The 53,318-nt window shown below is 63.7% G+C and carries 65 protein-coding genes (2 of these 65 running past the window's edge); 29 read left to right on the forward strand and 36 right to left on the reverse strand.

Annotated features, from left to right (window positions below; all coding sequences use genetic code 11):
• Together pdxH and Q0X18_RS15395 are read right to left on the reverse strand one after the other, a co-directional pair.
• Positions 1 to 5 carry the 5' end (the start) of a pyridoxamine 5'-phosphate oxidase gene (gene pdxH / locus Q0X18_RS15390; protein ID WP_297563855.1) on the reverse strand. Its footprint begins 628 nt before the window's first position, so only the first 5 of its 633 coding nucleotides appear in the window; its start codon is at positions 3 to 5; the stop codon falls past the left edge of the window.
• A gap of 41 nt (positions 6 to 46) precedes the next feature.
• Positions 47 to 850: an NYN domain-containing protein gene (locus Q0X18_RS15395; protein ID WP_297563856.1), complete on the reverse strand. Its 804-nt coding sequence runs from the start codon at positions 848 to 850 to the stop codon at positions 47 to 49.
• Positions 851 to 974: 124 nt separating this feature from the next.
• Between Q0X18_RS15395 and Q0X18_RS15400 the strand changes: the two genes are divergently transcribed.
• From Q0X18_RS15400 to mgtA, 6 genes are read left to right on the forward strand one after another with little or no spacing between them, the layout of a single operon-like run.
• A complete protein-coding gene (locus tag Q0X18_RS15400) occupies positions 975 to 1,664 on the forward strand; it encodes a dienelactone hydrolase family protein (protein ID WP_297563857.1) in 690 nt (229 codons plus the stop codon).
• Complete coding sequence (locus Q0X18_RS15405; protein WP_297563858.1) at positions 1,657 to 4,092, forward strand: AAA family ATPase; 2,436 nt, start codon at positions 1,657 to 1,659, stop codon at positions 4,090 to 4,092. Before Q0X18_RS15400 ends, Q0X18_RS15405 begins: the two co-directional genes overlap by 8 nt.
• Positions 4,089 to 4,895 carry a hypothetical protein gene (locus tag Q0X18_RS15410; protein ID WP_297563862.1) on the forward strand — a complete coding sequence of 269 codons (807 nt, stop codon included), beginning with the start codon at positions 4,089 to 4,091 and terminating at the stop codon, positions 4,893 to 4,895. Before Q0X18_RS15405 ends, Q0X18_RS15410 begins: the two co-directional genes overlap by 4 nt.
• Complete coding sequence (polX, locus tag Q0X18_RS15415) at positions 4,892 to 6,619, forward strand: DNA polymerase/3'-5' exonuclease PolX (RefSeq protein WP_297563864.1); 1,728 nt, start codon at positions 4,892 to 4,894, stop codon at positions 6,617 to 6,619. Before Q0X18_RS15410 ends, polX begins: the two co-directional genes overlap by 4 nt.
• Before the next feature lie 33 nt (positions 6,620 to 6,652).
• Positions 6,653 to 7,633 (forward strand): CapA family protein, encoded by a 981-nt coding sequence (locus tag Q0X18_RS15420; protein ID WP_297563865.1) that lies wholly within the window; start codon positions 6,653 to 6,655, stop codon positions 7,631 to 7,633.
• Positions 7,634 to 7,635: 2 nt separating this feature from the next.
• Entirely contained in the window at positions 7,636 to 10,236 is a 2,601-nt protein-coding gene (gene mgtA, locus Q0X18_RS15425) for a magnesium-translocating P-type ATPase (RefSeq protein WP_297563866.1), read from the forward strand.
• Positions 10,237 to 10,430: 194 nt separating this feature from the next.
• Here the strand turns inward: mgtA and Q0X18_RS15430 are convergent, their stop codons facing one another.
• The 3 genes from Q0X18_RS15430 to Q0X18_RS15440 form a co-directional block, all read right to left on the reverse strand.
• Positions 10,431 to 10,661, reverse strand: a complete 231-nt coding sequence (locus tag Q0X18_RS15430) for a hypothetical protein (protein ID WP_297563867.1) — start codon at positions 10,659 to 10,661, stop codon at positions 10,431 to 10,433.
• A 91-nt stretch (positions 10,662 to 10,752) separates the two neighbouring features.
• A complete protein-coding gene (locus Q0X18_RS15435) occupies positions 10,753 to 11,028 on the reverse strand; it encodes a hypothetical protein (protein ID WP_297563869.1) in 276 nt (91 codons plus the stop codon).
• Positions 11,016 to 11,333, reverse strand: coding sequence for a YqjD family protein (locus Q0X18_RS15440; protein ID WP_297563870.1), 318 nt, complete (start codon positions 11,331 to 11,333; stop codon positions 11,016 to 11,018). The genes Q0X18_RS15435 and Q0X18_RS15440 overlap by 13 nt, the downstream gene beginning before the upstream one ends.
• A gap of 502 nt (positions 11,334 to 11,835) precedes the next feature.
• Here Q0X18_RS15440 and Q0X18_RS15445 point away from each other — a divergent pair.
• From Q0X18_RS15445 to Q0X18_RS15455, 3 genes are all read left to right on the forward strand, one after another.
• The gene (locus Q0X18_RS15445) at positions 11,836 to 12,342 is read left to right on the forward strand and encodes a flavodoxin domain-containing protein (RefSeq protein ID WP_297563872.1); all 507 of its coding nucleotides are present in this window, start codon (positions 11,836 to 11,838) and stop codon (positions 12,340 to 12,342) included.
• A 296-nt stretch (positions 12,343 to 12,638) separates the two neighbouring features.
• A complete protein-coding gene (locus tag Q0X18_RS15450) occupies positions 12,639 to 13,616 on the forward strand; it encodes a universal stress protein (protein WP_297563873.1) in 978 nt (325 codons plus the stop codon).
• Between the two features lie 14 nt (positions 13,617 to 13,630).
• Complete coding sequence (locus tag Q0X18_RS15455) at positions 13,631 to 14,077, forward strand: universal stress protein (protein WP_297563875.1); 447 nt, start codon at positions 13,631 to 13,633, stop codon at positions 14,075 to 14,077.
• Between the two features lie 315 nt (positions 14,078 to 14,392).
• On the opposite strand, the gene Q0X18_RS15460 is transcribed toward Q0X18_RS15455, so the two are convergent.
• The 5 genes from Q0X18_RS15460 to Q0X18_RS15480 form a co-directional block, all read right to left on the reverse strand.
• The gene (locus Q0X18_RS15460; protein WP_297563876.1) at positions 14,393 to 14,668 is read right to left on the reverse strand and encodes a metal-sensitive transcriptional regulator; all 276 of its coding nucleotides are present in this window, start codon (positions 14,666 to 14,668) and stop codon (positions 14,393 to 14,395) included.
• A 67-nt stretch (positions 14,669 to 14,735) separates the two neighbouring features.
• Positions 14,736 to 15,548, reverse strand: a complete 813-nt coding sequence (locus tag Q0X18_RS15465) for a TlpA family protein disulfide reductase (RefSeq protein WP_297563877.1) — start codon at positions 15,546 to 15,548, stop codon at positions 14,736 to 14,738.
• Entirely contained in the window at positions 15,545 to 15,679 is a 135-nt protein-coding gene (locus Q0X18_RS15470) for a hypothetical protein (protein ID WP_297563879.1), read from the reverse strand. Before Q0X18_RS15470 ends, Q0X18_RS15465 begins: the two co-directional genes overlap by 4 nt.
• A 91-nt stretch (positions 15,680 to 15,770) precedes the next feature.
• Positions 15,771 to 16,199: a copper chaperone PCu(A)C gene (locus Q0X18_RS15475; RefSeq protein ID WP_297563880.1), complete on the reverse strand. Its 429-nt coding sequence runs from the start codon at positions 16,197 to 16,199 to the stop codon at positions 15,771 to 15,773.
• Between the two features lie 110 nt (positions 16,200 to 16,309).
• Positions 16,310 to 16,693, reverse strand: a complete 384-nt coding sequence (locus Q0X18_RS15480; RefSeq protein ID WP_297563882.1) for a hypothetical protein — start codon at positions 16,691 to 16,693, stop codon at positions 16,310 to 16,312.
• Positions 16,694 to 16,816: 123 nt separating this feature from the next.
• Between Q0X18_RS15480 and trxB the strand changes: the two genes are divergently transcribed.
• The 10 genes from trxB (at position 16,817) to Q0X18_RS15530 (ending at position 25,895) form a co-directional block, all read left to right on the forward strand.
• Positions 16,817 to 17,755, forward strand: a complete 939-nt coding sequence (gene trxB, locus Q0X18_RS15485; protein WP_297563883.1) for a thioredoxin-disulfide reductase — start codon at positions 16,817 to 16,819, stop codon at positions 17,753 to 17,755.
• 9 nt (positions 17,756 to 17,764) lie between these two features.
• Positions 17,765 to 18,832: a C4-dicarboxylate transporter gene (locus Q0X18_RS15490; protein WP_297563885.1), complete on the forward strand. Its 1,068-nt coding sequence runs from the start codon at positions 17,765 to 17,767 to the stop codon at positions 18,830 to 18,832.
• Between the two features lie 366 nt (positions 18,833 to 19,198).
• Positions 19,199 to 21,178 carry a transketolase gene (gene tkt, locus Q0X18_RS15495; protein WP_297563886.1) on the forward strand — a complete coding sequence of 660 codons (1,980 nt, stop codon included), beginning with the start codon at positions 19,199 to 19,201 and terminating at the stop codon, positions 21,176 to 21,178.
• Positions 21,175 to 21,876 carry a 2-phosphosulfolactate phosphatase gene (locus Q0X18_RS15500; protein ID WP_297563887.1) on the forward strand — a complete coding sequence of 234 codons (702 nt, stop codon included), beginning with the start codon at positions 21,175 to 21,177 and terminating at the stop codon, positions 21,874 to 21,876. Before tkt ends, Q0X18_RS15500 begins: the two co-directional genes overlap by 4 nt.
• Before the next feature lie 30 nt (positions 21,877 to 21,906).
• A complete protein-coding gene (locus tag Q0X18_RS15505) occupies positions 21,907 to 22,659 on the forward strand; it encodes an HAD family hydrolase (RefSeq protein ID WP_297563888.1) in 753 nt (250 codons plus the stop codon).
• A gap of 8 nt (positions 22,660 to 22,667) precedes the next feature.
• Complete coding sequence (locus Q0X18_RS15510) at positions 22,668 to 22,970, forward strand: Dabb family protein (RefSeq protein ID WP_297563889.1); 303 nt, start codon at positions 22,668 to 22,670, stop codon at positions 22,968 to 22,970.
• Entirely contained in the window at positions 22,967 to 23,251 is a 285-nt protein-coding gene (locus tag Q0X18_RS15515) for an annexin VII (RefSeq protein WP_297563891.1), read from the forward strand. Before Q0X18_RS15510 ends, Q0X18_RS15515 begins: the two co-directional genes overlap by 4 nt.
• 8 nt (positions 23,252 to 23,259) lie before the next feature.
• Complete coding sequence (locus Q0X18_RS15520; RefSeq protein ID WP_297563892.1) at positions 23,260 to 23,541, forward strand: hypothetical protein; 282 nt, start codon at positions 23,260 to 23,262, stop codon at positions 23,539 to 23,541.
• Between the two features lie 153 nt (positions 23,542 to 23,694).
• Positions 23,695 to 24,522, forward strand: a complete 828-nt coding sequence (locus tag Q0X18_RS15525; protein ID WP_297563894.1) for a class I fructose-bisphosphate aldolase — start codon at positions 23,695 to 23,697, stop codon at positions 24,520 to 24,522.
• Positions 24,523 to 24,533: 11 nt separating this feature from the next.
• Entirely contained in the window at positions 24,534 to 25,895 is a 1,362-nt protein-coding gene (locus Q0X18_RS15530; protein ID WP_297563895.1) for a DUF3422 family protein, read from the forward strand.
• A gap of 8 nt (positions 25,896 to 25,903) precedes the next feature.
• Here the strand turns inward: Q0X18_RS15530 and Q0X18_RS15535 are convergent, their stop codons facing one another.
• Positions 25,904 to 26,797 (reverse strand): LysR family transcriptional regulator, encoded by an 894-nt coding sequence (locus tag Q0X18_RS15535; RefSeq protein WP_297563897.1) that lies wholly within the window; start codon positions 26,795 to 26,797, stop codon positions 25,904 to 25,906.
• Positions 26,798 to 26,880: 83 nt separating this feature from the next.
• Between Q0X18_RS15535 and glpX the strand changes: the two genes are divergently transcribed.
• The 9 genes from glpX (at position 26,881) to Q0X18_RS15580 (ending at position 34,235) form a co-directional block, all read left to right on the forward strand.
• Complete coding sequence (gene glpX / locus Q0X18_RS15540) at positions 26,881 to 27,870, forward strand: class II fructose-bisphosphatase (protein ID WP_297563899.1); 990 nt, start codon at positions 26,881 to 26,883, stop codon at positions 27,868 to 27,870.
• Positions 27,871 to 27,882: 12 nt separating this feature from the next.
• A complete protein-coding gene (locus Q0X18_RS15545) occupies positions 27,883 to 29,325 on the forward strand; it encodes a form I ribulose bisphosphate carboxylase large subunit (RefSeq protein ID WP_297563900.1) in 1,443 nt (480 codons plus the stop codon).
• Positions 29,326 to 29,334: 9 nt separating this feature from the next.
• A complete protein-coding gene (locus Q0X18_RS15550; protein ID WP_297563903.1) occupies positions 29,335 to 29,757 on the forward strand; it encodes a ribulose bisphosphate carboxylase small subunit in 423 nt (140 codons plus the stop codon).
• Positions 29,758 to 29,768: 11 nt separating this feature from the next.
• Complete coding sequence (gene cbbX, locus Q0X18_RS15555) at positions 29,769 to 30,680, forward strand: CbbX protein (RefSeq protein WP_297563904.1); 912 nt, start codon at positions 29,769 to 29,771, stop codon at positions 30,678 to 30,680.
• The gene (locus tag Q0X18_RS15560; RefSeq protein ID WP_297563906.1) at positions 30,670 to 31,638 is read left to right on the forward strand and encodes a phosphoribulokinase; all 969 of its coding nucleotides are present in this window, start codon (positions 30,670 to 30,672) and stop codon (positions 31,636 to 31,638) included. Before cbbX ends, Q0X18_RS15560 begins: the two co-directional genes overlap by 11 nt.
• Positions 31,631 to 32,305 (forward strand): ribulose-phosphate 3-epimerase, encoded by a 675-nt coding sequence (gene rpe, locus Q0X18_RS15565; RefSeq protein WP_297563907.1) that lies wholly within the window; start codon positions 31,631 to 31,633, stop codon positions 32,303 to 32,305. The genes Q0X18_RS15560 and rpe overlap by 8 nt, the downstream gene beginning before the upstream one ends.
• Positions 32,286 to 33,209, forward strand: a complete 924-nt coding sequence (gene fba / locus Q0X18_RS15570) for a class II fructose-1,6-bisphosphate aldolase (RefSeq protein ID WP_297563909.1) — start codon at positions 32,286 to 32,288, stop codon at positions 33,207 to 33,209. Before rpe ends, fba begins: the two co-directional genes overlap by 20 nt.
• Positions 33,206 to 33,685 carry a YqhA family protein gene (locus tag Q0X18_RS15575; protein WP_297563911.1) on the forward strand — a complete coding sequence of 160 codons (480 nt, stop codon included), beginning with the start codon at positions 33,206 to 33,208 and terminating at the stop codon, positions 33,683 to 33,685. Before fba ends, Q0X18_RS15575 begins: the two co-directional genes overlap by 4 nt.
• An 82-nt stretch (positions 33,686 to 33,767) precedes the next feature.
• A complete protein-coding gene (locus tag Q0X18_RS15580) occupies positions 33,768 to 34,235 on the forward strand; it encodes a cytochrome c (RefSeq protein WP_374707538.1) in 468 nt (155 codons plus the stop codon).
• A gap of 85 nt (positions 34,236 to 34,320) precedes the next feature.
• Here Q0X18_RS15580 and Q0X18_RS15585 read toward each other — a convergent pair whose 3' ends face one another.
• From Q0X18_RS15585 to Q0X18_RS15660, 16 genes are all read right to left on the reverse strand, one after another.
• On the reverse strand, positions 34,321 to 34,617 hold the full coding sequence (locus Q0X18_RS15585) for a metal-sensitive transcriptional regulator (RefSeq protein WP_297563913.1): 297 nt from the start codon (positions 34,615 to 34,617) through the stop codon (positions 34,321 to 34,323).
• Positions 34,618 to 34,629: 12 nt separating this feature from the next.
• The gene (locus Q0X18_RS15590) at positions 34,630 to 35,298 is read right to left on the reverse strand and encodes a cytochrome c biogenesis CcdA family protein (RefSeq protein ID WP_297563916.1); all 669 of its coding nucleotides are present in this window, start codon (positions 35,296 to 35,298) and stop codon (positions 34,630 to 34,632) included.
• 16 nt (positions 35,299 to 35,314) lie between these two features.
• On the reverse strand, positions 35,315 to 36,040 hold the full coding sequence (locus tag Q0X18_RS15595) for a Rieske 2Fe-2S domain-containing protein (RefSeq protein ID WP_297563919.1): 726 nt from the start codon (positions 36,038 to 36,040) through the stop codon (positions 35,315 to 35,317).
• Between the two features lie 9 nt (positions 36,041 to 36,049).
• Positions 36,050 to 36,613, reverse strand: a complete 564-nt coding sequence (locus Q0X18_RS15600; protein ID WP_297564016.1) for a c-type cytochrome — start codon at positions 36,611 to 36,613, stop codon at positions 36,050 to 36,052.
• Complete coding sequence (soxC, locus tag Q0X18_RS15605; RefSeq protein WP_297563920.1) at positions 36,613 to 37,908, reverse strand: sulfite dehydrogenase; 1,296 nt, start codon at positions 37,906 to 37,908, stop codon at positions 36,613 to 36,615. The genes Q0X18_RS15600 and soxC overlap by 1 nt, the downstream gene beginning before the upstream one ends.
• A 59-nt stretch (positions 37,909 to 37,967) precedes the next feature.
• Entirely contained in the window at positions 37,968 to 39,260 is a 1,293-nt protein-coding gene (locus Q0X18_RS15610; RefSeq protein WP_297563922.1) for an FAD-dependent oxidoreductase, read from the reverse strand.
• A gap of 127 nt (positions 39,261 to 39,387) precedes the next feature.
• Positions 39,388 to 40,254, reverse strand: a complete 867-nt coding sequence (locus tag Q0X18_RS15615; RefSeq protein ID WP_297563923.1) for a translation initiation factor 2 — start codon at positions 40,252 to 40,254, stop codon at positions 39,388 to 39,390.
• Positions 40,255 to 40,263: 9 nt separating this feature from the next.
• Positions 40,264 to 40,695: a rhodanese-like domain-containing protein gene (locus tag Q0X18_RS15620; RefSeq protein WP_297563924.1), complete on the reverse strand. Its 432-nt coding sequence runs from the start codon at positions 40,693 to 40,695 to the stop codon at positions 40,264 to 40,266.
• An 11-nt stretch (positions 40,696 to 40,706) separates the two neighbouring features.
• Positions 40,707 to 41,504, reverse strand: a complete 798-nt coding sequence (soxA, locus tag Q0X18_RS15625) for a sulfur oxidation c-type cytochrome SoxA (protein WP_297563926.1) — start codon at positions 41,502 to 41,504, stop codon at positions 40,707 to 40,709.
• Positions 41,505 to 41,508: 4 nt separating this feature from the next.
• Positions 41,509 to 42,072, reverse strand: a complete 564-nt coding sequence (gene soxX, locus Q0X18_RS15630) for a sulfur oxidation c-type cytochrome SoxX (RefSeq protein WP_297563927.1) — start codon at positions 42,070 to 42,072, stop codon at positions 41,509 to 41,511.
• A 19-nt stretch (positions 42,073 to 42,091) separates the two neighbouring features.
• Positions 42,092 to 43,798 carry a thiosulfohydrolase SoxB gene (gene soxB, locus Q0X18_RS15635; protein ID WP_297563928.1) on the reverse strand — a complete coding sequence of 569 codons (1,707 nt, stop codon included), beginning with the start codon at positions 43,796 to 43,798 and terminating at the stop codon, positions 42,092 to 42,094.
• A 58-nt stretch (positions 43,799 to 43,856) separates the two neighbouring features.
• On the reverse strand, positions 43,857 to 44,432 hold the full coding sequence (gene soxX / locus Q0X18_RS15640; RefSeq protein WP_297563930.1) for a sulfur oxidation c-type cytochrome SoxX: 576 nt from the start codon (positions 44,430 to 44,432) through the stop codon (positions 43,857 to 43,859).
• Between the two features lie 9 nt (positions 44,433 to 44,441).
• Positions 44,442 to 45,233 carry a sulfur oxidation c-type cytochrome SoxA gene (soxA, locus tag Q0X18_RS15645; RefSeq protein ID WP_297563931.1) on the reverse strand — a complete coding sequence of 264 codons (792 nt, stop codon included), beginning with the start codon at positions 45,231 to 45,233 and terminating at the stop codon, positions 44,442 to 44,444.
• 9 nt (positions 45,234 to 45,242) lie between these two features.
• Positions 45,243 to 45,569, reverse strand: coding sequence for a thiosulfate oxidation carrier complex protein SoxZ (gene soxZ / locus Q0X18_RS15650; RefSeq protein WP_297563933.1), 327 nt, complete (start codon positions 45,567 to 45,569; stop codon positions 45,243 to 45,245).
• An 11-nt stretch (positions 45,570 to 45,580) separates the two neighbouring features.
• Positions 45,581 to 46,042: a thiosulfate oxidation carrier protein SoxY gene (soxY, locus tag Q0X18_RS15655; protein WP_297563935.1), complete on the reverse strand. Its 462-nt coding sequence runs from the start codon at positions 46,040 to 46,042 to the stop codon at positions 45,581 to 45,583.
• The gene (locus Q0X18_RS15660; protein WP_297563937.1) at positions 46,035 to 46,469 is read right to left on the reverse strand and encodes a thioredoxin fold domain-containing protein; all 435 of its coding nucleotides are present in this window, start codon (positions 46,467 to 46,469) and stop codon (positions 46,035 to 46,037) included. The genes soxY and Q0X18_RS15660 overlap by 8 nt, the downstream gene beginning before the upstream one ends.
• Before the next feature lie 382 nt (positions 46,470 to 46,851).
• Here Q0X18_RS15660 and Q0X18_RS15665 point away from each other — a divergent pair, with 382 nt between their 5' ends.
• Positions 46,852 to 47,331, forward strand: a complete 480-nt coding sequence (locus Q0X18_RS15665) for a TlpA disulfide reductase family protein (RefSeq protein WP_297563939.1) — start codon at positions 46,852 to 46,854, stop codon at positions 47,329 to 47,331.
• Positions 47,332 to 47,415: 84 nt separating this feature from the next.
• Here Q0X18_RS15665 and Q0X18_RS15670 read toward each other — a convergent pair whose 3' ends face one another.
• From Q0X18_RS15670 to Q0X18_RS15710, 9 genes are all read right to left on the reverse strand, one after another.
• Positions 47,416 to 47,868 carry a CZB domain-containing protein gene (locus tag Q0X18_RS15670; RefSeq protein WP_297563941.1) on the reverse strand — a complete coding sequence of 151 codons (453 nt, stop codon included), beginning with the start codon at positions 47,866 to 47,868 and terminating at the stop codon, positions 47,416 to 47,418.
• A gap of 238 nt (positions 47,869 to 48,106) precedes the next feature.
• Positions 48,107 to 48,871 carry a sulfite exporter TauE/SafE family protein gene (locus Q0X18_RS15675; protein WP_297563942.1) on the reverse strand — a complete coding sequence of 255 codons (765 nt, stop codon included), beginning with the start codon at positions 48,869 to 48,871 and terminating at the stop codon, positions 48,107 to 48,109.
• A complete protein-coding gene (locus tag Q0X18_RS15680; protein WP_297563943.1) occupies positions 48,862 to 49,212 on the reverse strand; it encodes a rhodanese-like domain-containing protein in 351 nt (116 codons plus the stop codon). The genes Q0X18_RS15675 and Q0X18_RS15680 overlap by 10 nt, the downstream gene beginning before the upstream one ends.
• Positions 49,212 to 49,553 carry a rhodanese-like domain-containing protein gene (locus Q0X18_RS15685; RefSeq protein ID WP_297563945.1) on the reverse strand — a complete coding sequence of 114 codons (342 nt, stop codon included), beginning with the start codon at positions 49,551 to 49,553 and terminating at the stop codon, positions 49,212 to 49,214. Before Q0X18_RS15685 ends, Q0X18_RS15680 begins: the two co-directional genes overlap by 1 nt.
• Positions 49,550 to 50,212 (reverse strand): rhodanese-like domain-containing protein, encoded by a 663-nt coding sequence (locus Q0X18_RS15690; protein WP_297563946.1) that lies wholly within the window; start codon positions 50,210 to 50,212, stop codon positions 49,550 to 49,552. Before Q0X18_RS15690 ends, Q0X18_RS15685 begins: the two co-directional genes overlap by 4 nt.
• Positions 50,213 to 50,228: 16 nt before the next feature.
• Positions 50,229 to 50,543, reverse strand: a complete 315-nt coding sequence (locus tag Q0X18_RS15695) for a rhodanese-like domain-containing protein (protein WP_036197007.1) — start codon at positions 50,541 to 50,543, stop codon at positions 50,229 to 50,231.
• Between the two features lie 58 nt (positions 50,544 to 50,601).
• Positions 50,602 to 52,044 carry a rhodanese-like domain-containing protein gene (locus Q0X18_RS15700; protein WP_027887985.1) on the reverse strand — a complete coding sequence of 481 codons (1,443 nt, stop codon included), beginning with the start codon at positions 52,042 to 52,044 and terminating at the stop codon, positions 50,602 to 50,604.
• Positions 52,045 to 52,262: 218 nt separating this feature from the next.
• Positions 52,263 to 52,565, reverse strand: a complete 303-nt coding sequence (locus Q0X18_RS15705) for a metal-sensitive transcriptional regulator (protein ID WP_223299566.1) — start codon at positions 52,563 to 52,565, stop codon at positions 52,263 to 52,265.
• Between the two features lie 78 nt (positions 52,566 to 52,643).
• Positions 52,644 to 53,318, reverse strand: the 3' portion of a protein-coding gene (locus Q0X18_RS15710; RefSeq protein ID WP_027887987.1) for a TlpA disulfide reductase family protein. Its footprint extends 138 nt past the window's final position; 675 of the gene's 813 nt are visible here — the last part of the coding sequence; its start codon lies beyond the right edge, outside the window; the stop codon is at positions 52,644 to 52,646.

The following is a 53,318-nucleotide window of genomic DNA, read 5'->3' on the forward strand; positions in this document are numbered from 1 at the left end:
AGCATGGCCCTATTATGCGCTTTTGCGCAGGGCCCAATTTGGAGCCCTACTCCCCTCGAGGGTACACAATATAGCCCCCCGAGCGCTCGTCGCGCTCCAGGCGCAACAGCCCCCGGCGCTGGGCTTCCTCCAACAGGGCACTAAACGAGCGGAAGCCGTAAGAGGCTTCGTTAAAGCCCGGTTTGCGGCGCTTAAGGGTTTGTTTGACCAGCGAACTCAGAATGCGCTCCTCGCCACCGCGCTCGGCTTGCAGGGCCAAAAGCGTCTCGAGCACGAGCTCGAGGGCCTCCTGCTGCTTGTCCTGTGGCTTATCGGCAGCTTTGCTTTTGGGGGCTGACTTTCCGGGTTTGGTGGCGCGCTTTTGAGCCAGCTCCTCTTGCACGAGGTCGTCGTAGAAGATGAACTCGTCGCAGGCCGCGGTCAGCAAGTCCGAGGTTGACTTCCTGACCCCTACCCCTATCACCAGCCGGTTGTTTTCCCGCAGCTTGGAGACCAAGGGGGAGAAGTCGGAGTCGCCGCTGATGATGACAAAGGTATCCACGTGCGACTTGGTGTAGCAAAGGTCGAGGGCATCCACCACCAGCCGTATGTCGGCGGAGTTTTTGCCCGACAGGCGGGTGTGGGGAATTTCAATGAGTTCGAAGCCCGCCTCGTGCATGGAGGCTTTGAACTCCTTGTAGCGTTCCCAGTCGCAATAGGCCTTGCGCACCACAATGCTGCCCTTGAGCAAGAGCCGCTCGAGGATTTTCTGAATGTCGAACTGGGGATACCTGGCTTCCCGAACCCCCAGGGCAATGTTCTCAAAATCGCAAAACAGCGCCATGTTTTTGATCTCGGAGCGGCCTGCCATCTTGCTCCAGTATAGGTGCTACGCTATATTTCGCTCGAAGAACCCGAAAAGCCATTTGGTAACGCCCTGGTAATTGCGCTGGCTCATTCTTGAGGAAGACGCGGAGACCCTAACGAGGCCGACCATGACAAAACCACAAAACTTCCCGTGCGAACCCGTTTTTATTCCCCTTGGCCAGGGCGCTCAACTGGCGGGCGATCTCTGTATCCCTCCTGGGGCCCTGGGGGTGGTGGTATTTGCCCATGGCAGCGGCAGCAGCCGGTACAGTCCGCGCAACCGCTATGTTGCCGGGGAATTGCTGCGCGCCGGGCTGGCTACCCTGCTTTTGGATCTGCTTACCGAGGCCGAAGAGCAACTGGACACCTACACCCGGCAGTACCGCTTCGACATCGGCCTGCTGGCCGAACGCCTGGTGGCCTCGAGCGAGTGGTTGGCCCAGCAGCCCCCAACCCAGGGGCTCGAGCAAGCCTATTTTGGGGCCAGCACCGGGGCTGCGGCGGCCCTGGTGGCGGCAGCGCGGCTTCCTAACCGGATTCGGGCGGTGGTTTCCCGTGGGGGGCGGCCCGACCTGGCGGGCAGTGCGCTGCACAAGGTCAGGGCCCCCACCCTGCTGGTTGTGGGGGGCTGGGACGAGGGGGTGCTAGAGCTCAACCAGTGGGCCTTCGAGCAGCTCACCTGTGAGAAAAAGCTGGTGGTGGTGCCGGAGGCTACGCACCTCTTCGAGGAGCCGGGGAAGCTCGAGGAAGTAGCCCGGCTGGCACGGGACTGGTTTGTCCGGTACCTGACCCCTGCAAAGGAGGCGGGCCATGCCTGAACAAAGGAGCCTCGAGGCCAACCTGCTACCGGTAGACGCGCTGCGCAACACCTGCGATCCCCGACGCTTTGCCTTTCGCACCACCACTGAACTGGAGCCCCTGCAGGCCTTCCCCGGCCAGGAGCGGGCCATCCAGGCGGTGCAGTTTGGACTGGCCATCCGCCACGAGGGCTACAACCTGTTTGCCCTGGGGCCCATGGGGGTGGGCAAACTCAGTCTGGTGCGCCACTTTACCCAGGCCCAGGCCCAGCAAGAGCCCCCCGCCCAGGACTGGGTCTACGTGCATAATTTCCTCGAGCCCCACAAGCCCCAGGCCCTGCGGCTTCCCGCCGGGCGGGGTACCCAGCTCAAAGCGAGCATGGATCGCCTGGTAGAGGAATTGCGGGTAGCCATCCCGGCGGCTTTCGAAAGCGAAGACTACCGCACCCGGCGGCAGATTATCGAAGAGGAGCTCAAGCAAAAACAGCAAGCCAGCTTCGATGCCCTCCAGGCCGAGGCCAACCAGCAGGGCATCGCCATCATTCGCACCCCTATGGGCATGGGGCTGGCCCCGGTGCGCGACCGCGAAATCATCACCCCCGAGGAGTTCGAGAAGCTGCCCGAGGAGGAGCAAAGGCGCATCCAGGCCGCCATGGAGACCCTGCACCAGAAGCTCGAGGCCATCCTGCAGCAAGCCCCGCAGTGGGAGAGCGAGCGGCGGGCCAAAATCCGCGAACTCAACCGCGAGGTGACCCGCCATGCCATCGCCCATCTGCTGGGCGGGGTGCGGGCCTCCTACCTCGACCTGCCCGAGGTGCTGGGGTATCTGGAAGTGGTCGAGCAAGACCTGATCGAGAACGCCGGGCAGTTCCTGGCGAACCCCAGCGACTCGGAGAACCCCCTCGAGGCCGCCCTGGGCAAGATGCTCGCCGACAGCCGCAGCTTCGACCGCTACCGGGTGAACCTGCTGGTGGACAACGCCGGCAGCCAGGGGGCCCCGGTGGTGGAGGAGGACTACCCCTCGCTGGCCAACCTGCTGGGGCGCATCGAGTACCGCGCCCAGTTCGGCAACCTGGTCACCGACTTTACCCTGATTCGTCCGGGGGCCCTGCACCGCGCCAACGGGGGCTATCTGATTCTGGATGCCCGGCGGGTGTTGTTGCAGCCGTATGCCTGGGAGGAGCTCAAGCGGGCCCTGCGGGCCAAAGAAATCCAGATTCGCTCGGTGAGCGATGTGCTGGGCCTGACCAGCACCGTTACCTTGCAACCGACCCCCATTCCCCTGCAGGTCAAGGTGATTCTGGTGGGGGATCGGCTGCTGTATTACCTGCTTTCGGCCTACGACCCCGACTTCCTCGAGCTGTTCAAGGTGGCCGCCGACTTCGAGGACGCCCAGGATCGCACCCCCCAGGGGGAGGAGGCCTATGCGCGACTGATTGCTTCGCTGGCCCAGCGCGAGCAGTTGCGGCCCCTGGAAAGAGAGGCGGTGGCGCGGGTGGTCGAGCACGGTTCACGCCTGGCTTCCGATGCCCACAAGCTCTCGACCGCGCTCGAGGCCCTCCTCGACCTGCTGCGCGAGGCCGACCACTGGGCCGCCCAGGCCGGACGCCCGGTCATTGCGGCCCAGGATGTGCAGCAAGCCATAGACCAGCAGGTCTACCGGGCCAGCCGCCTCAAGGAGCGCCTGCAGGAGTCGGTGCGGCGCGGCATCCTGCTGGTGGACACCCGCGGGGCCAGGGTGGGGCAGATTAACGGGCTGAGCGTGCTTAACCTGGGGGGTTATAGCTTTGGGCACCCCACCCGCATCACCGCACGGGTGCGGCTGGGCAAGGGCGAGGTGGTGGATATCGAGCGCGAGGTGGCCTTGGGTGGCCCCCTGCACTCCAAGGGGGTGCTGATACTGGCCGGGTTTTTGGGTGAGCGCTATGCCCGCGAGCGGCCCTTCTCGCTCTCGGCCAGCCTGGTCTTCGAACAGTCGTACAGTGGGGTGGAGGGCGACAGCGCCTCCATGGCCGAGCTATGCGCGATTCTGTCAGCCCTGGCCCAGGTGCCCATCCGCCAGGGGATTGCCATTACCGGCTCGGTCAACCAGCACGGCCAGGCCCAGCCCATCGGGGGGGTCAACGAGAAAATCGAGGGCTTCTTCGAGGTTTGCCGCGAGGCGGGCCTGACCGGTGAGCAAGGGGTGATTATCCCCAGGGCCAACGTCCAGCACCTGATGCTCAACCCCGGGGTGGTGGCGGCCGTGGCGCAGGGGCAGTTCAAAGTCTGGGCGGTGGATACGGTAGATGCAGCCCTGGAAATTCTGACCGGCCTCGAGGCCGGGGAACGGGGGAAAGACGGGCGCTTCCCCGAGGGCAGCCTGAATGCCCGGGTAGAGGCGCAACTGATGGCCTTTGCCGAGCAGATACGGGCTTTTGCTGCACCCACGATGGGAGGGAGCACATGAACCGGATTCGCCGGGTCATCCTGGCCCTGGATGTGGCGGCCCGTGACGCCCAGAGCATCGCAGCGGCGGTGGAACTGGCCGCCCGGCTGGGGGCCGAGGTGCAGGGGCTGTTCCTGGAAGACCCCCGCCTGCTGCGCTGGGCCCGCCTGCCGGTGGCCCGCCAGGTAAGCCCCTGGGGCGGCGGGGTAGACCCGGCGCGGCTGGAAGCCCAGCTCCAGGCCCTCGCGGCCCAGGCCCAGGCCGATCTCGAGCAGGCCGCCCGGCGGCTGGGGGTGGCCTGGCAGGCCCAGGTGTTGCGGGGGGAGCTCGAGCGGGCCCTGAACGAGTGGGCAGCCCAGGAGGATTTGTGGGTGATTGGTACGGCGGGCCGGGTGATGGGCCTGGCTGTACCGACCCCCGCCGCGCTGCGGCTGGTGCTGCCCCAGGGGGCGCGCTGGGTCTTGTTGCAGCCGCGGGGGGCGCCGTTTCGGCATCCGATGGTGGTACTGCACCCCCAGGCCCACAACCCCGAAGCCCTGCTGGAAGCAGCCTGGGCCTTCATGGAAAACCCCTCCCAACCCCTGACGGTGGTGGTGCTGGGTGAAAACAGCCTGGCCTCCACACTGCAGGCCTGGCAGGTGCGGCGGGGGGCCCTGGTTCAGCCCGTGCACCTGCGGGAGGTTGGCCTGGAACAACTGCTACAGATCTTTACCCGCACCGGCTGCGATGGGCTGGTGGTGGGGGCCAGCCTGCCCCTGCTGGCCGGGGAGGGGCTGGAACGCCTGCTGGCCCGCCTGCCGGCGCCGCTGCTGGTGGTGCGATGAAAAACGCCGAGATTGCCCAACTGTTTCAGGAGATGGCCGAGATGCTGGCCTTCCTGGGCGAGAACCCTTTCCGGGTGCGGGCCTACACCCAGGCTGCCCGCACCCTGGCCGACCTCGAGACCCCCATCGAGACCATTGCCGCCCAGGGAGAAGAAGCCCTGCAGGCCCTTCCCTCCATCGGCCCCGACCTGGCCGCCAAGATTCAGGAGTACCTGCGTACGGGCACCCTTCAGGCCCATAGCAAGCTGGCCCAGCAGGTGCCTGCGGGGGTACTGGAGGTGCTGCGGGTGCCGGGGGTGGGGCCCAAAACCGCCCGGCTCCTGTGGGAGCGGCTGGGGGTAGACTCGCTAGAAAAACTTCAGGCCGCGCTGGCCTCCAAGCAGGTGCTGGGTCTGCCCGGCTTCGGCGAGAAAAAGCGCCAGCGTTTGCTGGAAAACCTGGCCTTGGCCGAGACCGCCACCCAGCGAAGACCCCTGGGGGCGGTGCTTGGACAGGCTCGAGCCCTGCTCGAGCAGGTGCGCGCCCAGCCGGGGGTGCTGCAAGCCGAGATATGCGGCTCATTCCGCCGCTACCGCGAGACGGTGGGCGACCTGGACTTCCTGATTGCCACCCTGACTCCAGCCCAGGTGCTCGAGGCCCTGGTGCGGCTGCCGGGCATTGTCGATGTGGAAGCAGTGGGCGAGAACCGGGCCACGGTCTTTTTGCAGGGGGGCCTGCAGGTGGACTTCAAGACCGTACCCCCTGCGGCGTGGGGCAGCGGCCTGCAGTACCTGACCGGCTCCAAAGCCCACAGCATCAAGCTGCGCACCCTGGCCCAGAAGCAGGGCCTCAAGCTCAATGAGTATGGGGTCTGGCGGGGAGAGACGCGCCTGGCAGGTGAGGACGAGGCCGGGGTCTACCGAGCTTTGGGCCTGCCCTGGATTCCGCCTCCCCTGCGGGAGGACAATGGCGAAATTGAAGCCGCCCAGGCCGGACAGCTACCCCGGCTGGTGCAGCTCGAGGAGGTTCGGGGCGACCTTCAGGTGCATTCGCGCTGGTCGGATGGCAAAACCACCCTGCTCGAGCTGGCCCAGGCCGCCCAGAAGCTGGGCTATGCCTACCTGGCCGTAACCGACCATTCCCAGAGCCTCAAGGTGGCCCACGGGGTGCCGCTGGAGAAGGTGCAGGCCCGCCTGAGGGAAATTCGCAAGGTAAACGAAAAAACCGGCGGCAAGCCCTACCTGCTGGCCGGGGCCGAGGTGGAGGTGGCCGCCGATGGCTCCCTGGACTACCCGGAGCCGGTGTTGCGGGAGCTCGAGGTGGTACTGGTGGCGGTTCACTCCCACTTCAACCTGAGCCGTGCCCAGCAGACCCGGCGCCTCCTGCGGGCGCTGGAGCACCCCTGTGTGCACATCCTGGCCCACCCCACCGCTCGGATGCTGGGGGTACGCAAGGGCCTGGAGGCCGACTGGGAGAAGATTTTTCACCGGGCCAAAGCCCTGGGAAAGGCCCTCGAGATTGACGGCTACTACGACCGCATGGACCTGCCCGACACCCTGGCCCGGCAGGCCGGGGGGATGGGCGTGCTTTTTGCCCTCTCCACCGATGCCCACCAGCTCGACCACATGCGCTTTATGGAGCTGGCCGTGGGCACCGCCCAGCGGGCCTGGCTGGGGCCGGCCCAGGTTCTCAACACCCGCCCGCTGGCGGCCCTCCTGGACTGGCTTCGGGAGGTGCGGGGGTAATGCCGCTTGCTGGGCAGGGTTAGGAGGAAGCGCATGGTTTCCCTTTGCCTGACCGGTGACCTGATGCTGGGCCGCCTGGTGAACGAGGCCCTGCTGCGCTATGGGCCAGCCTACCCCTTCGGAAACGTGCTGGACGAGCTGCACCAAGCCGACCTGCGGGTGGTGAACCTCGAGTGCGTGATCTCCGATAAGGGCGAGCCCTTTAGCCGCTGGGAGAAGGTCTTCCACTTCCGTGCCCACCCCCGCGCCATCGAGACCCTCAAACGGGCCCGCATCAACTGCGTGGTGCTGGCCAACAACCATGTGCTCGACTACGAAGAAGAAGCCTTCTTGCAGATGCTGGAGCTGCTCGAGCAGGCCCAAATTCCCTATGTGGGTGCGGGCAGGAACCTCGAGGAGGCCCGCCGCCCAGCCATTTTGCAGGCAGCGAACCTGAAGGTGGGTGTGGTGGCCTTCACCGACAACGAACCCGGCTGGCAAGCAGGCCAAAACACGCCGGGCACCAACTACCTGCCGGTTGTCCCCGCCTCGGTGGCGGTGTTGCGCGAGCAGATACATCAGGCCCGGTTGCGGGGCGCCGGGCTGGTGATCGTATCGGCGCACTGGGGGCCCAATATGCGCCTGCGCCCTCCACCCCCGTTTTGCGCCTTTGCCAGGGCGGTGGTGGAGGCCGGGGCCGACGTCTTTCACGGCCACAGCGCCCACGTCTTTCAAGGGGTTGAGATTTACCACGGAAAGCCCATCCTCTACGACTGCGGCGAGTTGGTGGACGACTACGCCGTAGACCCGGTTTTGCGCAACGACTGGGGCCTGCTGTACCGGCTTTACATCCAAAACCAGCACGTCCAAAAAATGGAACTGCTGCCCTTGCTCATTGATAACTGCCAGGTCAACCTGGCCACCGGCCCCGACCGGGCGGCCATCCTCGAGCGGCAGCAGATGCTATCGGCGGAACTGAACAGCACCGTCTCGCGCGAAGGTGACCGGCTGTGGATTTCTTGCGGAAGGAGTTAACCATGCGCCAGCGCCCACGCCCATCTGTGCCCCCCACCCCCTACTGGGCAGAAGAGCTGGAGGGGCTCTGGACCCGGCTGGAAAGCCAGCCATCCGGGCTCAGCCCTACCGAGGCGCTCCGCCGCTTGCAACAGTGGGGGGCCAACACCCTCCAAACCCGTCGGCGTTCTACCGCCCTGTCGGTTTTTCTGAACCAGTTCAAGAGCCCGCTGGTGCTGATTCTGGTCTTTGCGGCCTCTATCTCAGCGCTGGTGCAGGAGTGGGTGGATGCCTGGATTGTGCTGCTGATCGTGCTGGGCAGCGCTCTGATCTCTTTCGTGCAGGAGTACAGCGCCAGCCGGGCGGTGCAGCGCCTGCTGGCCAGGGTTCAGGTCAGGGTTTCGGTGTTGCGCGGAGGCCAGATTCAGCGCATCCCTGCCGAAGAAGTGGTGCCCGGCGACGTGGTGCTGCTCTCGGCGGGCACCCTGATCCCTGCCGATGGCCGGGTACTCGAGGCCAAGGACTTTTTCGTCAGCCAGTCAGCCCTTACCGGCGAGACCTTTCCAGTGGAGAAACGCCCTGGGGTGGTGTTGCCCGAAGCCAGCCTGGGCGAACGCAACAACTGTGTTTTCATGGGAACCAACGTGCGCAGCGGTACTGCGCGCATGCTGGTGGTCGAGACCGGGGTTCGTACTGCTTTCGGGCAGATTGCCGACCGGCTGGCGCTGCGCCCCCCCGAGACCGAATTCGAGCGGGGCATACGGCAGTTTGGTTTCCTGCTGACCCAGGTGATGCTCCTGATGGTGCTTCTGGTGTTCGCGGTCAACGTGTTTGGCGAGAAACCGCCCGTTGACTCCCTGCTTTTCGCCATCGCACTGGCGGTGGGCCTGACCCCCGAACTGCTGCCGGCCATCATCGGGGTCAACCTGGCCAAGGGGGCCCAGCGCATGGCCCGCCAAGGTGTGATTGTGCGCCGGCTGAGCGCCATCGAGAACCTAGGCAGCATGGATGTGCTCTGTACCGACAAAACCGGCACCCTGACCAAAGGGGTGGTACGGCTGGACGCGGCGCTGGATGCTTGGGGTCAGTCCTCGCCCCAGACCCTGCGCTATGCGTTCTGGAACGCCTACTTCCAGACCGGCCTGACCAACCCGCTGGATCAGGCCGTGATAGAGGCAGCCGCACAGGCGGGTTTGGATGCCGCAGGTGTGCAAAAGATTGACGAGATACCCTACGATTTTAGCCGCAAGCGCCTGAGCGTGGTGGTAGAGCAGGCTGGGGAGCGATACCTGGTAACCAAAGGAGCTTTGGAGCAGTTGCTCGAGGTCTCTAGCCAGCTCGAGGAGAACGGCCGGGTTCGGCCTCTGGAAGATTCCGACCAAGAGCACCTCGAAGCCCTCTACAGCCGCTACAGCGAGCAAGGCTACCGGGTTTTGGGATTGGCCTATAAGCCGGCTGCCGCTCAGCAAGCGGTCTTTGGGCACAATGACGAACAGGGCCTTGTTTTTGTGGGCTTTTTGCTTTTCTTCGACCCACCCAAACCCGGCGTGCAGGACACCCTGGCCCGCCTGGCCCACCTGGGCATAGACCTCAAGATCATCACCGGAGACAACCGCAAGGTGGCCGTCCACCTGGCTACACAGATTGGGATGCAGGTGCAGGGCCTGCTTACCGGACGCGAACTTGCCACCCTGCCCGACGAAGCCCTGTGGCACCAGGCCGAGCGCTGCAACCTGTTTGTGGAGGTAGACCCCAGCCAGAAAGAACGCCTGATTCTGGCCCTGCAAAAGACAGGACACGTGGTGGGTTATATGGGCGATGGCATCAACGATGCCCCGGCCCTTCACGCGGCCGATGTGGGCATCTCGGTAGACCAGGCGGTAGACGTAGCCAAGGAGGCTGCCGACCTGGTATTGCTCGAGCCCAACCTAGATGTTCTGCGGGAAGGCATCGAGGAGGGGCGAAAAACTTTTGCCAACACCCTCAAATACATCTTCACGACCACCAGCGCCAACTTCGGCAATATGTTCAGTATGGCCGGGGCCTCGGCTTTTCTCCCTTTCCTGCCTCTTTTGGCCAAGCAAATTCTGCTCAACAACTTTCTATCCGATCTCCCGGCAGTGGGCCTCGCCACCGATAATGTAGACCGGGAATGGCTGGAAAAGCCCCACCGCCTGGATATGCGCTTCATACGCAATTTTATGGTGGTGTTTGGTCTGATCAGTTCGATATTTGACTACCTGACGTTCGGCCTGCTGCTGTGGGTTTTTCGTGCCACCCCCGAGGTGTTCCGCACCGGCTGGTTCATGGAGTCACTGCTCACTGAGCTTCTGGTCGCGCTGGTGATACGCACCCGCCGCCCCTTCTTTCAGAGCCAGCCGGGCCGACTTTTGCTCGGGTCTACGCTGCTGCTGACCGTGCTGGCCGTGCTATTGCCCTATCTCCCCTTCAGTGCTGCTTTTGGCTTTGTGCCCCTATCCCCGGCGTTGCTGCTGGGGTTATTGGGCCTGACCCTGCTGTATGTTTTTTTGGTGGAGCTGGCTAAGCACGTTTTCTATCGGCGTTTCTCGAGCCAGCTCGGCCCTCTCAAAAACACCGGTCAAGGTGAAGAGGGCACAAGATAAGTGCCGGCAACTTGGTCGCGCCAGATATAGTTACCGGAAAGCAAAGTTATACTGGTTCCGCTTGAACCCTTCGCCCTTGGGTGTCATCAAAGGCGAGGGGTTCGAGCCGACCAAAGGGAGTAGGAGTGCATGCCGGAAGTATCGTTTAGGCTTTCAAAAGCGAACGATCCTGCCGGAATGCGTATTGTACGGTTCTATCGCGAAAGGGTTTCCACCAACAGCCGCTCCAACACCCGGCGTAGGCGGGGATAGCGGGCCAGCAGCCAGCCTACCAACAAGGCCAGGCCCAGTGTCTCGTTGGGATGCCGCTCGACCCAGTCCAGGCTTTCCTGGTCAAAACGCTGGGCAGCCTGGCGCAGCCGGGCCCTGGCCGCCTGGCGATCCGGGGAATTATCCTTGGGCGGGGGGCGGTTGGCGTCGCTCATACCCACTCCTGCTACCTCGAGCAGCCTTCAGAAAAACCTAGCCGCACCCGGCAGTCAAACTTCCTCTACCGCTAGCATCGGCAACGTCAAACTAGCGCATCATCCTTCGAGCTTGCCACCACAAGCCCCCCGCCAGCAGAAGCGACAGCAAACCAACCAGCAAGGCCGAGAGGGGAGCACTCAGCAAGCTGCTGAGCCACAAATAAGCAGCCCATAACAAAAGGAGCAGGCCGCCCAGTACCAGCAGGACGGCCACAACCAAAAGAAGAAGCGCGCCCGCCACGCGCAGAAAGCCCATCTTCAGCGAGCGCGCTTCGGCCTCCAGTACATCGAAGAGGCCCAACAGCAACTCAACTATTCCCGCCACACCCGGCGCCCCATCAGCGCCCGCCGTTCGGTGAACCAACCTGCCACCAAGCCCACCCCAAAAGCAGCCAGCACGCTCAGGAAGGGACGTTCTTCAATCCGGTGTTCCACATTGTGGATGATCTTGTCCCCCCGCACACGGGCTGTTTCGAAGGCTTCAAACATCCCTTCGCGCAGGTGTTGGGTCTCGTCCTTCAGGTTGACCCGCATGGCTTGGGCCAGCTCACTCAAATCCTTGCGGAGCAGGGTCAGATCGTTACGAATATCCTGTAACTCTCTGGTCACATTGGGTTCGACAATCGCCATAATCTACCTCCTTGATGGGCTTTCTTTACAAACTTAAAGTTACTCCTAACGCAATGGGTCAGGTGTCCCGCAGGCAGGTTCAAGCAGAGTTATGCCTTAGCCTGCCCTGTTAAGAGCGCTCCAACCCGCAGATACCACAAAAAACGATTGACCCGCGGGTTTGTGCGGAAACGGTACTACACCTCGCCCTCTGAGCTGAGCCCCAGTTGCACCTCGAGAGAGCTGGTAATGTCTCGGTAACACCGCCGGTTCAGCCTGAATAGGGTGGAATGTTCGCCTGGAAGGGGTGTGTTTGTACGCTGGTTGCGGGTGGGCCTATTGGCTGCGGAGCGGTATTCTGGCGGCCTCAGATGAGGCCCGATGGCATGCGCTTCTGCGATTGGAACGAGGTTGATCTCCGATGAGAGGGTATTGGGGCTACCGGGTGGTTTCCGAAGGCATGGGGTGACCTGTTGAGCGGCAATCACACGTGCATGGAGTGCAACTTTCTAAGGAGGCTTTTATGGTAGCGAGGCCGATTCTGATTGCATACGCCACCCGTGGTGGCACAACCCAAAGGATAGCCGAGGCCATCGCCAAAGTTATGCGAGAGAAGGGAGCCTTGGTCGAGGTGAGGCCCGTGGAGCAGATTAGGGATTTGAGCGTGTACCGCGCAGTGGTTTTGGGCAGTGGGGTGCGCGACGAGAAGTGGCTTCCTGAGGCCATACACTTTGTCACCGATCATCGGCAATCCCTGGCCACACTCCCGCTAATCTATTTCCTGGTGTATAGCCAGTTACTCCAGGAATTCCCCCAGCGCATTGAGGAAGTGCTGGGGCATCTTAGCGAGGTGCGCCGCGTGGTGGAGCCCCTTGAGGTCGCCATTTTCTCGCGAGACCAGCAGTCCATGCCTCCCGAGATGCTGGTCAATTCCAAGGTCACCCCGCAAGGAGATTGGAGCGGCTGGGAGCGCCTCTCCACCTGGGCTGAGCGGGTGTATCAGCAGTTTGAAAAGCAGCCCAGCACATGAGGAGAACTGCTTACGCACCGCACGCTACATGAAGATTCCCACACCAACCTCTGGGCCTGGCTCTCCACCAACTGCTCCCGGCTTTTGGGTCAGGCTCGGTTGATCTGGCAAGGCTATGGACGGAAATCACCACTGGGGCTATCGTACAGGTTACAGGTTGGTTTGGCTGGGTTTGGTTGCTACAGGAAGGGTGACTGAAAATGCACGTAGGAGAGACAGCGGTGGTTTTCCCTCTTCCCGCCTTAGCAGTCTCTTCCACCTGGAGAGGCCGCTCAGCATAGCCAACGGAGGTGGGTATGTATCAATGCATTCTTTTGCCTATAGACGGCTCACCCCCCGGTGAGCATGCGGCAGAGGTTGGGCTGGCCCTTGCCAAGCGGCTAGGGGCTTCGGTGGTGTTTGTGCACGTTATTGAGCCACAGCGCTACCGCGAGCTACACGACTACCAGGAAGCGCTCGAGCGAGCCCGCACGGTTGGGCGGGCCTTGTTGGAGCACTGGGAGCGCAAAGCCCAGCATCTCAAGGTTGCCTGCGCCACCCAGCTCACCAGTACCCAGCCGGAAAGCCGCCCAGGCGTTGCAGAAGCCCTGGTGGACGCTGGGGTTGCCCATGGCTGCGACCTGGTGGTAATGGGCACCCACGGGCGCACCGGCCTGCCCAGGGTGCTGCTGGGCAGCGTGGCCGAACGCATGGCCCGCCTGGCCCCCACACCACTCTTGCTGGTGCGGGGGGACGATACCGAGCCCACCTTGTTCAAGCGCATCTTGGTTGCCTTTGACGGCAGTGCCTATAGTGAGCTGGCTCTGCAACACGCCGATGCACTGGCCGGGGCCCTGAAGGCCAAGCTTTCGGTGGTGTACGTGGTACCCGATCTGACCCAGCTATACCTGAGTGCAGGGCGGGCTTGGATGTTTGCCGACCAGGCCCAACTACAGGCCCAACTATCCCAGGAGCAAGCCCGCCTGCGCGAACAAGGCGAGTTCATCTTGAAAGAAGCCACAAAGCGCTGCGAACATAGCACGCAAGTGCACACCATACTGCGGGAGGCCGGACGGAGCCTGATTGGGGAGCGCATCTGCGAAGTGGCCAACGAGGAAAAAGCCGACCTGATCGTGATGGGCACACACGGGCACACCGGGCTGCGCAAGTTCTTACTGGGTAGCGTGGCCGAGGATGTAGCCCAGCAGGCCCGCCAGCCCATTCTGCTGGTACGCAACCCTGCCGCCCTGAACCACCCCGAAGAACGACACCTCCCCCCGCCTGGGGAGCGCTAAAGCAAGGAGGAACCATGTACAAACGAATTCTGATTCCGACCGATGGCAGTGCCCCTAGCGAAACCGCTGTTAAGGCAGGCCTCGAGCTGGCCAAAAGCCTGGGGGCCGAGACCACCTTGCTGTATGTGGTAGAGCCGGTGATGGCCCGTATACTGATTGGCCCCGAGACCATTCCCTACTACCCCGACCTCACCCGTGACCTCGAGATAGCCGGCAAGCAGGCCCTCGAGCGGGCCGAGGGGTTCGCCCAGTACCTGGGGGTTCCGGCCAAGACCGAACTCAAGCAGGGCAATGCCGCCCAGGTGATTGTGGAGGAGGCTGCCGGGCACGACCTGGTGGTGATGGGCACCCACGGGCGCAGCGGGCTGGATCGGCTCCTGCTGGGATCGGTAACTCAAAAGGTATTGCAGCGAAGCCCCAAACCGATGTTGGTGGTACGAATGCATGAACCACCCCACTAACCCAGACCGCCACCAACCCCTACAACTACAACGGCTTTGTATTGTGCAGGACGGCGTGGGGTGATTGTAGGACACGAAGCTATCGACGATAGATTGGGCGCTTTGATACTCTGAAAATACCAGAAGAGCCCACCACCTTCGTAGACGGCCCCGAGCAAAACTACCCGCATTGCGAGGGGCCCTATAGCCCCGCCTCGACCCCTTCGACTGACTCAGAATCAGCGCTGTAACCGTGTCTTGACAGGCTCAGCGGTCGCAGGATTCAAAAAGTCAGGCTTTCGAGTTCGGTATGCGACATACTGGTCGAAAGCCGCTTTACCTGCGCAGCAGGCGCACGGCCTCCACGATGGCCTTGGTGTCCCCCTGGCCTCTGGCCAGGTCGGCCCGGCACTCTTCCAGGTAGGTCTCAAAGATGAGGTCGCCGGTGGCTTCCAGGGCGCTTCGGATGCCAGCCAGCAGCGTTAAGATTTCGCGGCAGTCGCGGTCTTCTTCCACCATCTTTTGCAGGCCCCGCACCTGCCCCTCCAGCCGCTTGAGCCGGTTCAGGACGCGAGTGCGGGCCTCGAGGTCGTGTTTTTTGACAGTACGCATGGCGTATCCCCAGGGGGTATCGTACCCCAAGGTGCCCGCTCCTTCCAACAGCGGAGCTCGAGCCGCGCTATTCCAACTGCCGCAAAAGCTCTTCAAGCTGGGCCCGGTTCACCGGCCCCAGGTGGCGGGCCAGCACCTTTCCATCGGCGCCAATCAGCAAAGTGGTGGGCAGCCCGCTTACCTGGAAGGCCCGCTGCAAGCCGGCGCTGTCCAGGAAAACCCGCGCCGAAAGCCCGGTCTGGGCCAGAAAGCCCTGGATGGCTCCCACGTCTTCGCCGGCGTTGAGCAGCACGATGGGGTAGCCCTTCTGCTGGTACTCCACCAAAAGGGGCATCTCGGCCCGGCAGGGTGGGCACCAGGTGGCCCAGAAGTTGAGCAGCATGGGCTTGGGGAGTTCAGCAAAGCGCACTTCCAGAGGGCGGGTTTGGGCGGGCTCGAGGTACTGCAGCACGCGGCTGGCATACTCGGGCGGCGCCGGGGTCTGGGCGGGCCGGGTCAGGCTAAACTGCACCCCCAGGGGTAACAACGCCAGTGCCAGCGCCGCGCCGCCCGGCACCAAGAGCCGTGGGCTTTCTTGGCGTAAGAGCCAGACCGCGGCCAGGGCCCCCACCGGAAGCCCCACCCACCAGTTCCAGCCCCCGCTGCGGATGTCCACAACACCCAGGAGGGCAGCCCCCAGGCTGGGCCAGGTGGAGAGGTGGGCCACCACATAGCCTATCCGGGCGGCCAGGAGCGTCGCCAGCAGCACCCACCAGGCTTTGCTTTCCAGGCCTTGCCGGGCGGCCAGCCAGGTAAAGGCCAGAACCCCCACCAGCAGGGCCAGGTTGGGCCAGCTCAGGGCCAGAGGGCCCAGCAAAAGGGCGTCCGGGCTGAGTTTCATCGGCTATACACCACCCATCCCAGCGCCAGCAGCGCGACCCAGGGGGCTACCCGGCATAATGAAAACCCACGCAAACGGCAGGCCAGCCCGCTGCGCAGGCGCTCCACCCCAACCTTTATAAAGCGCGTCATATCCGGGGTCATTATACCCCAGGGGGATATAATCTGCAAAAGTTAGAGAAATTCCCATGCACAACACACAGGAATAGCACATACGTTGGGATTACTGCGCTTTGACGGGGGCTTCCACCAGCAGAGTGCCGCCCCCCTCGAGCCTCAGGGTGATCCGAACTAGCTTGCCCTCCTGCAGGGGTTCTTTAAGCATCATCAGCATGATGTGATAACCCCCGGGTTTGAGCTCGACCCTGCCCTTGGCCGGGATCTCCAGAAACTGAACGGGGCGCATCTGCATGACCTCTGTGCCCCCTGCACCTTTAACGATGGTGGTTTGGTGGATTTCTACCTTACCAGCCATGGGGCTTTCGACGGCAATCACCCGAATGGCCCTGTCGCTGGGGTTGTAAAGGGTCATGAAGGCCCCGCTCACCGGGCCAGGTACCAGGCGAACCCAGGGATTTTCGGCTTTCAGGGCGGTTTGGGCAAGGCCCGTCAGGCCTATCAAACTCAACAAAACCAGTATTGTGCGTAGCATACCTTGCTCCAGCTCGAGGCCTCAATGGCCTCTAAAGAAAGACAGTTCAGGGTCGTGGATGTTCAAGTCCATCCTCAAGGGTTTTGTTCACGGTAACAGGTGTTACCCACTTAGGCCCACAACGGAGGCCCCCGATAGGGAGTGTGTTCCCAGAAGCTATATCGGATGTACACCGGTTCCGTTGGTGTGGCTTGTAGCAGCCCTATCTGCACATCCGGCCGGACCTCTGTCGCAAACGCGGTTAATGCTATGACAAACGCAGAGTTCAGGCAGAGGGGGTAGTGGGGTTGGTGGGTATGGGGGGGTGAGGGGGTGGACTGGGTGTGGGAAGCCCCTGCAGCAAAGGTACAGACGTCAGCTTCTGCCAAAAAACTCACTGGCAGCACCTGGCTGCGCGGGTCGCGCAGCGCGTACTGGCTCGAGACCAAGAGCACCAGCCCCGCCAGGAAGAAAACCCAGCGGGTGCGGTGGACTCGAGCCGGAGCCGCCCACATACTTGGAACCAGTATAGCCAGGCCCCCCCTAGGGGCAAACGTCCCGCGACACATATCCCCCAGGGGTATGTTATACTGGCTCATAGAAAGAGCTGGCCTTAGGCTGGCGTAAGGAGACTGATCATGAGCCAACTCTACGACGTGGTGATTATCGGGGGCGGCCCCGCCGGGCTGACCGCAGGCATCTACACCGGACGGGCCAACCTCAAAACCCTCATCCTGGAAAAAGGCCTGCCGGGGGGCCAGATTGCCCAGACCGAGGAGGTGGAGAACTACCCCGGCTTCCCCGAGCCCATCAGCGGGGCTGAGCTATCCGAACGCATGGTGCAGCAGGCCAAACGCTTTGGGGCCGAGATTGTGATGGACGAGGCCCAGGCCGTGGAAAAAACCCCGGAGGGTTTCGTGGTGCGGGGCTACGAGCAGGACTACCGCGCCCGCACGGTAATTCTGGCCACCGGGGCCAACCCCAAGAAACTGGGCGTACCCGGCGAAGAGAAGTTTTATGGCCGGGGTGTGAGCACCTGTGCTACCTGTGACGGCTTCTTTTACCGGGGCAAGGAAGTGGTGGTGGTGGGCGGGGGCGACGCCGCGGTGGAGGAAGGTCTGTTCCTCACCAAGTTTGCCTCCAAGGTCACCCTGGTGCACCGCCGCGACACCCTGCGGGCCAACAAGACCGCCCAGGCCCGGGCTCTGGCCCACCCCAAGATGCAGTTCATCTGGGATACCGTGGTCGAGGAGGTGCTGGGCGAGGAGACTGTCACCGGGGTGCGCCTCAGAAACCTGAAGACCGGCGAGGTCTACGACTACCCTACCGACGGGGTCTTTGTTTTCATCGGGCATGAGCCCAACACCGGCTTTTTGCAGGGGGTGGTGGAACTCCGGCCCGACGGCTACGTGGCGGTGCGGGACGAGATTTTCACTTCGGTTCCGGGGCTGTTTGCGGCGGGGGATGTGGCCGACCCCATCTACCGCCAGCTTTCCACCAGCGTGGGAGCCGGCACCCGTGCGGCCATGATGGCCGAGCGCTACCTGGCCGAACAGGAACACGCCGCCGTGCACTAGGGGGTTCTTGTGGAAGCAGCAGTTCCAGCAGCGCCCAGCGTGCGCTACCTGAACCCGGCCTGGTTTGCGGCGGTGATGGGTACGGGGGTGCTGGCCCTGGCCCTGGCCCAGTTTGGCCTGGTGGGGCTGGCCTTGCCGGTCTACGGGCTGGCCCTCTTGTTCATGGCAGGGTTGCTGGGGCTCTACCTGGCCAAGCTCCTGCGCTTTCCCCAGGCCGCCCTGGCCGATTTACAGCATCCCCTGCTGTCCCAGATGCTCCCCACGCTACCTATTGCCCTTCTGGTGCTGAGCCTGGCGACCCGGGCTCTGCCCCTGGGGCCCTGGGCGCTCCCTCTGGGCCAGGGGCTTTTTCTGCTGGGGACGCCGCTGATTTTCTTGGTGGGCCTGCTGGTGGTCTACTGGGTAAGCACCCGGCTCAGGCTGCCCATCGAGGCCGCCAGTGGAGCCTGGTTTATCCCACCGGTCTCGGCCCTGCTGGTGCCCATGGCTGGAGGGCTCTGGCTTTCCAGTTTTCCCAAAGTCTGGCAAAAGGAGCTTTGGGTGGTGAGCGGCCTGTTCCTGGGGATTGGGCTTTTTCTGTTCTTGTTCGTGCTGCCGAGCTTTTTGCAGCGGTTGTATGGGTACGGCCGCCTCGAGCCCCACTTCCTGCCCTCGGTCTTCATTGGGCTGGCCCCGGTGGGCCTGCTGGTGCTGGCCCCCTGGCGCTGGCTCGAGGGCGGGGTGCAGGCCGGGCTCATCCCGGAGAGCTATGGGGCGGTCTGGCCGGTGATCGGGCTGGCGGTCTGGGGCCTGGGCCTGTGGTGGCTGGCCTACAGCCTGCTGCTGCTGCTGGATACCCTGCTGGTGGAGTGCCGCCGTACGCAGTTTCACTTTGCCCCCGGCTGGTGGGGGTTTGTCTTCCCCTTGGGGGCTTTTACCCTGGCCACGCTGGCGCTGGCTCGGGCGCTGGACTCGGCCTTCCTGGGCGGGCTGGCCTGGGGGCTGCTCGGGCTGTTGGGGGTGTTCTGGCTCTGGGTGATGTTCTACTCCTTTAGAGCCTGGGCCAGCCTGGGGGCTTTGCGACCGCCCAAAGGTTAGTGGGCGATTGGGACGCAATCGGAAAAAAGCTCTGGTAAACCATCGGTCTATGCGCCGTTGACGCGCCAAAATACTGGACTGATACCGTTTCCGCTTGAATCCTTCACCGTGGGGTGTAGTCAAAGGTGAAGGATTCAAGCCGACCGAAGGGAGTAGAAAAGCATTTCGGTAATATCGTTTGGGCTTGCCGAAGTGAACGATACTACCGAAATGCGTATGACCCTCGATGCTGGGCGCAGGAGCGCTTGCCAAATTGCGGCTCGAGGTTCAATAAGCATCATTTATCAAAAAAACCAAAACCATGCTTGATGGTTTTAGTTTGCCGTGCCTAAACTACCTATAAGGCCACCTTGTGAAAGGAGACACATGGCAAGCACCCTCAGCGCAATCGAGACCCAGGCCATCACGGCCATCCGGATGCTGGCAGCCGACGCGGTAGAGCAGGCCAAAAGCGGGCATCCGGGCATGCCCTTAGGCATGGCACCGGCGGCTTATGTGCTTTGGAGCGACTTCCTCAAGCACAGCCCCACCCACCCCCACTGGCCCGACCGCGACCGGTTCGTGCTGTCGGCGGGGCACGGCTCCATGCTTCTGTATGCCCTGCTGCACCTCACCGGCTACGACCTGCCGCTCGACGAACTCCGGCGCTTCCGCCAGTGGGGCTCCAAAACCCCCGGCCACCCCGAGTACGGCCACACCCCAGGGGTGGAGGTGACCACCGGGCCTCTGGGCCAGGGCATCAGCACCGCGGTGGGGCTGGCCCTGGCCGAGCGCAAGCTGGCCGCCGAGTTCAACCGCGAGGGGCATACCCTCATAGATCACTACACCTATGTGCTGGCCTCGGACGGCGACCTGATGGAGGGGGTTTCGGGCGAGGCCAGCAGCCTGGCCGGGCACTGGGGGCTGGGGAAGCTGATTGTGCTGTGGGACGACAACCACATCTCCATTGACGGCAACACGGCGCTCTCCTTCGGCGAGGACGTGCTCGAGCGCTACCGGGCCTATGGCTGGCATACCCAGCGGGTCGATGGGGAAGACCTGACCGCGCTGCGCCAGGCCATCCGGGCCGCCCAGGTAGACGCCCGCCCCTCGCTAATTGCGGTACGTACGGTAATTGGGGCCGGCTCGCCCAAGGCCGGTAGCCACAAAGTGCACGGTGAGCCCCTGGGCCCGGAGGCCCTCGAGGCCACCCGCCACAACCTGAACTGGCCCCACCCGCCCTTCGAGATTCCCCGCGAGATCTACGAGCACTTCCGGGCCGCCGTAGCCCGGGGGCAGCGGCTCGAGGCCGACTGGAACGCCCGCCTCCAGCGTTACGCCGAGGCCTACCCCGAAGCAGCGCAGGAACTACTGCGCCGCCTCAAAGGCGAGCTACCCCCGCTGGACTGGGAGGCCCTTCTCCCCGGCTTTAGCGGCAAGCTGGCTACGCGGGCTGCCAGCGGCAAGGTGCTGGACGCGCTGGCCCCCCACCTCCCCGAACTGCTGGGCGGTAGCGCCGACCTGACCCCCTCCAACAACACCCAGGCCGCCGGGATGCAGCCCTTCTCCCGCGAGAACCCCAGCGGGCGCTACCTGCACTACGGGGTGCGGGAACACGCCATGGGGGCCATCCTGAACGGCCTCAACCTGCACGGGGGCTACCGCGCCTATGGGGGGACCTTCTTCGTTTTCTCGGACTACATGCGCCCGGCCATCCGCCTGGCCGCTCTGATGGGCACCCCCAGCATCTTCGTGCTGACCCACGACTCCATCGCCATCGGCGAGGACGGCCCCACCCACCAGCCCATCGAGCACCTGGCCAGCCTGCGGGCCATGCCCAACCTTTATGTGGTGCGGCCGGCCGATGCCCTCGAGACCGCCTACGCCTGGCGCCTGGCCCTGGAGCGCCGCCAGGGGCCTACCGCTTTGGTGCTCACCCGGCAGGCCCTGCCGGTGCTGGAGCGCGATGCCCTGGCAGGCGCCGAAGGCACCCTGAAGGGCGGCTATGTGATCGCCGAGCGGCCCAATGCCAAAGCGGCCATCGTGGCCACGGGCAGCGAGGTGGCCCTGGCCCTGGAAGCCCAGAAGCAGCTCGATGCCGAGGGGATTCCGGTACGGGTGGTGAGCCTGCCCTGCTGGGAGGCCTTTGAGGCCCAGCCCGAATCGTACCGCGAGGCCGTGCTGCCCAAGGGGTTGCCCACCCTGGCGGTGGAAGCCGGGGCCAGCCTGGGCTGGGAGCGCTACGCCGATGCGGTGCTGGGCCTCGATCACTTTGGCGCGAGCGCCCCTTACCCCGCCGTCTACGAGAACCTGGGCTTCCGGCCTGGCGCGGTGGCTCGAGCGGTGCTGGAACTGCTTCGGGTATGAGGCGGGTTCGAGTACACCCCCTGCCCCTGGCCGCCCTGCCGGAGGCCGAAGTGATGCTGGTGGTGGATGTGATAAGGGCCACCAGTACGGCGGTGATGTTTTTGGAGGCAGGGGCGCAGGCTCTGTGGCTTACCGCGGATCTGGAGGCGGCCCGTGCCCTGCGGCAAAACGGCGAACTGCTGGCGGGCGAGATAGGCGGGCTCAGACCCGAAGGCTTCGACTTTGGCAACAGCCCACGCGAGGCAGCGTTGGCCGAACTCTGGGGCCGCACGGTAATCCACGCCACCACCAACGGCACCAAGGCCGCCCACAAGGCCGCCCAGGTGGCCCGCGAGGTAATGCTGGCCTCGCTCCTGAACGCCCCCGCTGCTGTGCAGCAGGCGGCCCGGCTGGGCGACGAGGTGGCCATCCTGTGCGCGGGCAAGGAGGGGCAGGTGGGCTTAGACGACCTCTACACCGCCGGGGTGCTGGCCCAGGCCCTGCTGGCCGAAGGGTTTGAGCCGGTGGGGGATGGGGTGCAGATGGCCCTGCACCTGGCGCAAAAGCCCGCCCGCCCCCTGCTCGAGGCCTCCGAGGCGGCCCTGGCCCTGGTGCGCGAGGGGCTGGGCGAGGATGTGGCCTTCTGTGCCCAGCTGGGCCTTTCGGAGCGGGTACCCCGGCTGCTGGAACGGCGCGGGGAGGCCCTGGTTTTTGCCTGAGGGCGCGGCTGCAAGACTGTAGGGGGAAGCGTGCAAGCACTGATTTTTGATGTAGACGGGGTCATTGCCGAGACCGAGGAGGGCCACCGGCTGGCCTTCAACCGGGCCTTTGCCGAGGCGGGCCTCGAGATCGAATGGAATCGCGAACTCTACGAGCGGCTGCTGTGGGTGACCGGTGGCAAGGAACGCATCGCCCACTACCTCTACCACTGCCCCGAGTGCCCCAAACTGCTGGAGGCCGACATCGCCGGGCTTCACCGCCGCAAAACCGAACTCTACAACCAGATCGTGAGGGCGGGTGAGGTGCCCTTTCGTCCGGGGGTGCTGCGGCTGTGGCGCGAGGCCCGCCAGAAGGGGGTGCGCCTGGGCATCGCCACCACCACCTCGCTAGAAAACGTGCAGGTGTTGCTCGAGCAGGCCGGGCCGGAGGTGCCAGGCTGGTTTGAGTGCATTGTGGCGGGGGACATGGTGGCGAAAAAGAAACCCGCGCCGGACGTATATATCCAGGCCTTACAGCAGATGAGGCTGAAGCCGGGAGAGGCCCTGGCCATCGAAGACTCCCATAACGGCCTGATTGCCGCTCAGCAGGCGGGTCTGCCGGTTCTGATCACCTACAGCCACTACACCCGCAGCCAGTGCTTCGAGGGAGCCCTGGCGGTGCTGGATCACCTTGGCGAGCCGGAGCTGCCGGCCCAGGTGCGGCAAGGGCCTAAAAGCACTGGCCTGGTGGTGACGGTGGAGCTGCTGCGGGATTGGTTACACTTGGCGACGACGCACGGGTGAAACCCACTATGGTGCGGCACCTGATTGTCTTCAACACCCAAGCCCCAGAGGCCGAGGTGCAGCGGATGTTTGAGCAAGCCCGGAGGGTGCTGGGCCAGATTCCGGGGGTGGTGGGCTTCGAGCTGGGTAAGGCGGTGGGGGTGTCGCCCCGCTACCGCTATTTGCTGGTGGTGGATTTTGCCGATGAAAGCGTGATTACCTTCTACCGCGATCATCCCCTCCACCAGCAGTTCGCCAACACGGTGTTTCGCCCCATGGCCCCCGATCGACTCACCACCGATTTCCTGAGGCTGTTTCCGGAGGAGGTATGACCGCCGAGGTATTCCGCCGGATGCCCTACGCCGAGGCCGAGGCCAAAGCCCAGAAGGTGCTGGTAGACGGCTATGGGGAAGGGCTGGTGCTCCAGGGGAACGCGGGCTACTATGCGCTGTACTACCTGTTTGGCCTGCTGGGCCTGCGTGCGCCGGTGCCCTCGCACCCGCCCGACTGGGTGGCAGGGCCTCAGAGCGAGCCGGTTTTTATGGAGCCCTACCAGATGGCCCACTGGCTCGAGGCCAACGGGTATAACCTGTTTATCAACGAGTCGAAGTAGGAGGGGGTATGCCGGGGGTGCGTGAGTACGACGAACTGACCTATGCCGAGGCCAAACAACTGGCCCTGCGCCAGATGGGCGATGGTTATGGGGATGCCCTGATTCTGCACGATGACCGGGGTTACTGGGCGCTGTACTACTTCTACTGGAGCCAGGAGCCGCCCGCCCTGGCCAAGCCCCACTGGATGGAGGGGCCAGTGGCCGACCCGGCCGCCTTTCGTCCGCCTTACGAGACCAAGCTCTGGCTCGAGGAAAACGGCTACGAAAGTTTCCAAAACGACCTTGACTGACATCTAGTATCTAATCGGAGCGTTGCTTTTGCAGACAGAGCCCCGGGAGCGGCCCAAACAAGGAAACGAGAATCCTCTGTAAACGGTGTGTAAGTACCCGGCAAACCAGCGTCTGATCGTCGTGATAGTGACCCAGAATAAGCCGGTGTGAATATGAGTGCGCTTCCTCGCCTTAACCGCCTGCTGGCTCCCGATGGCCGCTGTCTGGATGTGGCCCTGGATCATGGCATTTTTGGAGAGGGGAGCTTTCTGCAGGGCATTGAGAACCTGGCCCAGGCGGTAGCCACCCTGGTGCAGGCCGGCCCCGATGCCATCCAACTGACCCCCGGCCAGGCCCACCTTTTGCAACACCTGCCCGGTAAAAACAAGCCGGCTTTGGTGCTGCGAACCGACACCACCAACGTCTATGGCCCACGCCTGCCCCGCGTGCTGTTTTCCGAACTGATGGAGGAGGTTCTCGAGCAGGCCATCCGCTGGGATGCAGCCTGTGTGGTGGTCAACCTGCTGTGGCTGCCCGACCAGCCCGAGCTTCTGCGCGAGAGCCTGCGCAACGTGGCCCGGCTCAAACCCCTCACCGAGCGCTATGGCTTCCCCTTGATGGTGGAGCCTTTGGTGATGCAGGCCGGGGGGTATAGCGTGGACGGGGATGTGGAAAAGATTGTGCCGCTGGTGCGCCAGGCGGTGGAGTTGGGGGCCGACCTGATCAAGGCCGACTTCACCACCGACCTCAGCCAGTACCACCGGGTGGTGGAGGCAGCCTCGAGCAGGCCGGTGCTGGTGCGGGGAGGGGGCCGCGTAGACGATGCCACCCTGCTGGAGCGCACCTACCTGGTGTTGCAACAGGGCGCAAAAGGGGTTGTCTATGGGCGCAACATCATCCAGCACCCCAGGCCGCTGGATCTGGTGCGGGCTTTGATGCAGGTCGTGCACCAGGGGGCCACCCCCGAGGCAGCCCTGGAAGCCCTGCGGGCTGGGGCATAATGGGGAGGGAGATGATGCGCTCGAGCCCAGAAACCTATCACCTGATGACCGACGATACCCCATCGCGGGATCGGGGTGTATTGCCGCCCGATGATCCCCTGCGCCTTCAGCTCCACAACGAACTGCATGCCCGCCCCACCCCCCGCATCCGCCTGCCGGCCCTGGTGGTGCAGGTGGCGGTGCGGCACGAGGGGGTTTCGCGCGAAGCCGAGCTCGAGCACCTGCGCCAGCTCTCGGGCCTGGGGGAACTCGAGCTCGACCAGCTCGCCGGCACCTACCTGCGCCTGCGCCTGCCGGGGGGCTCGCTGCGCTGGGAGCGGCACACCGAGTTCAGCACCTATACCCTGGTGCAACACCTGCCCGCCATTGCGCCCAGCCCCGACGCCGATCTCCTGGGCCATCTAGTGGTGGACACAAGCTGGCTGCGGGGGATTCCCGGTCGTACCCTTTCGGCGGTCAAGCTGATTATGCTGCACGGGCCGGTGGAGGAGGCACTCAACATCGCCCGTCCCTGGCTCGGTGCGCACGGGGTGGTGGCCTCGCTGATGGGCCGGAATGGGCATAGCTGCGCCGTGACCGATTTCCGCCTGCGGCAAAGCGGTTTTGAGCGCATGGTGGTGGTGGCCCCGCCGGAGACCAGCGAGACCCGCGCAGGCCGTATTGCGGCCCGGCTCTTGGAGATGGAGGCCTACCGCATGATGGCCTTGCTGGGGTTTCCGGTGGCCCGGAGCTTGCGGCCCATGCTGCTGGAATCGGAGCAGGCCCTGGCCCAGATGACTGCCCGCATCCGCGATACCAACCAGGCCGATGCCGGTTTGCTGGACGAGCTCGAGGCTCTGGCGGCCAGGGTGGAGCACGCTATGGCTGAGCACGGCTACCGCTTTAGCGCCACCGCAGCCTACCACGCCCTGGTCAGGGCCCGCCTGGCCGAACTGCGCGAGGCCCCCATCCCCGGCACCCAGACCATCGGCGAGTTTTTGCAGCGCCGCTTCAGCCCGGCCATGGCCACGGTGGACTCCACCGCCCAGCGCCTGGCCGCCCTCTCCCAGCGCATCGAGCGGGCCGGGGCCCTGCTGCGTACCCGCGCAGACATCGCCCTCGAGACCCAGAACCAGGAGCTTTTGCACAAACTCAAGCGCGGCCAGGAGATGCAGTACCAGCTCCAGCGCACCGTCGAGGGCCTCTCCATTGCGGCCATCTCCTACTATGTGGTGGGCTTGCTGTACTACCTCTTCAAGGCCGGTAAGGAGGCCGGCCTGCCCATCTCGCCCGAGCTGGCGGCAGGGCTGGCCATCCCGGGGGTGATGGCCGCGGTCTGGTGGCTTACCCGCCAGATTCACCACCGGCTGACCGCACAGCAAGGCCGGGAGTAGCGGCTTGCTCAGGAAAGCAGCATATCCCGCAAGGCTTCGGCGGCGGGGTTGCCCAGCTCTTCAGGGTAGATCAGCCAGAAAAGCCGCCGCAACTCCATGCCCTTAATCCGCAACGCCCGCAGGTTGCCCACCTTGACGTTGGGCCGCACCACCACATTGGAAACGATACCCACCCCGGCCCCCTCGAGCACCAGCCGCTTGGTGACCTCGTGGTTGTCGGTGTAGAAGATGGGGTTGACCTCGAGGCCGGCCTGCTCCAGGGCCGATCCCAATACCCGGTAGGTCATGGCCCCAGGCTCCCGCACGATGAGCGGAACTTCGGCCAGCAACTCGGGGGCGATTTCGTCCTTTCGGGCCCAGGGGTGCTCGGGGGGCACGATGACCACCAGCTCATCCTCGTAAAAGAGTTGCCGCTGGAAGCCTGGCAGGTGCTCGATGGCCTCCACCACGGCCAGCTCAATTTCACCTTGCACCAGCTGTTGGGTCAGGCGTTCGGAGCTGCCACTCTCTAGCTTGATGCGAATGTCCGGGTACAGCCGCTTGAACTCGGTTAGGTAACGCGGCAGCACATACACCGCCATGGTAGTCGCGGCACCAATCTCCACCCGCCCGGTCTCGAGGCGCTCTAAGGCCTGAGCTGCTTGCATAAAACTTTCCAGCGCCTCTATGGCACGCCGGGCTTCTGGCAGCAAGTTCTGGCCCACCTTGGTCAGTATCAGGCGCCGACCCTGGCGCAGAAAAAGCGGCTGGCCGATTTGCTGCTCCAGGGCCCGCAGGTGCTGACTTACTCCCGGCTGGGTCATGCCTAGGCTCAGGGCTGCGCGGCCCACGCTGCCCTCCTGTACCACGCACAAAAATACCCGCAGGGCCTGGGGATTGGGAAAGGGGCGCCGTTCAATCATAAGCATATGTTATCAAAAACTTGTAAATAAAACTTGCACTATTTGTCACAAATGCCTACTCTGGGCCTACCAGGAGGTGAGATATGCTGGCCATCGAACGCCCTACCCGTAACCTGTCGTTGGATCTGGTGCGCAGCACCGAGGCCGCAGCTTTGGCGGCGGCCCGCTGGGTGGGGCTGGGCAACAAGAACGACGGCGACCAGGCTGCGGTAGATGCCATGCGGCTGCTCCTGGGCAGCATTCCCATGCGGGCTCGAGTGGTCATCGGCGAGGGCGAGAAAGACAAGGCCCCCATGCTCTACAACGGCGAAGAACTGGGCACCGGCCAGGGCCCCGAGACCGACCTGGCCGTGGATCCCATCGAGGGCACCCGGCTGGTGGCCCACGGGCGGGGTGGGGCCATCAGCGTGATTGCTGCGGCGGAAAGGGGCGGGCTCTTCAACCCCGGCCCTGGCTTTTACGCGGCCAAGCTGGTGGTAGGGCCCGAAGCAAAGGAGGCTATTGATCTGGCCGCTAGCCCCGAGGAGAACCTGCGCGCGATTGCCAAAGCCCTGGGCAAGAAGGTGCGGGAGATGACGGTGTTCGTGCTGGACAAACCCCGCCACGCCCGGCTCATAGACCAGATTCGCTATGCCGGGGCGCGGGTCAGCCTGCATACCGATGGGGATGTTGGCGGGGCCCTGGCTGCGGTGCTGCCCGATACCGGTATTGACGTGCTGATGGGCACGGGCGGAACTCCCGAAGGGGTTATTGCGGCGGTAGCGGTCAAGGCCCTGGGCGGGGGGATGCAGATGCGGCTCGACCCCCAGAGCGAGGAGGAGCGCTGGGCCCTGGTCAACAGCGAGTACAGCACCCAGCGTATCTACACCCTCGAGGAGCTTTGCCCCGCCGAGGACACCCAGTTTGCCGCCACCGGTATCACCGACGGGCAGTTTTTGCGCGGCGTGCGCTACAGGGGTGCCTATGCCCTAACCCACAGCCTGGTGATCCGGGGCCACACCGGCACCCTGCGCTACATCGAGTCGCACCATCGCCTGGAGAAACTGCGGGCGATTAGCGGAGAGCTTTACTGAAGGAGGTTTAAGGTGATTCAAGATAAAGAGGCCAAATACAAAAAGGGCGGTGTGGTGGAGTACCGCGAGATGGGCTACTGGCAGCCCGACTACGAACCCAAAGAAACCGATACCATTGCCCTTTTCCGCATCACCCCACAGCCGGGCGTGGAGCCCGAAGAGGCCGCTGCGGCGGTGGCGGGGGAGTCCAGCACCGCGACCTGGACGGTGGTCTGGACGGATCGTCTGACCACCCTCGAGCGCTACCAGGCCAAGGCCTACCGGGTGGAGCCGGTGCCCGGTAACCCTGAGCAGTACTTCGCCTGGATTGCCTACGACCTGGCGCTGTTTGAGGAAGGCTCCATCGCCAACATGACCTCCTCCATCATCGGCAACGTGTTTGGTTTCAAAGCCCTCAAGGCGCTGCGGCTGGAAGACCTGCGGGTGCCGGTGGCCTACCTCAAGACCTTCCTGGGGGCGCCCCACGGCATCCCGGTGGAGCGCGACCTCCTGAACAAGTATGGCCGCCCCATTTTGGGCGCCACCGTCAAACCCAAGCTGGGGCTTTCGGGCCGCAACTATGGCCGGGTGGTCTACGAGGCCCTGGTAGGCGGGCTCGACTTCACCAAGGACGACGAAAACATCAACTCCCAGCCTTTCATGCGCTGGCGCGACCGCTTCAACTACGCCCAGGAGGCGGTGATGCGGGCTGAGCAGATGACCGGTGAGCGCAAGGGCCACTACATGAACGTGACGGCAGGCGACATGGAGCAGGTCTACGAGCGCCTCGAGTACGCCAAAGAGATTGGTTCAGTCATCGTGATGGTAGACCTGACCATGGGGTATACCGCCCTGCAGTCGGTTTCCAAGTGGTGCCATAAGAACGGCATGATTCTGCACCTGCACCGGGCCTCCCACGCCACCTTTACCCGCCAGAAGTCGCACGGTATCAGCTTCAGGGTGCTGGCCAAGTGGATGCGGATGCTGGGGGTGGATCACATCCACGCTGGTACGGCGGTGGGGAAGCTCGAGGGCGACCCCAACCTGACCCGCGGCTACTACGACATCCTGCGCCTGCAACATGTCAAGCCCGACCCGGTCAAGGGCATTTTCTTTGAGCAGGACTGGGGCTACCTGCCGGCGGTGATGCCGGTGGCCTCGGGCGGCATCCATGCTGGCCAGATGCACCAGCTTTTGGATCTGTTCGGCGACGATGTGGTGCTGCAGTTTGGTGGGGGTACTATCGGCCATCCCATGGGTATTGCGGCAGGCGCAACCGCCAACCGCGTGGCCCTCGAGGCCATGGTGATGGCCCGCAACGAAGGCCGCGATTACCTGAACGAAGGTCCGCAGATTTTGCGGGAAGCGGCCAAAAATTCCCCTGCTCTGGCGGCGGCCCTCGAGCTCTGGAAGGATGTCACCTTCGACTACACCTCCACCGACACCGCCGATGTGCTGCCCACGCCCACCCTGTGAGGAGGTTTTATGCGTATCCACCAAGGAACTTTTTCTTTCCTGCCCGACCTGACCGACGAGCAAATCGAAAAGCAGATTGATTACATCCTGCGCAATGGCTGGTCGGTCTCCATCGAGTACACCGACGACCCCCACCCCTACAACACCTACTGGCTGATGTGGGGCCTGCCCATGTTCGACCTCAAGGACGCAGCCGCGGCCATGTTCGAGTTCAAGAAGTGCCGCGAAGCCTTTCCAAACCACTACATCAAGATCAACGGCTTTGATTCCAGTCCCATGTGGCAGGCCCAGCGGGTGAGCTTCATCGCCCACCGGCCCACCCAGGACGACCCTGGCTTCCGCCTCAAGCGCACCCTGTGGTCGGACGGGCGGGTGCAGAAGTACGGCCTCGAGCCCTACGCCACCGATAAACCCGCCGGAGAACGCTACTAGCGAGGCCCACCATGACCGAGACCCAGCACGCTGCCGACCTTAAGACCCTGCTCCAGGAAACCGGGGTGCCCGAGGTGCTGGAGCGACTCGACCAGGAGTTGATTGGGCTGGCCCCGGTCAAAGGGCGCATCCGCGAGATTGCAGCCTATCTGGTGGTGGACAAGCTGCGGCGTGAGCTGGGCCTGGGGGGGTCGCGCCCGGTGCTGCACATGGCCTTTACGGGCAACCCTGGTACCGGCAAGACCACCGTGGCGATGCGCATGGCCACCATCCTGAACCGCCTGGGCTACATCCGGCGCGACCACCTGGTGGTGGCCAGCCGCGACGATCTGGTAGGCCAGTACATCGGCCACACCGCACCCAAAACCAAAGAGGTGCTGAAGCGGGCCATGGGCGGGGTGCTCTTTATTGACGAGGCCTACAGCCTGTACCGCTCGGAGAACGAGCGGGACTACGGTCAGGAGACCATCGAAATTCTGTTGCAGGTGATGGAAAACCAGCGGGAAGACCTGGTGGTGGTGCTGGCGGGCTACGCCGATAAGATGGAGCAGTTCTTCAGCTTGAACCCCGGTATGCGCTCGCGCATTGCCCACCACATTCAGTTCCCCGACTATTCCCACGACGAACTGGTGGCCATTGGGCAATTGATGCTTCGCGAGCAGAACTATTATCTGAGCGAAGCGGCAGCCCAGGCTTTTTCCGAGTACGTGGCCTGCCGGATGCGACTGCCCAACTTTGCCAATGCCCGTAGCATCCGCAACGCCATTGATCGCTTCAAGCTGCGCCAGGCCCGTCGCCTGTTCGAACGGGGGGGGCAGGTCTCCACCGATGACCTGCGCCGCATCGAGGAAGCCGACATCCGGGCCAGCCAGGTATTTCTGGAGTGCCAGGAGTTAGAGAAAGGAGGGGAGCATGCCCCATAGACCTTTTATGCTGGGCATCGCAGGCGATTCGGGGGTGGGCAAGACCACCATCAGCAGCGGCATCGCTCGCTTGCTGGGGCAGGAGCGCACCACCAATATCTGCGTGGACGACTACCACAAGTACGACCGTAAACAGCGGGCAGAGCTGCAAATCACCCCGCTCAACCCGGAGTGCAACTACATGGACATCATGGAGCAGCACGTGCGGCTGCTCTCGCTGGGCGAGCCCATCTTGAAGCCGGTATACAACCACTCCACCGGTACCTTCGACCCACCGGTGTACATCCCGGCCCCCCGGCCCATCGCCGAGGGAAATCGGCATATTCCCCGGGCGGTGGTACTCGAGGGCCTACTCACCCTGTTTTCTCAGCCCATGCGCGAACGCTACCACCTTAAGGTCTACATCGACCCCGAGGAAGACCTGCGCCGGGAGTGGAAGGTCAAGCGCGATGTGAGCAAGCGCGGCTACACCCCCGAGCAGGTAGTAGCCGATATCGAGCGGCGTATGCCGGACTCCAAAGCCTATATCTGGCCGCAGAAGGAGTACGCCGACATCGTGGTGCGCTTCTATCGGCCCCCCGGCTACGACCCCGAGAAACCCAGCACCCTCTCGGTGCGCATTACCCTCAAGCGCAGCCTGCCCAAACTCGACCTGACCGAGGTGCTGCACTCGGCCTACGAGGACGAACCCTCGGTCATCCGGCTCGAGGCCCGCAAAGAAGCCGACGTGCTGGATATCTCGGGGGGCATGGAGCCAGAGCGGGCTGCCGTCTTCGAACGCCTGATCTGGGAGCAACTCGGCCAGCACGCCGAGCACTTCAACCCCGAACTTATTGGCACTTTCTGGGACAAAGGGGGGCAGAGCTACCCACTGGCCCTGACTCAACTGGTTATCGCGTATTATCTGGTACATATGCGCGAGCAAGCCATCCAGAAAGGAGCCCTGGCCTATGCCTAAACTCCTGGTAGCCCCGTCCATCCTCACCGCCGATTTTGCCCGCCTGGGCGAACAGATCCGCGAGGCCGAGGCGGCGGGGGTGGACTGGATTCACCTGGACGTGATGGACGGGCGCTTCGTGCCCAACCTGACCTTTGGCCCGCTGGTGGTGGAAGCCATCCGCAAGGTCACCGCCTTGCCCCTGGACGTGCACCTGATGATTGTGGAGCCCGAGCGCTACATAGCCGACTTCGCCCGGGCCGGGGCCGACTGGATTACGGTGCACCACGAGGCCACCCCTCACGCCCACCGGGCGGTGCAGCAGATCAAAGAACTGGGCAAGAAAGCCGGTCTGGCTATCAACCCCGGCACGCCCCTCGAGGCTTTGCTACCCCTGCTGCCCGAACTCGACCTGGCCCTCCTGATGAGCGTGAACCCCGGCTTTGGTGGGCAAAAGTACATCCCCGCCAGCACCGAGCGCATCCGCCGGCTGAGCGGCCTGCGCCAGCACCTGAACCCGGCCTGCCTGATCCAGGTAGACGGGGGTATCAAGCCCGAGAATGTGGCCGAGGTGTTCCGGGCCGGGGCCGATGTGGTGGTGGTCGGCAGCGCCTTGTTTAATAACCGGCCTGTGGCCGAAAATATGGAAAAACTGATGGGAGAGGTATATGCCGCTGGCTCTAGGTAAAGACGTTCTCGAAAAAGCACGGCGCGAAGGCTATGCTGTGCCCAGCTTCAACACCAACAACCTCGAGATCACCCAGGCCATCCTCGAGACCGCCGAGGCCCTCCGGGCCCCGGTCTTCATCCAGGTCTCGGATGGGGCCCGCAAGTACGCCGGGCTGGAGAACCTGTCCAACCTGGTGCGGGATATGGCCAGCCGGGTCAGCGTTCCGGTGGTGCTGCACCTCGACCACGGAGCCGATTACAAGATGGTCTTGCAGGCCCTCCGGGCTGGGTTTACCAGCGTGATGATAGATGCCTCGCACCATCCTTTCGAGGAAAACGTGCACGAGACCAAAAAGTGCGTGGAGGCGGCCCATGCCGTGGGGGTGAGCGTGGAGGCCGAGCTGGGGCGCCTGCAGGGTATCGAGGACAACATCGTGGTAGATGCCAAAGATGCCTTCCTCACCGACCCCGACGAGGCCGCGCGCTTTGTGGAGGCCACCGGGATTGACTACTTAGCCATCGCCATCGGCACCTCCCACGGGGCCTACAAGGGCAAGGGGCGGCCCTACATTGACCACGCCCGCCTCGAGCAGATCGCCGCCAAAGTCTCCCTGCCGCTGGTGCTGCACGGCTCCTCGGGCGTGCCGCAGTGGCTCAAGGACAAGATGGCTGCTACCGGGGCCGACCTGGGCGACCCCACCGGTATCCACGACGAAGACGTAAAAAAAGCCATTCCCAACGGCATCGCTAAAATTAACATTGACACCGACCTGCGCCTGGCCCTCACCGCTGGCATCCGCGAGGTGGTGGTGGGCAACCCCAAAGAGTTCGACCCCCGCAAAATCCTGGGTAAGGGGCGGGACTACCTCAAGCAGGTCATCAAAGAAAAGTTCGAGCTGATGGGCACGGTGGGCCGCGCGTGAACCGCCTTGAGCAGGCCATTCAGAACCTACTCTGGAACGCCCGCTGGGTGATGCTGCTGCCGGTGGTGGGGCTTCTGGCCGGGGCCGTCTATTTTGCGGTGCAGACGGGGCTCGAGGTCTGGCGGGCCCTGGGCTCGGGGAGCCTGGATAAAGCCCTGCCCCTGATGGTGGGGGCCGTAGACCTGGCCCTGCTGGCCTCGGTGCTCATCATCTTTGCCCTGGGCCTGTACGAGCTCTTTATCGCCGATATCCGGCGGCCCGAGGGGGGCCTTAACAACGTGCTGGTGGTTAAAAGCCTCAACGACCTCAAGACCAAGCTCGGCCAGGTGATCCTGATGATTCTGATCGTCAAGTTTTTCGAGAAGGCCCAGGCCTTTGCGCCCAAAGCCGCCCTCGACTTCCTCTTCTATGCCGGTGCAGTGGCCCTGCTGGGGGCGGCCTTGTGGCTGGTACAGGCCGAAAAGTCCGGCAAATAACCTTTAGTTATCCCTTTGATAACCCCAGGTGGCTTGCAAACGGAATCTGGCTGTTCATACTATAAGCTGGAGGTGATACAACTTGATCAAACGTAATATTTCCCTGCTGCTTGCCTCGGCCACGCTAGTGCTGGGCTTGGGTGTTCTGCAGACGGCTGCAGCCCAGGCCAGCCCCCTCTACGCCCAGTGCCAGGGCTGCCACCAGCCCACCGGCGCCGGTATCCCTGGGGTCTTCCCCCCGCTGGCGGGCCACGTACCCGAGATTCTGGCCGCCAAGGGTGGCCGCGAGTTCCTGATCCAGGTGCTGCTCCATGGCCTGCAAGGGCAGATTACCATCAAGGGGGCCAAATACCAGGGGGCCATGCCCGCCTATGCCCAGCTCAAGGATGAAGATATCGCGGGGTTGCTTAACCACATCTCCACCCAGTGGGGCAACAAGTTCCCCGCGGGCCAGCAAGCCTTTACCGCGGCTGAGGTCAAAGCCCAGCGCGCCAAAACCATGACGGCTGCGCAGGTGCTCGAGGCCCGCAACAAGCTGGGCTTGAAGTAAACCCACACAACAAAAACACCCAGGCCCGCGGGTCTGGGTGTTTTTTATCAGAACCTCATTGTATCCAGTGCAGGGGTTGGGGTGGTCAGATTATCTTGCGCAGAATCATGGCGATGTGGCCTTTGCTAAGCTCGGCATCGCCCGCCGCGGCCTGCGCCTCCCAGGCATTCAGGTATTCTTCCAGCACCACGCTGGCCACCGAGTCCATGGCCTTACGGGTTGCGTTGATCTGATCCAGTAGCTCGCCCAGAGGGCGTCCTTCCTCGGCCATCCGCTGCAAGCCGCGTACCTGCCCCTCGATGCGCTTGAAGCGCCGGAGGATGCCTTCCAGGGCTTCGGGGTCGGTAAGCGGGCGGTCTAGCTTGGATTTGCCAGGGTTCATTGGCCCCTCCGCTCACAGCCGCTCTTGCAGCCACTCGGGGGTTATCTTGAGGAAGAAGCTGTTGAGCTGGGTGTAGGTGCCGGTAAGCAGGAGAATCCCTACCGCGATCAGCACCACACCCGCCACAATTTCCACCGCATGGGAAAGCCGGGCGGCGCGCCTCAGGAAGGCTCGAGCCCGTTCGGCAAAAAGGGCCACCAACATAAAGGGCACGGCCAGCCCCAGGATGTAGGCCACCAGCAGATGGATGCCCCCGCCGGTGGCGGTGAGGGTGAGGATGCCCCCCAAAATGGGGCCAATGCAGGGTGTCCAGCCCAGCCCCAGCACGATGCCCAGCACGAAGGCCCCCCAGGGGCGGTCGGTGGGGCCCTGGTAGCGCAGGTTCACCCCCCACTTGGGCTTGAGGCCCAGCATATAGAGCCCCAGCAGGATGAGCACCCCGCCCCCAATGCGCCCCAGCAGGTCGCGGTACTCGAAGAGCAAGCCCCCCAGCAGGGTAAAGGGCAGGCCCAGCAAAAAGAAGATGGCCGAAAAGCCCAGCACAAAGAAGAGGGCGTTGCGGATGGGGCGGCCCTGCTGTCCCCCCAGGTATAGCAGGTAGGTGGGCACCAGGGGGAGCACACAGGGCGACAGGAACGAGAGGATTCCTGCCAGGAAAGCGATGGGGAGGCTCAGGGTCATGGTCTGGGCTCGAGGACTACCCCAAGACCGGGCAGGTCGTGGGCACTTTGGTGTGCTCGGCGTAGGGGATGACGGTGGCTTTGCTCACCTCTTCGCGGGCCCGGGCGGTGGTGCGGAACAGGTCGCGCAGGGCCTGGTTCTGGGCCCGGAAGAACTCATCGAACTGGGGATTGCCTAAAAAGCCCATGGCGTAGGCTTCGTCCTTGGCAGCGTCGTACTCGAGCACCACCGCAGCCAGGGCGTGGGGGGCGGGCCCCCCTTTGACCTCGCCGCCCCGGGTCACGTCGAAAGCCGAAAGGTGTGAGCAGCAGACCATCCGGGGGCCGCGGTTTCCTTCGGGCTTGTAGTAGCCCATGGCCCCCAGGTTGGGGGCAGCGTAGCTGTAGGCGTGCGGGCAGATGCTGGTATAGGCCACGATGCTCTTGCCCTTGCCCACCCCACCAGGCCAGCGGTAGTTCTTACCGTCCGGCATCTTCACGTCCACCGGGGAGAGCTCGGCGTCCACATTGACCAGGATGTTGGGGGTGGCTGCAAAGGGATAGGCAAAAACAAAGGGCTCGTGGGGCTTGAGGGTGCTCAGCTTGAGGGGGTTGCCGGCCTTGTCCACTAGCAGGGCTTTGGGGAAGCTAGTGGCGCTGGACTGGGCCTGCACGAACTCGAGCATTCCCAAAGGCGAAAGCTTGAGCAGCAGGCCCAGGGAGGTACCTTTGGCCAGCAGGTCGAGAAAATTGCGTCGATCCATGCTTAACCTCTAGGGGAGCCTGATCCAGGGGAAGCGTTTCTGGGTGTTGGGGTCGAGCTCCAACAGGGCGCGGGCCGGCATCTGCACCTTGGGCAGGGTCTGGGCGTTCATGGGCTCACTGCCGTCAATGACCCCGTTCTGATACAGGATGTAGGCCACCACTGCATACACCTCGTCGTTGCTGAGGATGCCCGGCGTGGCAAAGGGCATGGCCCGGCGGGTGTAGTCGAAGAGGGTGGTGGCGTACTGCCAGTAGTTCCCGATGGCAAAGTCCACCGAGTCCACCTCTTTGGTGATGGGGAAGGGCTCGGAGACCAGCCGGGTAAAGGCCCCCCCTTCGCCGGCAGCGCCGTGGCAGCTCGCACAGTGGGTGGCATAGACCTTAGCCCCCTCATCTACCGTGCCCTGGCCGGGGGGCAGCCCCACCCCGTTGGCCAGGATGGAGGGTCGGATGTTCCACTCCTGCACCTCCTGCTCGCTGAGTGGGGTGCCAATCTGGTAGCGCCCCTGGGCCAGCACCAAAGCCGAGAGGGCCAGGGCCGAAAGGGCCACATAGAACCACTTGCGCCGCATCACGATTCACCTCCACAGCCGCCCCGACCCACCGCGCCGAGCCGGGCGGGGGCTCCGGCCAGGGTCTTGTCACCATTGACCACCTTGCCATCGGCCCCAATCCGCCAGGCCTGGATGGCGTTGTAGTGGTAGCGGTTGTTGCGGGCCCACTTAGCGAAAAACTCCTCCTGGGTGGGCTGGGTGTTGCCTTTTTCGTCCCAGGCCCGGCTCATGATAACCGTCTCGCGGCCATCCCAGACCCAGTTGTACTTGAAGCGCACCACCGAGAGCGCATCGGGGGCGGGCTCGAGGCTGGCCTGTTTCCAGGTTTTGCCCCCGTCCAGCGAGATCTCCACCCGGCGGATGCGCCCGTGGCCGCTCCAGGCCAGGCCGCGAATCTCGTGGAAGCCCCGCGAAATCTGCTGCAACCCCGAAGGATAGGTGATGATGGACTCCGGATCCATCACCCAGGTAAAGGCATAGATTTTGCCGTCGGCCATCACGTCGGTGTATTCCGAGGTCTCGTCCTTGCTCATCACCGGGGTGTCGGTCACCTGGATACGCCGCAGCCACTTGACCTGGATGCTCCCCTCCCAGCCCGGCACCACCAGGCGCACTGGATAGCCCTGCTCGGGCCGGATGGCCTCGCCGTTTTGGGCGTAGGCCACCAGCACATCGTCCAGGGCCTTTTCCAGCGGCAGGCTGCGGGTATAGGCGGCAGCGTCCTGCCCCTCGGGAATTAGCCAGCGGGCGCCTTCCTTGAGGCCCGCTTCCTTGAGCAGAATCGAAAGGGGCACCCCCGTCCAGGAAGAGTTGGAGACCAGGCCCCGGCTGCGGGTGGCGGTCAGGGTCATGTCGGGGGGGTTGCGGTAGCCGTTCTGGCCGTTGCCGGCGCACTCGATGAAGTAAGTACGGGTGACCGAGGGCAGGCGCTTGAGGTCTTGCAGGGTGAACATCAGGGGCCGCTCGACCATCCCGTGAATTACCAGCCGGTAGTCGGCCGGGTTCACGTTGGGCACGCCCCCGTGGTGCCGCTCGAAATGCAGCGAGCTGGGGGTAATGACGCCCTCGAGCTTCTCCAACGGGGAAAAGTCGGCGCCGGTGTGGCGGCTGCGCAGGTTGGGCGAGATATAGCGAATCACGTCCTTTTCAAACTCGCTGCGCTCGCCATACTCGCGCAGGGTAGTCCCCAACACCTTCATGGTGTCGGTAGCGCCTTGGGGAATTTTGCTCTGGGCCAGACCCCCGGAGAGCTTTACAAAGGCTCCGGCAGCCGCCCCTTTGCTCAGGAGTTGCAACAGTTTACGACGGTTCATCCGGTATGTTCTCCTTGGATGGGGTGGGGTAGACGCAGCCCCCACCCCGTGCCCCAGGCTCAAGCACCTGGGCCAAACATGTCGCCCCACAGGCCTCGAGCCCACTCCAGGGCCAGTGCGCCATTGGGCTTGGAACGGTTGTTATCTACAGTGGACTGCTGCCGAATCTGCCGGGTGGCCTCGTCCCAGTTGTGCTTATGCGAGACCCAGATGGACTCCTCGCTGCTTACAAAGCTATAGCAGATGTTGTCGGGCAGCGGGTTGGCAATCTCATCCGGGCGCTTGCCAGCAATGCGCTGGGCGATGTGTTCGGCGATGATCTTGCCGTCGTTGTAGGCCACCTGCCCGCTCTTGGGGTAGGGCACGTTGCCAATCACGTCGCCGATGATGTAAACCCGGTCGTCCCGCTCGGAGAGGAACGAAGGTAGCCGCACGTTGGCCCAGCGGTCGCCCAGCCCTGCCGTGCGTACAATTTCGCCAGCTTTCATGGGCGGGATGATGTTAGCCATGTCGAACTTGAACTCGCCCAGGGGGGTCTTGACTTCCTTCCTGGCGTAGTCAATGGCCGTGACCTCGGCCTGAGGAATGTACTGGATGTAGTCTTTGTAGAGATCGTTGTAGGCGGCAATAAAGCCAGGGCCTTTGGAGACGGGGCCGGGGTTGGCGTCCAGCACAATCACCTTGCCCTTGATCTGGTTGGTCTTGAGGTAGTAGGCCAGCATGGCCGCCCGTTCATAAGGCCCTGGGGGGCAGCGGTAGGGCGGCTTGGGGATGGCCAGCACCAGATCGCCGCCCTCGAAGTTGTCGAGCTGGCGTTTGAGGGCGATGTGCTCCCAGGGCTTGAAGCCCACTGGTAGGAACTGCTTGACCTCGCTGTAGCCCTGGATGGCCTCGTACATGTAGTCAATGCCGGGCGAGACCACCAGGTAGTTGTAGAAGACCAGGCCGCTGGTGGTACGCACATAGCGGCCCGCCCGGTTGACCTCGATGGCCCGCTCGTTGATGATGGTGACCCCAGCCTTGGCCACATTGGTGTAATCGAAGACGATGAAGTCGAGATCCTTCACCCCGCCCAGGTACAGGTTACTCATAGGGCAGGACATGAAGGCGGGGTTTTTCTCGATCAACACTACCTCGATGTTGGGGTTCTTGCGCCGCAGGTGCCGGGCCGTGCTCACGCCACCCCAGCCCCCGCCGATAATCACCACGCGGTTGCCCCTGGCCGGCCCCAGCACGCTGCTGGGCTTGCTGAAAAACTCCTGGGCAAAGGCGCTGCTGGCTGCCGCCGCACCCGCTGCCGCACCCGCTGCCGCACCCGCTTTTAGAAGCTTACGACGCGTTACCTTGCTCATGCTTCCTCCCATAACCCGAGCCACCCCGGAGGCCTCTTCTCCGGTATCTTCCGTGTGCTTGGGCTTAGACGTAAGTTTAACAGATTTTATCCAAGCACACGAAAGCTATAACGTTGGGTTATAGCGCCTATTGCCGGGGGCGATAGGGTTGGCCGCCGACCCCTTCCAGAATCTGGCTCATCACCCGCCGGGCTTCCTGGAGCATGCCCATGGTTTTCTGGTTTTGCGCCACGCCTGGCATGATACCCATCAGCATGGGCTCAATGGCCCCTACCAGCACGCCGCCGGGCATGGGGGCCACAAAGAAACGGCAGGGCGCGGCAAAGCCACCGGCAGGCTGGGCCATGAACATCTCGTAGGCCCACTCGCTCTTGCAAGGCTGGATGCCGACTACCTCGCCCATCTTGACCGAGGGCAGCACGTTGAGGCCGTTATTCCCCAGCTCGCTTTCGATTAAGAGGGTGAGTTCATCCACGTTGCCCCCCTCGACCACGTACATCAGGGCTGGCATCATGCCGGAGCTGGGGTCGGGCATCATGGCCGGTGCCACCTTACGGGGCAGCCCCAGGCTGGCAATTACCGCTTTGAGCTTGGCCCCCAAGAGCCGGCTCTTGGTGTTTTTGACCCCCAGCATGGCAAACATCAGGTCGGGGTCGAAGGTGCCCACCGTGACCATCCCAGGCCGGGCGGCGTGCACGTAGATGGTGGGGGGCAGGATGATGGCGGTCATCACGTTTTCCTGCACCGCAGCCAGCACCCCGGCCTCGGGCTCGAGCACCATCAGCAGGTAGTCGGGGAAGTCGGCCTTGAAGTTTTTGACCTGTCCACCCAGGTTCAGGGTGCGGGCCACCTTGAGCCCCTGGGCGCCAACGGCGGCCTCGACCTGGGCCTGGGCCTCGGCCACGCTAACCCCGCGCAGGGTGGTTTCCAGCGACTGGGCCAGGGCCGATAGCGAGAGAATAAAACCCAATAACAGCGTCCACTTGATCTTCATAGGCCTCCTCTAGGGTCTTTGTACCGGCAGGCCCAGCTCGAGCCAGGCCCGAAAACCCCCATTCAGGTTCTTGACTTCGCGGTAGCCCAGGGCCCGCAAATAGGCCGCCGCCACCGCACTGACATGCCCGGTGCCGCAATAGACCAGGATGGGCTTATCTTTTTCTTTGGGTAGCTCACCCAGACGGTCGGGTAGCTGGCTGATGTGGATGTGCACCGAGCCGGGCAGGAAGCCCCTCGAGCGCTCCTCGGCGGTGCGAACGTCCAGGATAAAAGGCTCGAAGACCTCTACAAAGTCCTTGGCCTCGGCGGCGTAGAGCAGGTAGCTGGCGGGGTTTGTTTTCTTGATGAAGTTGCCCATCTCCTGCAGTGAGGCCGGGCTCATCTCCTGGGCCAGGCCCAGGCTACCCAGCAGTACCAGCACAATCCAACCCCTACGCATAGATGCCTCCTTTAGCGGGTGAACCCTGGTAGTTCGGTGAACGTGTTCTTGCCCTTGGTGGCCTCGGTCAGCATATACACGGAGAGGGCAATCATGGGTTCGGAGTAGTGATCGGGCGGGTGAATGCCCACCGACTCGTAGCAGAAGGCGATGCGGTCTTGCAGGGTGTAGAGTTTGTCGGCCTCGAAGCGGTAGGCGGGCCACTCGTTGGATAAGCCCTGGCGCGGGCTGCGCACCGGCGAGAGCCGCACCCGGCCCCCGGCGTAGGCATCGTGACAGATGGCGCAGTTCATGTCGCGGTCGCCGGCCCGGTGGTACCACAGCTCGCGGCCCAGGTTGTACATGGCGATCTCCTGGGAGGTTTTGGGCACCACATTGATGGGCATCTCGCTGGACTTGGAGGCCACGTAGGCGGTGAGGGCTTTCACATCATCGCGCTTGATTTCTTCGGGTTTGAAGCCCTGTAGCCGCACCATGCAGCTCACGATGCGCGTCTCGAGGTCCTCCACCCGCCTGGTATCGGCAAAGTAACGGGGGAGCTGCGTCAGGGCGCCCTCGAGCTTCCCCGGCCCCAGGCCGAAGTCGCAGGCCTCGAGGCTGGCGTTCTTGGGGCCGCGCTTCTGGGCAAAAAGCTCTTCGCCTTGGGCGGCATACAGCTCGCCGGGCAGGATGCCGGCAGTCTGGCGGAACAGCTCCCGCTGCCGCTCAGCTTCCTTGTAGGGGTCTACTTCTTGCTGCTGGGTGAGGGCGATGCTCAGGCCCAACCCCAGCGCCAACAAAAATCCAATCCACAGGCTGCGGTTGCGCATAACATCACCTCTTGGCATTGACCGGCGAGGCCGGGTCGAGCAGGAAAGCGGTTACGTGGGCGGTTTCCTCCGGGGTCAGAATGCCGTGGTGGCCGGCCCGGTACATCAGCGAGCAGGGCATGGAAGCCCAGGCGTTGTAAATCTTGTCGTAGGTGTACTTGACCACCGCCTCGCTGGTGCCGCGCTGTCCGTAATTCACCAGCCCTGGCCCCATCCGCCCGGCCCCTGCTTCCTTGGGGTCGCCGGTGTGGCAGGCGTAGCAGTTACCCTTGCGGGGATTGGTGAAAAGGGCCTCGCCCTGTTTCCAGTCCCCCATCAGCTTGCCGTCGGCGGGGTACTTAATCAGAGCCCGCTGGCGCTCGAGGAAGGCCCCTACCAGCTCTGGGGGCAGTTTGTCGCGGTACTGCGAGCACAGGGCCTGGTCGGGATCTTGCTTCATGGTCTCAGCAAACTTACTGCCGCCGCTCTGAATAGCCTGCTGCACCCGCTGCTGAAAGGGGCCCTGCTGGGAAAGGGTGAGCCCCGCCAGCAGCACGACTAAAACTCCTAAGGTATACCTTTTCTTCACTTCTTGTCCTCCTCAATGGTTATCCGGGCAGTACATAGCGCTGATCCAGCACCCGCATACTGGGGCGCGGGGGGATGTTAACGGTCTTGACCTGCTTGAGGTACTCGGCAATCAGGTCGTAGATGGGGCGGGGGGTGTATTTTTCCACCAGGGTGCCGCTGCGCTGGAGGCGACCCCCAAAGGATGCCAGGGTGTACTCCCGGTTGGGATCGAGGCGGCGGCCCTGAATCGCCACGTTGCGGATGCGCTGGCCGGTGGGGGCGTTTACTGCCAGATCGTAGGTGAGGCCGAAAACCCGGCTCATGTCGCCGCCCTGCTGGTAGAAGGGATCGGGGTTAAAGGTGTTGGCTGCTACATCCTCGAGCACGGCGTGCAGGCGCTCGCCCTTGAGCTTGAACACATAGACTTCGGGGTAGGTAAAGCCGGTGAAGGCCAGGATTTTATCCATGGTGATGGGCTGGCCCGGCAGAATGGCCGTGCCCCAGCGGGTGCCAGTACTGAAAGCTACCTCTACCTCGGGGTAGGCCGCCCGAACCGCCCGCCCGGCCAGCTCGTCCAGGGTGGAGTAGGTGGAGTCGCGCTTGTACAGCAGGGTCTCGGTGGTGCCCAGCACCTGGTCGAGGTAGTCCAGGTGGGGGGCGTAGGCTTCGCGGATGAAGGCCTCGAGCCCAGGGTCGGGCTTGATCAGGTTGGTGGCTACCGGCAGGGTCTTGGCCCGTATATCGGCAATCCCCCCTTTCTTCATCTGTAGGTCTACCCGCACCACGGCCTTGCCCGCCGAACCTCCGGCCACCAGCCAGGTATTGCCCACCCGGATGGGCGCCGGGGTGAAGTCGTGGGTATGGCCAGTCAGAATCAGATCCAGGCCCTTGATGCGCCCGGCCAGGGCCAGATCCAGCGGCACGCCGTTGTGGGAGAGCATCACCACCGCGTCTACGCCCTTGCCCCGCAGCTCGTCCACATACTTCTGTAGCTCGTTTTCCCGGACGCCAAAGGAGAGCCCCTCGGAGAACTCCTCGGGGTGTGAGACCTTCACATAGGGGAAGGTTGAGCCAATCAGGCCTATGGTATAGCCGCCGATTTCGTGGATGGCGTAAGGCTCGTAGATGGGGTCGCCAAACAGGTCGTCCACGATGTTGAAGCTGATGATTTTAGCCTTCAGGGCCTGCACCAGCTCCTCCACGCGCGCACGCCCCAGGGTGTACTCCCAGTGGAAGACCATGTGGTCGAAGCCCACCCGGTTCATCCAATCCACCATGACCTGCCCCTTGGTCAGAAGCGAGATACCGGAGTTGGTCCAGGTATCCCCGCCGTCCAGTACCAGGGTGCGCTTTTCGCCCGCCAGCGCTTTTTGCTGCTGGATCAGGGCCCCGATATAGGCCCCACCCCCCATCGGCCCGAACCGCTGGGCCAGGGTTGCAAAGTCCACCGAGGCGAAGGTGTAGGCCTCGAGGCTACCCCGCCGGATGCCGTAGTAGCGCAAAAATGCCTCGCCGGTGAGGTAGCCAGGCCTGCCCTCCAGGGCTTTGGCCGCCAGCAGGTTGGGCGGCTCCATGAAATAGTGGGGCCGCAGCTGGCCGTGCAGGTCGGTGTTAAAGAGGAGGGTAACGTTGCCAAAAGGAGGCAGATCGTATAGGGCCTCGGGGCGTTCCATGGCCTGGGCGAAGGCTTTGGGAGAGGTAATACCCAAGGCCAGCATGAGTTGTATCAGTTCACGTCGGGTCAAAAAACCTCCTTTCCCCAGGCCTAGGCCCGCCGGGGAACGCGTTGAAGTTTGAGAAACGTTAGCGCTTCAGCGCCGGTTTGGTGTTGAAGTCCGAAGCCGGGTCGAGCAGGTAGGCCACCACATGGGCGATCTCCTCCGGCTTGAGCAGTCCGTTATGCCCAAAGCGGTACATCACCGTGCAGGGGAAGTAGGCCCAGGTGTTGTAAATCACCTCGTAGGTGTACTTCTGTACTGCCTCAGAAGTGCCGCGCTGGCCATACTTCTCCAGGCTGGGCCCTACATTGCCCCCAATGTTGCGGGGAGAGCCCACGTGGCAGGAGAAGCAGTTGCCGCGGGCCAGGGTGTTGAAGATGGCATCGCCCTGCTTCCAGTCCCCCATCAGTTTGCCGTCGGCAGGGTATTTGATGGTCTGGCGCTGAGCCTCGATGAAGGGGCCCAACACATCAGCGGGTAGCCTGTTGCGGTGGATGGAGCACAGAGCCTGGTCGGGGGCCTGTCTGAGCAGGATGTTGGAGTAGTTCTGCCCCCCTGCCTGAATCAACCGCTGGAGCTCGGCGTCAATGTAAGACGGGCCGGTCTGCCCGAGCGCCAGACCCAGGAGCACCAGGAGCGTAAGCAAATAGATGCGCTGCACAAGACCCTCCTAGCGTATGAAACCGGGCAAGTCCATCCGGGCCCCGTTGGCCTGCACGTTCATGAATAGGGTCAGGGCGATGATGGGCTCGGAGTAGAAGTCGGGTGCGGGCATGCTGAGGTTGCTGTAGCAAGCCCGGATGCGGTCGGCCATGGTCCAGGCCTGGTCATTGGAGTAGCGGAAGGCAGGCCAGTGGCTGGCGGCACGTTTGTCCTTGAGGATGTCGGAGTAGGGGAGCACCCCCGCCCGCCTGCCTACGTAGGTCACGTGGCAGGTTGCACAGCCCATATCGCGCGGGCCGGCCCGCAGATAAAAGAGCCGCTCGCCCAGCTCATAGAGCTTTTTCTCCTGGGGCATCAGGGGACGTACCGTTACCGGCTGCTCGTTGGAGAGCGAGGCCAGGTAAAACGCGATCGCTACCACATCGCTGCGCTTGATCTCCTCCGGTTTGAAGCCCTGCAAGCGAATCATGCAGGTGCGGATGCGCGAGTCGAGGTCTTCGACGCGCCGGGTATCGAAGAAGTAACGGGGCAGCCGCCCCACCACCCCCTCGAGCTTCCCCGGCCCCCGGCCAAAGTCGCAGGCCTCGAGGCTCGCTTGCTTGGGCCCGCGCTTGGCTTTGAATAACTGCTCGCCCTGCTCCACATACAGGTCGCTGGGAAGAATCCCTCCGCTCTGCTCCAGAAGCTGCTTCTTCTGCTTCTCGGCCTCCTTGGCCGGATCATCTTCTTCCTGGGCCAGCACCATCAGGCTAAAAAGGGCTAGAGCAACCGCCCCTACCAAACGCCAGAAGCGACCCATCCGAACCTCCTAGGCCAGGGTGAGATCTGCGGTTTTTTCGCCAGTCTGGCCGTTCAGGTCTTTGCAGGTGACCTTGAGCTGACCGGCTTTGTTGGCCTTCATCTTGAAGGCGAACAAGGGGTTGGCGCTGGTGCCAGGGCCCGGCTTGACCTGGGCGATGAGCTGCCCGTCCATGGTCACGTTGACCTCGTTGATGTGGTCGGCAGGAATTAACTTCCCGCTGGCGTCCCGGCGGGTACCGGGCTCCATGGGGTGTTGTACGACAATCTGCACCCGAACTTCATCGCCCGCTTTGGGTTTGGCTGGGTTGAAACGAACCAAGATGTTAATCGCCATGTCATGCCTCCTTAACCGCAACCGCCTACCGTGACCCGCACCGACTGCGCGGCCATCAACAACTTGCCGTCTTTGGTCTCGACCACGGCCCGCACCGGGGCGGTTTCGGCGACCCGCACGCGGGTGGCGTAGTAGGGTAGAACCCCGTTGAGAATGACCGTAAAGAGCAGGGGATTGGCGTTCTTGTCACAGAAGCAGTGAATGGCCTTGACCTGATCGGCGGGCAGGCTGGCCTCGATCTCCACCGGTACGTTGGCGCCCGACTCGGCGATGGTAGGGGCCACCAGCTTGACCTGCTGCGAGAGGGTCAAGTCTTTGAAGCTCTTGCCCAGAACCTGTTGCAAGCCCTTCTCGAGGTTGGCGATGTCCTCGCCCTCGAGGCCTCCCTGGGCCAGTGCCGCCGTGAGCTGATTGGCCAGCACGGTTCCGGCAACGGCCCCTGCCGATGCTTTTAGAAATGTTCTTCTATCCACAACCTTCACCTCCCACCTTCGCACAGATTTGCTGAAGTTCGTTCAGAAACTGTGCACGGGTTCGGCTACCGAATAGCCGGCCCGCTTCTTTCAACGTACCCCCTTGGGGTACGAAGAAGACAAAACTGGGTGTGCCAAACGCCCGCATTTGCGTGCTCAGGGCGCGACCTTCGGGGCTATGGCTGTCCACGCTGGCGACCACAAAGCGGCGCTCGAGGATGCTCGAGACCCTCGGGTCGGACAGCACATGGGTGTTCATCTGGTCGCAGTAAGGACAGGCTTCACTCCAGAAATAGACCATCAAAATGCGTCCATGCGCCTGGGCATACTGGCTGGCCTGGGCATAGGGATACCAGCGCTCGAAGTCTACCCCCTGGGCGTTGACGCCCACCAGGGCCCCGAGCATTAGTAATAAGATGTACCGCATAGCGCACCGAAAGTTTTCGATTACCTATTAATACTACCTGGGGGTATGCACGTCAACTCTGACCCAAAGCGCCCAGGTTGACCAGCAAGCGGTTGTACGAGGCAGCAAATGCGCTTGGTACACATTATCACTGGCTTTATTCCATTTAGATATAGCTTTCATCACTACCTTGACTCGAGGGCCTACCCCAATGTAAGGATTTATCGAGCTACGAATCTTACACAAGAACTAGAGCGTCCCTTGATGAGCGGTAAAGTCTGCCGCAGAAAGACTTTTTGGATTCTTGTTTAATCGTGTAACCTAACCCCTTGTGCACAAAGTCAGCTTGCTATTTAATTCATAGCAACATACCCGATATAGGTATCGACCCACGGGAGGAAACATGAAACGTTTGCTTGCAACCCTCATTTTGTTTACGGTAGGCCTGGCCGTCTCGCCCGGACAGGTTGCCCCGGACTTCCGGCTGCGCAATATATCCGGCAAGGTCTACACCCTGGCCAGTTTTAAGGGCAAGCCGGTGGTAATTACTTTCTGGGCCAGTTGGTGCCCCATCTGCCGGGCTGAGTTTCCCAAGTTGCACCAGCTTGCACAGGAGTACCAGGTGCCTTTTGTGGTCATTAGCCGTGAGCCCCGCGACACCGAACAGGTGGTGCGGGATTACATGAAAAACTACCCCCGATTTCTGCCCCTCCTGGCCCAGCCTGGTGGCGATAACCCGGTTGCTGTAGCCAATCGCTATAAGGTGTTGGGCCAGCCCTGGACTTTTGTGCTCGATGGCGAGGGTAAGGTAGTAAACCTTTATGCTGGCAAGGTGGAGGTCGAGTCCCTCAAGGACGACCTCGCCCTGGCGGGCTATGAGTGAATTACTCGATGCATTGACAGGGTAGATGCCACATGAAAAGTAGCCACACGGCTATGTCTTGGTCGTGTGGCGGGCGGGTGGAATTTAGTGAAGGGTGCGCTCTTTGTGCATGAGCGCAGCCAGATTAAACACAATGTCTTTGGATAGACGGTCGAAGTCGGCCTCGAGCATGGCCTGAGCAGCCTCCACCCCACGCATGCGGAGGGTTTGCACCACCCGGGCGGCGTAGAGGTGGAATGTACGGTGCGTTTCCCGCAGGGCCGTAAACTCGGGGTGCAGGGCCAGGGTGCTGCGGGCGGCCTGACCATAAAGCCAATGACCCAGCAGGCACTGGTTGTCCTGCATGATGACGCCAATATCAAGCTCTTCGTTGGAGTGGCCCAGGATGGCATCTTCGAGGCGCTTACGCCAGGCCAGATGGGCGTTGATCACGGCCTGGACATCCAGGCCCATAAAGTGCTGCTCTGCTGCATCTAACTTGGGGGCTTCCGTGGGTTGTTTGCGGCCCCAGTTACGGAGCCAGTCCAATAGATTCATACGAGTTACAAAGTACGAGGAATTTATGGAAAAGCCGTGGGGGGAGGCCTTTCGGGGAGCGTTAAATGCTGTTACCTCGTGTTACGCGCATACAGCACACCGAGGAAGCTATTTTATGCGTACCTGGCGTGAGCTTAAGCACTACACCCATCGCACCCGCCAGACGTGTATGATGTCTACTTTGGAAAATACCCGGCTTTGGTGACGAACGCGAACGCAGATTCAACCGTAAACTGGCTTACCCATGTAACACCTTGGGCAGGTTCTGCCACAGGATGAAAACCCCCATCACCACTAAAAACCCGGCAAAGCCGCGCCGCAGGGTGAGCTGGGGGATCGAGGCCGCCAGGCGGCCCCCAAACAGGCTGCCCACAATGCCCAGCGCCGCGAAGATCAGCACGATATCCCAGTGGACGGTGTAGCCCTGCTCGGGTAGCAGGTGCAGGTACTTATAGAACCCACTGCCCGATTTCATGGCTACAATCAGCAGGCTGGTGCCCACGGCCAGGTACATGGGCAGCCCGCCCAGCAAGACCAGGGCCGGGACAATTAAAAACCCTCCACCCACCCCCACCAGGCCGGTGAGGATGCCCACTACCAGGCCATCCAGGACGATTTTTAGGTAAGAGCGTTTTTGTGTGGGGGCCTCGAGCCGCGGGGGGCGGAACATCATGTAGGCGGCCAGCAGCATTACCACTGCAAACAGCCCCAGTTGCCAGACCCCCGGCACCCATTTGGAAAAGTAGGCCCCCAGGTAGGTGCCGGCCATGCCCGGCAGGCCAAAAAACAGCACGTTGCGCCAGTCTATCTGGGCCTTGAGGGCGTAGGGTATGGCCCCCACCAGGGCAATCAGGCCCACGATGGCCAGCGACTCGGCAATGGCCAGTTTGTCGGGCTCTCCCACCAGGTAGACCAGGATGGGTACCGTGAGGATGGAGCCACCCGAGCCCAGCATGCCCAGGGCCAGGCCAATCAGAATTGCACCTATCCAGGCTAAGAACATGGGGCCTCCTCGGGTTTGAACGGTGCTTCGGCCACCTGGGTTGCGGTGCGCTCGAGCGGGTAACCCTGGGCCGCGTAGCCCTGGATACCTCCCACCAGCTTCCCCACCTCGAGGCCCTCGTACCCCAGCACCTCGGCGGCCAGTCCGGCCCGGCTGCCCGTAGCACAGATGGTCACGACGGGGCTTTTCAGGGTATCCAGCGCCTCCAAAAGCTGCTCCAGGGGAAGGTTGCGCGAACCCGGAATATGCCCGCTGGCGAACTCTTCCGGCGAACGCACGTCCAGGAGCACAGCCCCGCGCTTTTGCCAGAGGGAAAGCTCGTTGGGGAAGACGTCCTGCATCACTTCACCGGGAGTTTGTGCCGCTTCCAGGCTTCTATGCCGCCTACCAGGTTGTAAGCTTTGTAGCCCTTGGCGGCCAGAAAACGCGCGGCCAGGGCGCTGCGTGCGCCGCTTCGGCACTGGCAGATGATTTCTTTGTCCCTGGGCAGCTTCTCCCATTCGCTGGCCAGCCGATCGAGCGGCAGGGCCTGCGAGCCGGGGATTTTGCCCTCCTGGCGCTCCAGTGGGGTACGGACATCCAGAATAATGGCGCCGGCCCTGGCTTTTTCGTGGGCCTCAACTGGGCTGAGGCGGCCCACTGCCGCCCCGCCACCCAATAGGTTTTTAAGCCAGCCGATCAACGCTCCACCTCAAAGCCTGCGCTCATCCAGCCGTAGGTGCCGCCCTCGAGGTTGCCCACGTTTTCCTTGGCAAAGCCGTGCCCCACCAGGTACTCCGAGGCCTGCGACGAACGGCCCCCGGAGGCGCAGACCACCACCAGCTTGCGGTCTTTGGGTAGTTTGCCCACCTCGCTCACGAAGCGCCCCAGCGGGATATTGACCGCGCCGGGTACGTGGCCCATGGCGTACTCGTAGGGTTCGCGCACGTCCACGACGTAGGCCCCTGCGTCCACCCAGGCCTTGGCCTCGTGCGGGGTGAGCTCGGTGAAGGCGGTCTCGCGGTAGGTCACCTCCACCGGGACGGTGTCCAAGGGCAGCCCGGCGCGGTACCACGCCAGGATGCCCCCGTCGAGGTTGAGCACCCGGGCGTAGCCCTTGGCCGCCAGCCAGGCCGCCGCCTGCGCCGAGCGGCCCCCGCTGCGGCAGTAGAGCACCACCGGCTCGTCCTCAGGCAGCTCGGCGGCCCGCCCGGCGAACTCGGACAGCGGCACCAGCTTGGCGCCGGGGATGCGGGAGTTGGCGAACTCCTCGGCCTCGCGCACGTCCACGAAGAGGACCTTCTCCTCGAGCAGCTCCTGCGCTTGTTGGGGGGTGATGTCCTTGTAGGGCACGGTCAACATGGTTCTCCTCCGTCGTTTAGATCGGGTTGGCGCAGGGGATCCCCGTCTCGCGCCAGGCCTTGATGCCGCCCTCGAGGTGCCAGACCTTGCGGTAGCCCAGCGCCAGGAGGGTCTTCAGGGCTTCTTGGGAGCGGTTGCCGCTGCGGCAGTACAGCAGCACCGGCTCTTCGCGCTCGAGGCGGAGCGGGGCCAAGGCCCCGAGGGTGCCGAGGGGGAGCCGCAGGGCGCCCGGCAGCACCCCCTCCGCCCACTCCTCCGGCTCGCGCACGTCCACCACCCGGTAGCGCTCGAGGGTGCGGTAAGCCGTCTTGGGGTCGAGGTTTCGGGTCATGGTGCGTCCCTTCAGGAGACCCCCGGGCCCGCGGGCTCGGGGTCAGGCAAATCTTCCCTCAGGCCCCCACCGCCTGGCGCGCCTCCCCCTTCTCGGTGGGGAAGCCGTGCTCCTGCCAGGCCCTGATCCCCCCGGTGAGGTTGATGACGTTGGTGAAGCCGGCGGCCAGCAGGGCGCTGATCGCGGTGGAGGAGCGGTCGCCGCCCAGGCAGTGCAGCACCACCGGCTTGTCCCTGGGGATGCGGCCCAGGTGCTTCATCACCCGGCCCGCGTGGAGGTTGAGGGCGCCGGGGATGCGCACGGCCTGGTGCTCGTCGGCGGCGCGCACGTCGAGGATGACCGCCTCGCCCCGCTCCCACAGCGCCTTGGCCTCGGCGGCGGTGAACTGGGGGACGGTCTCGAGCTCGCCCTGCACGTAGCCGTCCAGGCTGGGGATATACCCCACCACCCGGTCCAGCCCGATGCGGACGAGCTGGGTGGCCAGCTCCTGCACCCGCCCGGGGCTGGCCAGCAGGATGAAGTCGCGGTCGTAGGGCAAAAGCCAGCCGGCCCAGGTGGAGAAGCTCTTGCCCGCCGGGATGTTAATCGCCCCCTCGAGGTGCCCCCCGGCGAAGGCGAACTTGTCGCGGGTGTCCACCAGCAAAGCCCCCTCGGCCAGCTTTTGCTGGAACTGCTCGGGGGTGAACGGGTGGGGTTCCTTGAGCTCCCCCAGGATCGGCATGCCGTCGCGGTTGAGCCGCTTCATCTGGGCGAAGTAGTAGGGGGCTTCGGGCTGGCCGGAAAGCAGGGCCCTCACGAAGCCCGCTTCGTCGTCCTTAGCCAGGTAGTCGGCCCACCAGGCGAAGCGGCGCTCGTAGCCCACGGTGGTGCTGGCTACGGCCCCCAGCCCCTTGCCGCAGGCGCTGCCCGCGCCGTGGCCGGGCCACACCTGCACGTAGTCGGGCAGGGTGAGGAACTTCTCCTTCAGGCTCTTAAACATCCGGCGGGCCCCCGGCTCGGCGGTGCCCAGGATGCCGGCGGCCTCCTCGAGGAGGTCGGGGCGGCCGATATCCCCCACGAACACGAAGTCGCCGGTCAGGATAAAGCCGGGTTCGGTCGCGGTCGCCCCGTCCCGTACCAAAAAGCTGATGTGCTCGGGGGTATGGCCCGGGGTGTGAACCACGGTGAGGGTGACGTTGCCGACCCGGATCTCGTCGCCGTCTTTGACGAGCTGGTAGTCGAAGCCCTCGAGGCCCCTGTACTTCCAGTTCTCGTCGCCCTCGTCGGAGAGGTAGAGCTTGGCCCCGGTGGCCCTGGCGAGCTCGCGGGCGCCGGAGAGGTAGTCGGCGTGGATGTGGGTCTCGGTGACGGCCACGATCTTCAGGCCGTTTTTCTGGGCCTCCTCGAGATAAACCTGGATATCCCGCCGGGGGTCTACCACCACGGCCGTGCCCTGCGCTTGGCACCCGATAAAGTAGCTGCCTTGAGCCAGCCCTTCCTCGTAGATCTGTCGAAACAGCATCAGCAAACCTCCTAAGCGCAAGGCTATATCCCCGGGGGGTATATGTCAAGTACCCCTAGGGGGTATTGGATGGCCTCGAGGTCGTGCGGCACGGTACGGCCTCCCACCAGGGCTCGAGCCCCCCGCCCTCGCGTAACCCTGACCCCGGCCCACGCGTGGGCCGGGGCGGAAAGCCCGGCTCATCCAGGTCCTCCACCCCGGCCGCGCGTGGCGCCCGCTCAGCGGCGCAGCAGGCGCACGGCCTCCACGATGCCCCGCGTGTCCCCCTGGCCCTTGGCTAAGTCGGCCTGGCACTCCTCGAGGTAGGTCTCGAAGATGATGTCGCCGGTGGCCTCGAGGGCGCTGCGCACGCCGGAGAGCAGGGTGAGGATCTCGCGGCAGTCGCGGCCCTCCTCGACCATCTTCTGCAGGCCGCGCACCTGGCCCTCCAGGCGCTTGAGGCGGTTGAGCACCTGCTCCTTGGTCGGGGGAGCGGGCCGGGGCTTGCGCTGGGTTCGGGTTCGGTTCGCAACGGCACTCAAGGTTCACCTCGCGGGCTGGGTATCCCTCAGGGGTATCCCCCGCGTATCAGTCTATCCCACGGGCGCGCCGGGGGTGGTCTACCGCAGCCGCTGGAGGAGCTCCTCGAGCTGCGCCCGGTTGACGGGGCCGAGGTGGCGCGCCAGGACCCGCCCGTCCGCCCCGATCAGCAAGGTGGTAGGCAGGCCGCTGACCCGGAAGCTCTCCCGCAGGTTGGCGCTGTCCAGGAAGACCCGCGCCGACAGGCCGGCCTCGCGCAGGAAGCCCTCGACGGCCCCCGCACCCTCCCCGGCGTTGAGCAGCACGACGGGGTAGCCCTTCTGCTGGTACTCCGCCAGCAGGGGCATCTCGGTGCGGCAGGGCGGGCACCAGGTGGCCCAGACGTTGAGCAGCATGGGCTTGGGCAGGTCGCCGAAGCGCGCGGGGGAGGGCTGGGAGCGGCCGGGCTCGAGGTAGGCCAGCGGCCGCGCGTCGAGGGCCGGGCTCTCGAGGGCCAAGCCGGGGCGCAGCAGCGCCTGCTGGAGCCCGAGCGGGAGCGCGGCCAGGGCGAGCGCGCCGGCGGCGGGGACCAGGAGCCGGCCGGCCTCCCGGCGCAGCAGGGCCCCGGCCGTCAGCGCGCCCCCGGCCAGCCCCCACGCCCAGCTCCAGCCCCCGCTGCGGACGTCCACGACCCCCAGCAGGGCCGAGGCGGGGTCGGGCCAGGTCCCCAGGTGCTCCAGCACGTACCCCAGCCGGGCCGCCAGGAGCGCCGCCAG

It is taken from the genome of Meiothermus sp. (assembly GCF_026004075.1).
Taxonomy (GTDB): domain Bacteria; phylum Deinococcota; class Deinococci; order Deinococcales; family Thermaceae; genus Meiothermus.

Bases quoted from the DNA above. Each gene is read 5' to 3' on its own strand.
- Q0X18_RS15395 (WP_297563856.1), bottom strand. From the start codon at position 850: ATGGCAGGCCGCTCCGAGATCAAAAACATGGCGCTGTTTTGCGATTTT.
- Q0X18_RS15400 (WP_297563857.1), top strand. From the start codon at position 975: ATGACAAAACCACAAAACTTCCCGTGCGAACCCGTTTTTATTCCCCTT.
- Q0X18_RS15405 (WP_297563858.1), top strand. From the start codon at position 1,657: ATGCCTGAACAAAGGAGCCTCGAGGCCAACCTGCTACCGGTAGACGCG.
- Q0X18_RS15410 (WP_297563862.1), top strand. From the start codon at position 4,089: ATGAACCGGATTCGCCGGGTCATCCTGGCCCTGGATGTGGCGGCCCGT.
- polX (WP_297563864.1), top strand. From the start codon at position 4,892: ATGAAAAACGCCGAGATTGCCCAACTGTTTCAGGAGATGGCCGAGATG.
- Q0X18_RS15420 (WP_297563865.1), top strand. From the start codon at position 6,653: ATGGTTTCCCTTTGCCTGACCGGTGACCTGATGCTGGGCCGCCTGGTG.
- mgtA (WP_297563866.1), top strand. From the start codon at position 7,636: ATGCGCCAGCGCCCACGCCCATCTGTGCCCCCCACCCCCTACTGGGCA.
- Q0X18_RS15430 (WP_297563867.1), bottom strand. From the start codon at position 10,661: ATGAGCGACGCCAACCGCCCCCCGCCCAAGGATAATTCCCCGGATCGC.
- Q0X18_RS15440 (WP_297563870.1), bottom strand. From the start codon at position 11,333: ATGGCGATTGTCGAACCCAATGTGACCAGAGAGTTACAGGATATTCGT.
- Q0X18_RS15445 (WP_297563872.1), top strand. From the start codon at position 11,836: ATGGTAGCGAGGCCGATTCTGATTGCATACGCCACCCGTGGTGGCACA.
- Q0X18_RS15450 (WP_297563873.1), top strand. From the start codon at position 12,639: ATGTATCAATGCATTCTTTTGCCTATAGACGGCTCACCCCCCGGTGAG.
- Q0X18_RS15455 (WP_297563875.1), top strand. From the start codon at position 13,631: ATGTACAAACGAATTCTGATTCCGACCGATGGCAGTGCCCCTAGCGAA.
- Q0X18_RS15460 (WP_297563876.1), bottom strand. From the start codon at position 14,668: ATGCGTACTGTCAAAAAACACGACCTCGAGGCCCGCACTCGCGTCCTG.
- Q0X18_RS15465 (WP_297563877.1), bottom strand. From the start codon at position 15,548: ATGAAACTCAGCCCGGACGCCCTTTTGCTGGGCCCTCTGGCCCTGAGC.
- Q0X18_RS15470 (WP_297563879.1), bottom strand. From the start codon at position 15,679: ATGACGCGCTTTATAAAGGTTGGGGTGGAGCGCCTGCGCAGCGGGCTG.
- Q0X18_RS15475 (WP_297563880.1), bottom strand. From the start codon at position 16,199: ATGCTACGCACAATACTGGTTTTGTTGAGTTTGATAGGCCTGACGGGC.
- Q0X18_RS15480 (WP_297563882.1), bottom strand. From the start codon at position 16,693: ATGTGGGCGGCTCCGGCTCGAGTCCACCGCACCCGCTGGGTTTTCTTC.
- trxB (WP_297563883.1), top strand. From the start codon at position 16,817: ATGAGCCAACTCTACGACGTGGTGATTATCGGGGGCGGCCCCGCCGGG.
- tkt (WP_297563886.1), top strand. From the start codon at position 19,199: ATGGCAAGCACCCTCAGCGCAATCGAGACCCAGGCCATCACGGCCATC.
- Q0X18_RS15500 (WP_297563887.1), top strand. From the start codon at position 21,175: ATGAGGCGGGTTCGAGTACACCCCCTGCCCCTGGCCGCCCTGCCGGAG.
- Q0X18_RS15510 (WP_297563889.1), top strand. From the start codon at position 22,668: ATGGTGCGGCACCTGATTGTCTTCAACACCCAAGCCCCAGAGGCCGAG.
- Q0X18_RS15515 (WP_297563891.1), top strand. From the start codon at position 22,967: ATGACCGCCGAGGTATTCCGCCGGATGCCCTACGCCGAGGCCGAGGCC.
- Q0X18_RS15520 (WP_297563892.1), top strand. From the start codon at position 23,260: ATGCCGGGGGTGCGTGAGTACGACGAACTGACCTATGCCGAGGCCAAA.
- Q0X18_RS15525 (WP_297563894.1), top strand. From the start codon at position 23,695: ATGAGTGCGCTTCCTCGCCTTAACCGCCTGCTGGCTCCCGATGGCCGC.
- Q0X18_RS15530 (WP_297563895.1), top strand. From the start codon at position 24,534: ATGATGCGCTCGAGCCCAGAAACCTATCACCTGATGACCGACGATACC.
- Q0X18_RS15535 (WP_297563897.1), bottom strand. From the start codon at position 26,797: ATGATTGAACGGCGCCCCTTTCCCAATCCCCAGGCCCTGCGGGTATTT.
- glpX (WP_297563899.1), top strand. From the start codon at position 26,881: ATGCTGGCCATCGAACGCCCTACCCGTAACCTGTCGTTGGATCTGGTG.
- Q0X18_RS15550 (WP_297563903.1), top strand. From the start codon at position 29,335: ATGCGTATCCACCAAGGAACTTTTTCTTTCCTGCCCGACCTGACCGAC.
- cbbX (WP_297563904.1), top strand. From the start codon at position 29,769: ATGACCGAGACCCAGCACGCTGCCGACCTTAAGACCCTGCTCCAGGAA.
- Q0X18_RS15560 (WP_297563906.1), top strand. From the start codon at position 30,670: ATGCCCCATAGACCTTTTATGCTGGGCATCGCAGGCGATTCGGGGGTG.
- rpe (WP_297563907.1), top strand. From the start codon at position 31,631: ATGCCTAAACTCCTGGTAGCCCCGTCCATCCTCACCGCCGATTTTGCC.
- fba (WP_297563909.1), top strand. From the start codon at position 32,286: ATGCCGCTGGCTCTAGGTAAAGACGTTCTCGAAAAAGCACGGCGCGAA.
- Q0X18_RS15585 (WP_297563913.1), bottom strand. From the start codon at position 34,617: ATGAACCCTGGCAAATCCAAGCTAGACCGCCCGCTTACCGACCCCGAA.
- Q0X18_RS15590 (WP_297563916.1), bottom strand. From the start codon at position 35,298: ATGACCCTGAGCCTCCCCATCGCTTTCCTGGCAGGAATCCTCTCGTTC.
- Q0X18_RS15595 (WP_297563919.1), bottom strand. From the start codon at position 36,040: ATGGATCGACGCAATTTTCTCGACCTGCTGGCCAAAGGTACCTCCCTG.
- Q0X18_RS15600 (WP_297564016.1), bottom strand. From the start codon at position 36,613: ATGCGGCGCAAGTGGTTCTATGTGGCCCTTTCGGCCCTGGCCCTCTCG.
- soxC (WP_297563920.1), bottom strand. From the start codon at position 37,908: ATGAACCGTCGTAAACTGTTGCAACTCCTGAGCAAAGGGGCGGCTGCC.
- Q0X18_RS15610 (WP_297563922.1), bottom strand. From the start codon at position 39,260: ATGAGCAAGGTAACGCGTCGTAAGCTTCTAAAAGCGGGTGCGGCAGCG.
- Q0X18_RS15615 (WP_297563923.1), bottom strand. From the start codon at position 40,254: ATGAAGATCAAGTGGACGCTGTTATTGGGTTTTATTCTCTCGCTATCG.
- Q0X18_RS15620 (WP_297563924.1), bottom strand. From the start codon at position 40,695: ATGCGTAGGGGTTGGATTGTGCTGGTACTGCTGGGTAGCCTGGGCCTG.
- soxA (WP_297563926.1), bottom strand. From the start codon at position 41,504: ATGCGCAACCGCAGCCTGTGGATTGGATTTTTGTTGGCGCTGGGGTTG.
- soxA (WP_297563931.1), bottom strand. From the start codon at position 45,233: ATGGGTCGCTTCTGGCGTTTGGTAGGGGCGGTTGCTCTAGCCCTTTTT.
- soxZ (WP_297563933.1), bottom strand. From the start codon at position 45,569: ATGGCGATTAACATCTTGGTTCGTTTCAACCCAGCCAAACCCAAAGCG.
- Q0X18_RS15660 (WP_297563937.1), bottom strand. From the start codon at position 46,469: ATGCGGTACATCTTATTACTAATGCTCGGGGCCCTGGTGGGCGTCAAC.
- Q0X18_RS15665 (WP_297563939.1), top strand. From the start codon at position 46,852: ATGAAACGTTTGCTTGCAACCCTCATTTTGTTTACGGTAGGCCTGGCC.
- Q0X18_RS15670 (WP_297563941.1), bottom strand. From the start codon at position 47,868: ATGAATCTATTGGACTGGCTCCGTAACTGGGGCCGCAAACAACCCACG.
- Q0X18_RS15675 (WP_297563942.1), bottom strand. From the start codon at position 48,871: ATGTTCTTAGCCTGGATAGGTGCAATTCTGATTGGCCTGGCCCTGGGC.
- Q0X18_RS15680 (WP_297563943.1), bottom strand. From the start codon at position 49,212: ATGCAGGACGTCTTCCCCAACGAGCTTTCCCTCTGGCAAAAGCGCGGG.
- Q0X18_RS15690 (WP_297563946.1), bottom strand. From the start codon at position 50,212: ATGTTGACCGTGCCCTACAAGGACATCACCCCCCAACAAGCGCAGGAG.
- Q0X18_RS15695 (WP_036197007.1), bottom strand. From the start codon at position 50,543: ATGACCCGAAACCTCGACCCCAAGACGGCTTACCGCACCCTCGAGCGC.
- Q0X18_RS15700 (WP_027887985.1), bottom strand. From the start codon at position 52,044: ATGCTGTTTCGACAGATCTACGAGGAAGGGCTGGCTCAAGGCAGCTAC.